The organism is Micromonospora echinofusca (assembly GCF_017614955.1).
Taxonomy (GTDB): domain Bacteria; phylum Actinomycetota; class Actinomycetes; order Mycobacteriales; family Micromonosporaceae; genus Micromonospora; species Micromonospora echinofusca_A.
Genome location: NZ_WVUH01000009.1, coordinates 1 through 45544 on the forward strand (window position 1 = coordinate 1; position 45544 = coordinate 45544).

At 72.4% G+C, this 45544-nt stretch carries 45 protein-coding genes and 1 tRNA gene; 25 read left to right on the forward strand and 21 right to left on the reverse strand.

From position 1 onward, the window contains the following. Positions 1-93 precede the first annotated feature (93 nt). A complete protein-coding gene (locus tag GSF22_RS02535; RefSeq protein ID WP_208811072.1) occupies positions 94-1386 on the reverse strand; it encodes a L,D-transpeptidase in 1293 nt (430 codons plus the stop codon). 161 nt (positions 1387-1547) lie between these two features. After that, complete coding sequence (locus GSF22_RS02540) at positions 1548-2816, reverse strand: L,D-transpeptidase (RefSeq protein WP_208811073.1); 1269 nt, start codon at positions 2814-2816, stop codon at positions 1548-1550. Between the two features lie 184 nt (positions 2817-3000). Between GSF22_RS02540 and GSF22_RS02545 the strand changes: the two genes are divergently transcribed. Together GSF22_RS02545 and GSF22_RS02550 are read left to right on the forward strand one after the other, a co-directional pair. Next, positions 3001-3076 (forward strand) — tRNA-Lys (locus GSF22_RS02545). A 272-nt stretch (positions 3077-3348) separates the two neighbouring features. Beyond that, positions 3349-3876 (forward strand): DUF6244 family protein, encoded by a 528-nt coding sequence (locus tag GSF22_RS02550; protein WP_208811111.1) that lies wholly within the window; start codon positions 3349-3351, stop codon positions 3874-3876. 413 nt (positions 3877-4289) lie between these two features. Here the strand turns inward: GSF22_RS02550 and GSF22_RS02555 are convergent, their stop codons facing one another. Next, positions 4290-5204 (reverse strand): S-4TM family putative pore-forming effector, encoded by a 915-nt coding sequence (locus GSF22_RS02555; RefSeq protein WP_208811074.1) that lies wholly within the window; start codon positions 5202-5204, stop codon positions 4290-4292. Between the two features lie 272 nt (positions 5205-5476). On the opposite strand from GSF22_RS02555, the gene GSF22_RS02560 reads away from it, so the two are divergent. Beyond that, positions 5477-6451 (forward strand): hypothetical protein, encoded by a 975-nt coding sequence (locus tag GSF22_RS02560; protein ID WP_208811075.1) that lies wholly within the window; start codon positions 5477-5479, stop codon positions 6449-6451. 210 nt (positions 6452-6661) lie between these two features. On the opposite strand, the gene GSF22_RS02565 is transcribed toward GSF22_RS02560, so the two are convergent. After that, positions 6662-7489, reverse strand: coding sequence for a DUF72 domain-containing protein (locus GSF22_RS02565; protein ID WP_208811112.1), 828 nt, complete (start codon positions 7487-7489; stop codon positions 6662-6664). 116 nt (positions 7490-7605) lie between these two features. Further along, a complete protein-coding gene (locus tag GSF22_RS02570; RefSeq protein ID WP_208811076.1) occupies positions 7606-8520 on the reverse strand; it encodes a helix-turn-helix transcriptional regulator in 915 nt (304 codons plus the stop codon). Between the two features lie 50 nt (positions 8521-8570). Here GSF22_RS02570 and GSF22_RS02575 point away from each other — a divergent pair, with 50 nt between their 5' ends. Next, positions 8571-9311: an SDR family NAD(P)-dependent oxidoreductase gene (locus tag GSF22_RS02575; RefSeq protein ID WP_208811077.1), complete on the forward strand. Its 741-nt coding sequence runs from the start codon at positions 8571-8573 to the stop codon at positions 9309-9311. A 26-nt stretch (positions 9312-9337) separates the two neighbouring features. On the opposite strand, the gene GSF22_RS02580 is transcribed toward GSF22_RS02575, so the two are convergent. Beyond that, positions 9338-10018, reverse strand: a complete 681-nt coding sequence (locus tag GSF22_RS02580) for a DUF2306 domain-containing protein (protein WP_208811078.1) — start codon at positions 10016-10018, stop codon at positions 9338-9340. 138 nt (positions 10019-10156) lie between these two features. Between GSF22_RS02580 and GSF22_RS35590 the strand changes: the two genes are divergently transcribed. The 4 genes from GSF22_RS35590 to GSF22_RS02600 all read left to right on the forward strand — a co-directional run bounded on the left by GSF22_RS35590 (position 10157) and on the right by GSF22_RS02600 (position 16165). Then, positions 10157-11407 carry a sensor histidine kinase gene (locus GSF22_RS35590; RefSeq protein WP_208811079.1) on the forward strand — a complete coding sequence of 417 codons (1251 nt, stop codon included), beginning with the start codon at positions 10157-10159 and terminating at the stop codon, positions 11405-11407. After that, positions 11404-12057, forward strand: coding sequence for a response regulator (locus GSF22_RS02590; protein ID WP_208811080.1), 654 nt, complete (start codon positions 11404-11406; stop codon positions 12055-12057). Before GSF22_RS35590 ends, GSF22_RS02590 begins: the two co-directional genes overlap by 4 nt. 22 nt (positions 12058-12079) lie before the next feature. Further along, complete coding sequence (locus GSF22_RS02595; protein ID WP_208811081.1) at positions 12080-15118, forward strand: AfsR/SARP family transcriptional regulator; 3039 nt, start codon at positions 12080-12082, stop codon at positions 15116-15118. 69 nt (positions 15119-15187) lie between these two features. Then, the gene (locus GSF22_RS02600) at positions 15188-16165 is read left to right on the forward strand and encodes a hypothetical protein (protein ID WP_208811082.1); all 978 of its coding nucleotides are present in this window, start codon (positions 15188-15190) and stop codon (positions 16163-16165) included. A 401-nt stretch (positions 16166-16566) separates the two neighbouring features. Here the strand turns inward: GSF22_RS02600 and GSF22_RS02605 are convergent, their stop codons facing one another. Then, positions 16567-17598: a sensor histidine kinase gene (locus tag GSF22_RS02605; protein WP_208811083.1), complete on the reverse strand. Its 1032-nt coding sequence runs from the start codon at positions 17596-17598 to the stop codon at positions 16567-16569. Continuing rightward, positions 17591-18286 (reverse strand): response regulator transcription factor, encoded by a 696-nt coding sequence (locus GSF22_RS02610; protein WP_208811113.1) that lies wholly within the window; start codon positions 18284-18286, stop codon positions 17591-17593. The genes GSF22_RS02605 and GSF22_RS02610 overlap by 8 nt, the downstream gene beginning before the upstream one ends. Before the next feature lie 166 nt (positions 18287-18452). Here GSF22_RS02610 and GSF22_RS02615 point away from each other — a divergent pair, with 166 nt between their 5' ends. Then, the gene (locus GSF22_RS02615) at positions 18453-19145 is read left to right on the forward strand and encodes a GNAT family N-acetyltransferase (RefSeq protein ID WP_208811114.1); all 693 of its coding nucleotides are present in this window, start codon (positions 18453-18455) and stop codon (positions 19143-19145) included. Between the two features lie 25 nt (positions 19146-19170). Here the strand turns inward: GSF22_RS02615 and GSF22_RS02620 are convergent, their stop codons facing one another. Continuing rightward, complete coding sequence (locus GSF22_RS02620; protein WP_244365867.1) at positions 19171-20631, reverse strand: glycoside hydrolase family 3 N-terminal domain-containing protein; 1461 nt, start codon at positions 20629-20631, stop codon at positions 19171-19173. Between the two features lie 171 nt (positions 20632-20802). On the opposite strand from GSF22_RS02620, the gene GSF22_RS02625 reads away from it, so the two are divergent. Both GSF22_RS02625 and GSF22_RS36095 read left to right on the forward strand, forming a co-directional pair. After that, positions 20803-21978 carry an ROK family transcriptional regulator gene (locus tag GSF22_RS02625; RefSeq protein WP_208811084.1) on the forward strand — a complete coding sequence of 392 codons (1176 nt, stop codon included), beginning with the start codon at positions 20803-20805 and terminating at the stop codon, positions 21976-21978. Between the two features lie 168 nt (positions 21979-22146). After that, positions 22147-23739 (forward strand): golvesin C-terminal-like domain-containing protein, encoded by a 1593-nt coding sequence (locus GSF22_RS36095; RefSeq protein ID WP_208811085.1) that lies wholly within the window; start codon positions 22147-22149, stop codon positions 23737-23739. A 116-nt stretch (positions 23740-23855) separates the two neighbouring features. On the opposite strand, the gene GSF22_RS02635 is transcribed toward GSF22_RS36095, so the two are convergent. Beyond that, on the reverse strand, positions 23856-24860 hold the full coding sequence (locus tag GSF22_RS02635; protein ID WP_208811086.1) for an ABC transporter permease: 1005 nt from the start codon (positions 24858-24860) through the stop codon (positions 23856-23858). After that, on the reverse strand, positions 24857-25897 hold the full coding sequence (locus GSF22_RS02640) for an ABC transporter ATP-binding protein (RefSeq protein WP_208811087.1): 1041 nt from the start codon (positions 25895-25897) through the stop codon (positions 24857-24859). The genes GSF22_RS02635 and GSF22_RS02640 overlap by 4 nt, the downstream gene beginning before the upstream one ends. Positions 25898-26014: 117 nt before the next feature. Here GSF22_RS02640 and GSF22_RS02645 point away from each other — a divergent pair, with 117 nt between their 5' ends. Further along, the gene (locus GSF22_RS02645) at positions 26015-26857 is read left to right on the forward strand and encodes an ABC transporter ATP-binding protein (protein WP_208811088.1); all 843 of its coding nucleotides are present in this window, start codon (positions 26015-26017) and stop codon (positions 26855-26857) included. 131 nt (positions 26858-26988) lie between these two features. Here the strand turns inward: GSF22_RS02645 and GSF22_RS02650 are convergent, their stop codons facing one another. Next, entirely contained in the window at positions 26989-27960 is a 972-nt protein-coding gene (locus GSF22_RS02650) for an LLM class flavin-dependent oxidoreductase (protein WP_208811089.1), read from the reverse strand. Positions 27961-28044: 84 nt separating this feature from the next. Here GSF22_RS02650 and GSF22_RS02655 point away from each other — a divergent pair, with 84 nt between their 5' ends. Both GSF22_RS02655 and GSF22_RS02660 read left to right on the forward strand, forming a co-directional pair. Beyond that, on the forward strand, positions 28045-28944 hold the full coding sequence (locus GSF22_RS02655) for a ribokinase (RefSeq protein ID WP_208811090.1): 900 nt from the start codon (positions 28045-28047) through the stop codon (positions 28942-28944). A 61-nt stretch (positions 28945-29005) separates the two neighbouring features. Further along, a complete protein-coding gene (locus GSF22_RS02660; protein ID WP_208811091.1) occupies positions 29006-29416 on the forward strand; it encodes a YccF domain-containing protein in 411 nt (136 codons plus the stop codon). Between the two features lie 39 nt (positions 29417-29455). Here the strand turns inward: GSF22_RS02660 and GSF22_RS02665 are convergent, their stop codons facing one another. Next, the gene (locus tag GSF22_RS02665) at positions 29456-30469 is read right to left on the reverse strand and encodes a helix-turn-helix domain-containing protein (RefSeq protein ID WP_208811092.1); all 1014 of its coding nucleotides are present in this window, start codon (positions 30467-30469) and stop codon (positions 29456-29458) included. Between the two features lie 71 nt (positions 30470-30540). Here GSF22_RS02665 and GSF22_RS02670 point away from each other — a divergent pair, with 71 nt between their 5' ends. After that, a complete protein-coding gene (locus GSF22_RS02670) occupies positions 30541-30999 on the forward strand; it encodes a rhodanese-like domain-containing protein (protein WP_208811093.1) in 459 nt (152 codons plus the stop codon). A 51-nt stretch (positions 31000-31050) separates the two neighbouring features. On the opposite strand, the gene GSF22_RS02675 is transcribed toward GSF22_RS02670, so the two are convergent. The 3 genes from GSF22_RS02675 to GSF22_RS02685 all read right to left on the reverse strand — a co-directional run bounded on the left by GSF22_RS02675 (position 31051) and on the right by GSF22_RS02685 (position 32742). Then, positions 31051-31698: a hypothetical protein gene (locus GSF22_RS02675; protein ID WP_208811094.1), complete on the reverse strand. Its 648-nt coding sequence runs from the start codon at positions 31696-31698 to the stop codon at positions 31051-31053. Between the two features lie 151 nt (positions 31699-31849). After that, positions 31850-32233, reverse strand: coding sequence for a MauE/DoxX family redox-associated membrane protein (locus tag GSF22_RS02680; RefSeq protein ID WP_208811095.1), 384 nt, complete (start codon positions 32231-32233; stop codon positions 31850-31852). A gap of 38 nt (positions 32234-32271) precedes the next feature. Continuing rightward, positions 32272-32742, reverse strand: coding sequence for a DUF6232 family protein (locus tag GSF22_RS02685; protein WP_208811096.1), 471 nt, complete (start codon positions 32740-32742; stop codon positions 32272-32274). Between the two features lie 126 nt (positions 32743-32868). Here GSF22_RS02685 and GSF22_RS02690 point away from each other — a divergent pair, with 126 nt between their 5' ends. The 4 genes from GSF22_RS02690 to GSF22_RS02705 all read left to right on the forward strand — a co-directional run bounded on the left by GSF22_RS02690 (position 32869) and on the right by GSF22_RS02705 (position 37350). Beyond that, positions 32869-33642: an enoyl-CoA hydratase-related protein gene (locus tag GSF22_RS02690; RefSeq protein ID WP_208811097.1), complete on the forward strand. Its 774-nt coding sequence runs from the start codon at positions 32869-32871 to the stop codon at positions 33640-33642. A 109-nt stretch (positions 33643-33751) separates the two neighbouring features. Beyond that, a complete protein-coding gene (locus tag GSF22_RS02695; protein ID WP_208811098.1) occupies positions 33752-35374 on the forward strand; it encodes an acetolactate synthase in 1623 nt (540 codons plus the stop codon). A gap of 195 nt (positions 35375-35569) precedes the next feature. Further along, the gene (locus GSF22_RS02700; RefSeq protein WP_208811099.1) at positions 35570-36544 is read left to right on the forward strand and encodes an ATP-binding cassette domain-containing protein; all 975 of its coding nucleotides are present in this window, start codon (positions 35570-35572) and stop codon (positions 36542-36544) included. Next, entirely contained in the window at positions 36541-37350 is an 810-nt protein-coding gene (locus GSF22_RS02705; RefSeq protein ID WP_208811100.1) for an ABC transporter permease, read from the forward strand. The genes GSF22_RS02700 and GSF22_RS02705 overlap by 4 nt, the downstream gene beginning before the upstream one ends. Positions 37351-37436: 86 nt before the next feature. On the opposite strand, the gene GSF22_RS02710 is transcribed toward GSF22_RS02705, so the two are convergent. The 3 genes from GSF22_RS02710 to GSF22_RS02720 all read right to left on the reverse strand — a co-directional run bounded on the left by GSF22_RS02710 (position 37437) and on the right by GSF22_RS02720 (position 38670). Continuing rightward, positions 37437-37868 (reverse strand): PLD nuclease N-terminal domain-containing protein, encoded by a 432-nt coding sequence (locus tag GSF22_RS02710; protein ID WP_208811101.1) that lies wholly within the window; start codon positions 37866-37868, stop codon positions 37437-37439. 27 nt (positions 37869-37895) lie between these two features. Then, positions 37896-38216: a DUF202 domain-containing protein gene (locus GSF22_RS02715; RefSeq protein WP_208811102.1), complete on the reverse strand. Its 321-nt coding sequence runs from the start codon at positions 38214-38216 to the stop codon at positions 37896-37898. Positions 38217-38277: 61 nt separating this feature from the next. Further along, positions 38278-38670 (reverse strand): YidH family protein, encoded by a 393-nt coding sequence (locus tag GSF22_RS02720; protein WP_208811103.1) that lies wholly within the window; start codon positions 38668-38670, stop codon positions 38278-38280. 42 nt (positions 38671-38712) lie between these two features. Here GSF22_RS02720 and GSF22_RS02725 point away from each other — a divergent pair, with 42 nt between their 5' ends. From GSF22_RS02725 to GSF22_RS02740, 4 genes are all read left to right on the forward strand, one after another. After that, the gene (locus GSF22_RS02725) at positions 38713-39510 is read left to right on the forward strand and encodes a GNAT family N-acetyltransferase (RefSeq protein WP_208811104.1); all 798 of its coding nucleotides are present in this window, start codon (positions 38713-38715) and stop codon (positions 39508-39510) included. A 2-nt stretch (positions 39511-39512) separates the two neighbouring features. Then, positions 39513-39920, forward strand: coding sequence for a hypothetical protein (locus GSF22_RS02730; protein WP_439957726.1), 408 nt, complete (start codon positions 39513-39515; stop codon positions 39918-39920). A gap of 454 nt (positions 39921-40374) precedes the next feature. Further along, on the forward strand, positions 40375-41154 hold the full coding sequence (locus GSF22_RS02735) for an electron transfer flavoprotein subunit beta/FixA family protein (protein WP_208811105.1): 780 nt from the start codon (positions 40375-40377) through the stop codon (positions 41152-41154). 12 nt (positions 41155-41166) lie between these two features. Next, on the forward strand, positions 41167-42126 hold the full coding sequence (locus GSF22_RS02740; protein ID WP_208811106.1) for an electron transfer flavoprotein subunit alpha/FixB family protein: 960 nt from the start codon (positions 41167-41169) through the stop codon (positions 42124-42126). 101 nt (positions 42127-42227) lie between these two features. On the opposite strand, the gene GSF22_RS02745 is transcribed toward GSF22_RS02740, so the two are convergent. Continuing rightward, complete coding sequence (locus GSF22_RS02745) at positions 42228-43145, reverse strand: anti-sigma factor (RefSeq protein ID WP_208811107.1); 918 nt, start codon at positions 43143-43145, stop codon at positions 42228-42230. Beyond that, entirely contained in the window at positions 43099-43704 is a 606-nt protein-coding gene (locus tag GSF22_RS02750) for an RNA polymerase sigma factor (protein ID WP_208811108.1), read from the reverse strand. Before GSF22_RS02750 ends, GSF22_RS02745 begins: the two co-directional genes overlap by 47 nt. A gap of 254 nt (positions 43705-43958) precedes the next feature. On the opposite strand from GSF22_RS02750, the gene GSF22_RS02755 reads away from it, so the two are divergent. Together GSF22_RS02755 and GSF22_RS02760 are read left to right on the forward strand one after the other, a co-directional pair. After that, positions 43959-44789 (forward strand): DUF4397 domain-containing protein, encoded by an 831-nt coding sequence (locus GSF22_RS02755; protein ID WP_208811109.1) that lies wholly within the window; start codon positions 43959-43961, stop codon positions 44787-44789. Next, positions 44786-45451, forward strand: coding sequence for a class F sortase (locus GSF22_RS02760; protein ID WP_208811110.1), 666 nt, complete (start codon positions 44786-44788; stop codon positions 45449-45451). The genes GSF22_RS02755 and GSF22_RS02760 overlap by 4 nt, the downstream gene beginning before the upstream one ends. Positions 45452-45544 lie beyond the last annotated feature (93 nt).

Here is a 45544-nt window from a genome sequence, read left to right on the forward strand (position 1 = left end):
GCTCGGGGGCGCGTTTCCGGAGACAGGACTGGGGCACCGACGGCGACGGCCCCGACCGTCCGGTCGGGGCCGCACTCCGCTTCGCGGGTCGGGTCAGGAGGTGGCGCTCGGCTCCGGCTCCGCCGCCGGGCTCTCCTCGGCCGCCGCCGGCTCGTACGGCAGGGCGCTGCCCTTGACGTACTCCTCCCAGCTCATGTTCCAGTCGGTCCAGCCGTTGCCGTTCTGGAGCTTGCGTTCGGTGCCCTTGACCGTGATTGGGTCACCGACCCGGGTCTGGTTGAACAGCCAGGCACCCTCGGCCATCGACACGTTCACGCAGCCGTGCGACACGTTCACCCGGCCCTGCTGCCCCTCCGACCACGGCGCGGCGTGGATGAACTCGCCACCCCAGGTCAGCCGCTGGGCGAAGTCGATGTCGGTGCGGTAGCCCTCCTCCGGCCCGAGCTCGGCGAAGGTGTCGAAGACCGTCTCCTTGAGCTTCTCGATGACCACCATCGTGCCGCTCGACGACGGGGTGCTCTTCTTGCCCAGGCTGACCGGGATGGTGCGGATCACCTTGCCGTCCCGGGTGACCGTCATCCGCTTGGTCCTGTTGTCCACCGTCATGATCAACGCGGGGCCGATGGTGACGTCGACGGTCAGGTCGGCGCGGCCGTACCAGCCGTCGCCCATCGGCAGGCCACCGGTCTGCACCTTGTACGACACCTTCGAGCCGGCCTGCCAGAACTCCTTCGGGCGGAAGCGCACCTCGGTGGGGCTGACCCAGTGCCAGATGCCCTCCTGGGCCGGCTTCGAACGCACCGTCATCCGGCGCTGCACGTCGTCGCGGTAGTCCTCCGGGACCGCCCGGCCGAACTTCACGATCAGCGGCATGCCGACCCCCACCACCTGACCGTCACCGAGGAAACTGGTCACCCGGACCTGCTTCGACGGCTTGGCCATGGTGGTGAAGCTGCTGGTGGCGGTGACCGGCTTACCGTCGTCACCGGTCGCCGTCACGGTGGCCGTGTACGTCTCGCCGTACTTCAGCGCGCCCCCCGGCAACCAGCTCGTGCCGGCCGGGTCGAGGGCCCCCTCGACGGCCTTGCCGGTGGAATCCTTCACCTCGACCGTGGTCTCGGTGGCGTCCTTCGCCTCGAAGGTGATCGCCGTCGAGGCGGGTACGTCCTTCGCGTCGGCCGCCGGAGCGGTGATCGTCGCGCTGGCCTTGGGCGGTTTCTCCCCGCCACCCTGCCAGTTGCCCGGGCCGCCACCCGGGTCGTTCCCGCCGGTGCAGGCCGAGGTGACGGCCAGCACACCGGCGAGCACCACCGCAACGAGGGTGCGGACCGGCGCCGGACGTCGGCCGGTGGCACGCTGGGTCAGCTGGTCCTGGCTAGCTCGCATGGTCCCCTCACAGTCCGTCCTCACGCCATCGTCTCTCACTGACGCGCGAGGACACGTACCCGTTGCCCCGGGTGAAGAGAACCACTATCCCGCAACGTGCAGATAGCGGGAATAACGCCCAGCCGGCCCAGCGTGCCGGAGGCCGAGGTCAGCGGGGCGGGTCAGCCGAGCGCGGCGGCGTTCTGCTCGGCGACCGGGACCGCACTGCCCTTCACGAACTCGTCCCAGCTCATGCTCCAGGCCGTCCAGCCGTTACCCGGGGTCAGCTTGCGTTCGGTACCCCGGATGGTGATCGGATCACCGACCTTGGTCTTGCCGAACAGCCACTTCGCGTTCTCCATCGACACGTTCACGCAGCCGTGCGAGACGTTGCGCCGCCCCTGGTGCTGCACCGACCAGGGCGCGGCGTGGATGTACTCGCCACCCCAGGTCAGCCGCTGCGCGAAGTCGATGTCGGTGACGTAGCGGTTCGCTGGGTCCGGATCGTCCCGGGTGTCGAAGACGGTCGACTCCTTCTTCTCCATCACCACCATCGTGCCGCTGGAGGAGGGGGTCGACTTCTTGCCCAGGCTCACCGGCAGGGTCTTGACGAGGTTGCCGTTCTCGTAGACCGTCATCTGCTTCGTGGTGTTGTCGACCTTCATCTCGAACCGGCTGCCGATCTTCCCGGTCGCGACCCGGTCGACGTTGCCGTACTTGCCGTTGCTCAACGGGATGCCCTCCAGGGCGATCCGGACGCTGAGCGTGGTACCCGACTGCCAGTACTCCGGCGCCCGGTAGTAGGCCTGCGTGCCGTTGTCCACCCAGTGCCACGCTCCGGGCTGTGGGGGATCGGTGCGGACGAACATCCGCCGCTGCACCGCCGCCCGGTCCTTCTTCGCGATGCCCGGGGAGAACTCCACCACGACCGGCATGGCCACCCCGTACGTCTTGTCGTCGAAGAGGTAGAGCCCGGAACCGATCAGCGACCGGGGCTTGGCCATCGTGGTGAACGTGGTCGTGCCGGTACGCCGCTGGCCGTCCGCCGTGGTGGCGGTGACGGTGGCGGTGTACGTCCGGTTGTACTTCAGCGGCTTGGCCGGTACCCAGGACGAGCCGTCCGCCCGGGCGGCTCCGGTCACCTTCTCGCCGTCCTGTCCGGTGAGGGCGACCTCGGTCACCTTCGCCCCGGCGGTGGCCGCGCCGATCTCCACGCTGACCGGCTGTTTCTTGGCGCCGGTGGCGGGCGTCACGTCCAGACCACCCGTGGCGGCGGGCGCGTTGCCGCCGTCCGGAGACGCGCTCGTCGACGGGTCACCCGTACCCGCCGACGGTGCCGTGCTCTCGCTCACGAACTGCGGTGCCACCTCGCCACCGCAGGCGGTCAGCGCCAGCGGTGCGACCAGGGCCAGGGCGGCCAGCATCGCCCGAGCCCGTGTGAACTTGCCCATCCCCACCTCGTTCACTCGGTTCTGGCGCACATCGTGCCGTACTCCCGCCCACCGCCATGACCCGTCACCGGGACTGCCGGACGATTTGTGCTATTTACCCGATAAGCTCAACCGAAGAGGTGAGCCGGTATCCGATTGGAGTGCCCCGGGAGGGCCGTGCTAGTGTTCTCCCCGTTGCCAACGAGCGCCGCTAGCTCAACTGGCAGAGCAGCGGACTCTTAATCCGCGGGTTCGGGGTTCGAGTCCCTGGCGGCGCACCAGTAGTAACAGAGCAGGCCCGGTCCATCTGGATCGGGCCTGACCCCTTTTTCTGACCCCTACGTCAGGCGTCGAAGAGATAACCCAGCTTGTCCGTGGTCGACCGCTGAGCCTGCCGGTCGACCTCCACGCGACGGCCGCCGCATCGTCTGCGGTGCGGGACGCCTGCCGGTACTGGGGGCGTCGGCGGTCGCGTCGTCTGGTGACGTCCGTGGTGTGCGGGTAGGTTCGACCTCCTGAAGGCTTTTGTCGCCAGGTGGAGGATTCCGGCAGCGTGTCGCACGTCGAGAAGATCACTACGGAGCTGCGTACGTTGGCCACCGGGGTCGAACGCGCGCAGGGTCTGGCTGCCGCTGCCGACCAGCAGGCGCAGGAGATCGCGTTACGGGCTGCGGGTGCCGGGTTCGCTGCGGTGGCTGCCGGGGTGGCCCGGATTCGAGGCGTGATCACCACCGTCCGGGGTGGCCTGGGTGGTCTCGCCGGTGCGGTCGGTGATGCTACGAAGGCGACTGCTGCTGTCCCGGAGCAGGCCAGTCCGGAGGAGACGATCGCCGGGCTGACGCCGGTACGTAGTGCGGTCGACGGCATCCGTGATCAGACGGCTGCGACGATCACGTACGTCGGTGAGGCGCAGCAGCTCGTCGTGGTGGTCCTCCAGGGTGGGCAGCCCGGGCCGCTGTTGCAGGCTCTGGAGAGCGTCAAGCAGGTGCTCGTCATGCTGGTCCAGCGCACCGCCACCACCGGCCAGGTTGTCGATGCGGCGATCGCCGAGGCGCGGCAGTTGGGGTCGTCGGGTAACTGAGCGGGGCTGCCGGCGCCGCACCGACCAGCCCTGCCCAGACCACCCACGGTGATCCGACTCCCACGGTTGCCGTCTCGACGGACGCCGAGGGGATGGCGCCTTGGAGTAGGCGGCCCACGGGCGTGCCAGGTGGATCGCCGACCGGGCCACGAACCAGAATCAGGCCGAGGCTGGATGCCGACGAGCGGCGTCCGTTGGAGTTGGAGAACGAGTGCGCCGATACGGTGGCCCACGGGGGCTACCGAGTCCATCAGAACCCCGCGAGGCCGGAGATCGCCGAGGCACGCCGTCGTCCTCTGGGCGCCATCCGCGATGTGGCGGCGGCGCCCGTTCGGCTCAAAGAGACGCGCGGGGTGGGGTGCACGTTCCGCATAGCGAGGTCTTCGTTGAAGGCCCGTCCTGGGCCAACCGCGTCATGGAGCTGGCTGCCCCGCCAAGGCGGTTGCCAGTCGTTGTACGGGGGCGCGGAAGTCAACTTCATCGCCGCGGTAGTAGCGCACGTAGAAAAGCCGGCTCGGTGCTCGTGGTGCCCGGGAGCGGGTGCTAAACAGCGCGTCCTGTACTTGGCGCGATAGCGCCAACAGTGCGTCCTCAGTCGCCGCCTCCTTGACCCGCCGTGCGGCTCTCAGTGCCTCGTCCTCCGCGAAGGTGCACACGCGATCCCGCTCCTTCGCGATTGCCCGCTGCTGTCGAAAGGTGTCGATCCCGAGCAATAGGCCACCGAGTGACGGGACGAACCAGCGCAGGATGATCTCGCCGATGGTGAAGCCACCAATGATGCCGACTGCGAGCCCTGCGACGGTCCACGCCACGATGATTCCGAGGACGACGTTGGCGTACCTGCGACAGATCCGTGACCTCCACCCCAGGTTCTGTATCTGACGTGCGAGGACGTCGAATGGTCTCGGCAGGTTTGGTACTTTGTCCCATTCATCGGCTATTCGTTGGCTTTTGAACTTTTTGCTCAGTCGACTCGCGTCCTCCCACCGGACCTGTGGGCCGGCGATCACGGTGTTCCACGGAAGCTGAAACAGTTCTACCTCGAACATCTCCTGCAGCTTGGCCGCGCGAAGCAGTTCTCCGTCCAGCCATGATGCGAGCCCGATCGAGTATGCGCCGGCCCACAATGCGCCAGCGACGGTGACCCAAGTCGCTGGGAGCGCAGACAGCGTCACCACGGCGCCGGCCGCAGCAATGATCGCCGATACCGTAAGCCGAACTCCGGAGAGGATGCGAACCCTCTGATGCGAGACGGACATTGCCTGCAAAGCAGTGACCTCTGAGGGCGTGATGATGGCTTTCACGAACAGGGGTGCGGGCTGGGACACGCGGGTACTCTACCGGGCAACGGCGACGACGGCCGCTCAGCCGAAGCCGGGTAGTGTCGAAGCTGATGAACAGGGATGCAGGGCGGGTAGCTTCAGGGGTTGGTCTATACCTCGGTGACCCTGTGGTGGTCCGGGCGGCTGAGGCGTGGGCGCGCGATCATGCCGTGACGGTAGAAATTCCAGACGAACCATGGCGGCGGCAAGGCGGAAGCGGCGCCCTGTTGGCACGGCTCCGAATCGTTCCTACCTCAGGGCGCCAAGGTCCGTCGGATGTGCTCATGAAGGTTTGCTCTAAAGGAAGCCCTGCGCGCGAGCCGGCGAATCACGAAGACGCCTGGATCCGTTCACCGAATTTCGCCGACCGGCACCTTTTCCGGCAGAATTTTGCTCCAAGATTTGTCGAAGATGGCCGGGTTCTGATGTTCCTCGACTCATCTGAGACGCTGTCCAGTAGCCGGACACTCGGCGAGCTGCCGGTTGCGTTGCAGTCGGACGGCGCGGCTGCAACCGCCCGGCTGGTCTTGGGTGAATGGAACTCGTCCACCACTTGGCAACGCAAGACCATTTCAGCCGACGCCTTCCTCCGTATCGAGCTTCGCGGAGCGTTGGACGCGGGCCGGTCGGCCTATCGGTGGGCTGAGCGTGCTGGGCTTTTGGCTGTCGGTATGGACTGGATCAATACGCCGATCGGGGGTCACCGTCGTGCGCCCAACCCGATTCAACTCTCCAAACTCGACTCCGTCGTCAGTAAGCTCGAAGTCGAGTACTTGTGCGGGAATACTCACGGCGACCTGCACGTCGACAACATTATTGTCCCGCTGGCGGCCGATGGATCACCGGAGTATGACCAAATCCGGCTCATCGACCTATCCGGGTTTGATCCCTCCGCGCCGCTATCGCGGGATGTAGCCACCCTCCTCCTGTCCTCGATCCTGCCAACCGTCCAGGCGGGGATCTCCGAGGCTGACACGCGCACCCTCGTGCATCTGTTGACCAGGACCGATCGGACCGGCGTAAAGGCGGACTCGCTGGCAGTTGCCCGCATCGTTCGAGCAGTTCACGCCGCTGTCGCGGCAGGGCTCGGCGCCGACCTGCGCCGCATTTTCCACGCGCAGTACCTGTTGTCGCTTCTGGCGCAAGCGATTGTCTACACCTCCTACAGCAACCTCGGCGTGGCTGGCCGTCGCTGGTATTTTTCCCTGGGCGTCGAGGCAGCCAACGCGTTCTTGGATGTCGCCAAAGCGTGATAATTTCTGACCGCGATCCGTGCGTCGCGCGTTCCGGTGGCGTCTTTGATCGGAACGGTGGTTCGGCTAGCCCTTGACCCCGGCTACGAGTCGCGCGCCGATATGGTGCTGATTCGCCCCGATCCCACTCACGCGGCACCACCGCCACTCAGCCGGATCGGGCCTGCTCCCTTTTTGGCCCTACGTCAGGCAGCCAGCGGTGGGCCGCGCTCAGAAGAGGGTCAGCGGTTCGACCGGTACCGGTTCGGGCAGGGCCGCGAGGCCGGGAACGCGCGCGCGTACCTCGTCGTGGAACCGGCGGGCGAGGGCCGGCGCGTCGGCGTTGTCGGGAGTGTGGATGAACATGGTCGGTGAGCGGCCCTCGCGCAGCCATCCGGCGGTGGTGTCGACCCAGTGCTGCCAGCCGGCGACCGTCCGCGCGGTGTCGTCCCGACCGAGGTACCGGACGATCGGCCGGTCGGTCAGCGCATGCGTGCGCAGCGGCATCCGCGGTTTCCTGGTCCACGCCTCCCGTTCCGCGTCGCTGGTCGGCGGGCTCTGGAAGAACGCGGTGGTGTCGAAGGGAATCCACTCGGCGGCGGCCGTGCCGAGTACATCCTCCAGGAGCCGCGCCGAGCGGGGGTCGTCGAAGAACGCCGGGTGGCGGACCTCCACGGCGTACCGGTGGGAGGTGGGGAGCCGGCGCAGGAACCGGGCGAGGACGGGGACGTCGGTGGGTGCGAAAGAGCCCGGCAACTGGATCCAGAGGGCCTCGGCCCGGGGGCCGAGCGGCTCGATGGCCGTCAGGAAGGCCTGTAGCGGCTCGTCGACCCCGGTGAGCCGGCCCTCGTGGGTGATCAGCTTCGGTAGCTTCACCACGAACCGGAAGTCGGGGTCGGTCTGCTGCGTCCACGAGGCGACGGTGTCGCGGGCCGGGGTGGCGTAGAAGGTGGTGTTCCCCTCCACCGCGTTGCACCAGCCGGCGTAGTGCCGCAGCCGCTCCTGCGCCGGCAGGGGGTGTGGCAGGAAACGTCCCTGCCACGACTTGAGCGTCCACATCGCGCATCCCACGTGAAGACGCATGACCGGCGACCCCTCCCACAGTTGACCGCGCCCGACGAACGGTATCCGGCGGGGATCGGTCCCCGCACGGTGCCTCACCGTCACCGTCACCGTCACCGTCGCCGGGGACGGTGCGGTGCCACGGGCCGGCGCAGCGCCGACGGCGGACGGCCGAAGTGGGCGGCGAACGACCGGGTGAGATGTGCGTGGTCGGTGAAACCGCAGGTCGCGGCGATCTCGCTCAGCCCGAGATCGGTACGCAGGACCAACCCCCGGGCGATCGCCAGGCGGGTACCGGTCACGAGTTCGCGGAACCCCGTCCCGTCGTCGCCGAGGAGGCGTTGCAGGGTACGGGTCGAGAGTGCCCACCGGGCGGCGACCGCGTCGAGCCGCCAGCGCCGGGCCGGGTCCTCGGCGACGGTCTCCCGGACGGCCGCCGCCCAGGACGGCGGGAGCCCGGGCGGGTCGGTGAGGTCGAGGTGCCAACCGGTCAGCGGGCCGGCGGTGCGGTCGGCACCGGCCGGCAGCCTCCGGCCGTCCGTGTGGTGGAGGGTGACGGCGGGGGTGGTACCGACGCAGGCGCCGACCAGCGTCCGGTGGATGGCCGCGACGAAGTGGCTCTCCGCCGCCCCGGGTACGGCACCGAGCAGGGCCCGGTGTGTGACGGTGATCCGCCCCCGGTGCAGCCGTACCGCCGTGGTGTGCCCGACGTGGAAGCGGAGTTGCAGCGCCGGGATCTGGTCGACCAGTTCGGTGATGGCGCCCCGCTCGACGACCGCGACGATGTCCGCCTCCCGGGGCCGGTCGAGCAGGTGGGCCGCCGCGCCGGTGAACGCCGGCCAGCCGTACGGGAGCAACTCGGTCAGCAGGGCGTGGTGCAGGGCCTCCGGGACCGGCGCGTCCGCGTCGAGCAACCGGTCCACCTCGTCGGCGGCGGGACCGCCGCCGTACCGGCGGACCCCGAGCAGGGCCGCACGGGCCAGGTGGGGGTGCACGGTGCGGTGGTGCGCCGGGGTCGGCACCAGCATGGCGGAATCGTACAAGCCTGACGCCGGCCGGTACGGAGATCCTTTGGCGTATGTCCCTCTCCGGTAGACGCATCCTCATCACCGGCGGCACCAGCGGTATCGGCGCCGAACTGGTGAGCCAGTTGACCGACTGTGGCGCCCGGGTCGCCACCTGCGGCCGTGATCCGCAGCGGCTCGCCACCGTGACCCGCCGCACCGGTGCCCTCGGCTGGGCCGGTGACCTGGCCGACCCGACCTGGTGCGCCTCGCTGGTGCACGACACGGCCGAGGCCCTGGGCGGCCTCGACATCGTGATCGCCAACGCCGCGGTCCAGCACCAGCAGTGGTTCACCGACGACTGGAGCGCGGAGCGGGCCGCTGCCGTGGTCGGGGAGGTACAGGTGAACCTGGTCGCCCCGGTGGTCCTGGCCGGCGCGGCGGTACCGCACCTGCGCCGCTCGGCGGGGAGGTTCGTGGCGGTCTCCTCGGCGCTCGGCTACTCGCCGAAGAAGAGCGCGCCGGTCTACTGCGCGAGCAAGGCCGGGCTGGGGGTGTTCCTGAAGGCACTGCGGTACCAGATGCAGGACGACCGGTCCGGGGTCACCGTCCAGGAGGTGGTGCTGCCGCTGGTGGCCACCCCGATGACGGCGGGCCGCAACGAGGGGGCGATGCCGGCCGGGGTGGCCGCCGCGCAGATCGTCCGGGGCCTGCGGCGGCGTTCCCCGGTGGTCGCCGTCGGCCGGGCCAGGCAGTTCCGGGCGATCCAGCGGGTCGCGCCGGGCGTCGCCGACGCGATCCTGCGCAACGCCTGAGCCGCCGCGCGCCGCTGACCGGCAGCTCAGTGGCGGCGGCGCAACAGGTACTCGGCCAGCAGCAGATTGGGTACCCAGGACAGGAACGGCACCAGCACGTACGCCCGGAGGAAGGCGTCCTGCTCGGGTACCCCGCCGAGGCTGATCAGCAGCGGGATCAGCACACCCAGCCACAGTCGCAGGGTGACCGCGGCGTACGTCAGCGCGAACGCCCGGACGGCCCACCGTCGGTGGGTACGCATCCGGCCCTGCCGGGCCGACCGGTAGGCGGCCACCGCGAACACCACCCAGAGGACACCCAGCAACCCGAACCCGGCGGTGCCGACCGGCCCGGCGAGACTCATCGGCGCCAGGACCGTCCCCGCCGCCCCGGCCAGCACCATGGCGACGACGGCGACCCGGCCGGCGACCCGGTGCAGCCGGGGTACCCGCCGGCGCAGTGTCGCCGCGAACTGGACCGGGGAGAGGGCCAGCGCGAGCCCACCGAAGACGACGTGCAGGTAGAACGCGACCTGCGCCCACGCCGGGCGGGTGGCGTAGTTGGCCGCCACCGTGTTGTCGGCGGCGGCCTGTGCGTCGAGCGAACTGGTGAGGTACGGCAGAACGGCGAACACCGCGACGGCCACGGCGCTGAGCGTGAGCCACCAGAAGCCGACCACCGCCCGTTTCGGGGTTCCCCGCCGGGCCGGTGCGACTGTGTCGATCATGGTAGCGCCTTCCCTCGGTGTGATCTTCGCGGTGAGCGTAGGAACCACGGGATGCGCTGGTCACCACTCATGTCAGGGATCCGGATCTCCCTCTTCCGAGGGGTACCCGGACCGGCCGGTCACGGTGCAGGATGTGCCGTGACCACCACCCTCCACCGGTTCCGCCCGCCCGTTGCGGACCTCTGGCTCGGCGTCGGTCTGGCCGTGATGCTGGTCGAGGTCGGGAAGTTCGCCGGGGTCGCGCCGCCCTACCGCACCGGGAACCTGCCCGGGATGGCGATCGTGGCCGGGGCCGCGCTGCTCCTGGTCTGGCGTCGCGTCCAGCCGGTGGCGGTGCTCTGCGCGACCGCTGGGCTGCTGGTACTCAACTCGTGGGTCGGGTACCCGCCGCAGTTCGTGCAGTGGCCGGTCTGGATCGCCCTCTTCACCTGCTACTCACTGCTGGGCTGGGGGCCTCGGGCGGTCGCTGCCGTGGTCACCCTGCTCGCGGTGCTCGGCTATGCCCTGCTGGACCGGCTGCACGTCGGCCCGTCGGAACTGTTCTGGATAACGGTGTGCGTCCTCGTCGCCACGTTCACCGGGGATCTGGCGCACAGCCGCCGCGCCACGATCGCCGCCGCCCGGGAACGGTCGGCGATCGAGGCCCGGGAGCGGGCCGTGCAGGCCGAGCGGATGGTGACGCAGGAACGCCGCCGGCTCGCCGGTGAACTGCACGACGCGCTGGGCCACGCGGTCAACGTGATGGTGATGCAGGCCGGGGTCGGTCGTCGGGTCTTCGCCGAGAACCCGCAGTTCGCGCAGGAGGCGCTGCGACACATCGAAACCGTCGGGCGGGGCGCGCTGGACGAACTGGACCGGATGCTGCGCGTCCTGCAACCGATCGAACCGACCGAAAGGGCCGAACCGGTTGAACCGAATCAACCGGATCAGTCGGGAGAGCCGAAGGAACCAAGGGAACCGGACGAACCGGTCCCGGCGGACCTGACCGGGCTGACCGGGCTGGTCGAACAGGTCCGCGCGGCCGGCCGGGAGTTGCAGCTCACCACCGGTGACGTCGACCTGTCCGCCAGCGGTGCGCGTACGCTGCACCGCATCGTCCAGGAGGCGGTCACCAACGCGCTCCGGCACACCGACGCCGGGCGGATCCGGGTGGACCTGGCCCAGATCGGGGACGACGTGCGGGTGGAGGTCGTCAACGAGGGGCGGGACCTGCCCGTCCCGGTAGCCGGCCGAGGACTGGTCAACATGCGGGAGCGGACCCGGCTGGAGGGCGGCCGGTTCGAGGCGGGTCCGGTCGACGGCGGGTTCCGGGTCCGGGCGGTCATCCCGGCCCGGCCGGGCGGCCCGGGCAGCCGACCTGTCCAGCGCCCACGGCGGGCCGAACCGTGATCACGGTGCTGCTCGCCGACGACGACGCGCTGGTCCGGGGCGGACTGCGGGCGCTGCTGTCGGTCGAGGCGGACATCCGGGTCGTCGGGGAGGCGGCCAACGGCGCCGACGCCGTCCGGGAAGCTGCGGCCCTGCGTCCCGACGTGGTCGTGATGGACCTCCGGATGCCGGTGCGCGACGGCACCTCCGCGACCCGCGAGATCACGTCCTGGGCGTCGCCCCGGCCCCGGGTACTCGCCCTCACCACGTTCGACCTCGACGAGATCGTCGACGGTGCGCTCACCGCCGGGGTGGACGGGTTCCTGCTGAAACGGGCGACCCCGGAGGAGGTCGTCGCCGGGATCCGTACCGTGGCCTCGGGTGACGCCCTCGTCTCGCCGTCGGTGACCCGGCGCCTGCTGGCCGTCTACGCCGGCCGGCGGAACGTGGCCACCGGCGACGCGGCGCTGGCCGCGCGGCTGACCGAACGTGAGGCCGACGTGCTGCGGGCGCTGGCCAGCGGGCAGTCGAACACGGAGATCGCGGGTGCGATGTACATCTCGCCGGAGACCGTGAAGAGCCACGTCAAGAACCTGCTGGCCAAGTTGGGGGTCCGGGACCGTACCCAGGCGGTGGTCTGGGCCTACCGGACCGGGTTCGTCGACCGGTAGCACCACCCGCCAGGAAAGGACAATGAGTGGTGTCGATCGGGCCGGTGGTACGGTGGCGCCCGAGATGCCGCAGCTACGGATCCTTGGGCCGGTCGAGGTCGTCGTCGACGGTCGACCGGTGCCGCTGCGCAGTCGACGGCAACGCGGGGTGCTCGCCGTCCTGCTGGCCAACGCCAACCGCACCACGGTCATCGACCAACTGCTCGCCGCCCTCTGGGCCGACGACATCCCGGACACCGCCGTCGGGCAGTTGCACACCCTGGTCTGGCGGCTCCGACACGTCCTCGGTCCGATGATCGTGACCCGACCCGGTGGGTACCAGATCAACCTCGGCCCCGGTGAGCTGGACGCGGACGACTTCGCCCGGTTGACGGCGGAGGCCGGCGAACTGGCCGCCGTCGGGCAGCTCGCCGCCGCCGCCGAACGGTACGCCGGGGCGCTGGCCCTGTGGCGCGGCGTACCCTTCGCCGACGTGGAACTCCCCGGCGACGGGAACGCCTCGGGACTCTTCGCCGCCGCCGTCGAACTGGCCGAACAGCGGTTGGCGGCGGTCCGCGACCACCTCGACGTCGAGCTGGCCCTCGGCCGCCACGCGGAACTGGTACCCCGGCTGCGGGCCCTGGTGGGCGCCGAGCCGCTCCGCGAGGAGCTACGGGAACGGTTGATGATCGCGCTGCACCGGTCGGGTCGCCGGGCGGAGGCGTTGGAGTGCTACCGGGACGGCCGGGCCGCCCTGATCCGGGAACTCGGCCTCGAACCGGGGGACAACCTGCGCCGCCTGCACGACCGGATCCTGTCCAGCGCGGACGGGGAGGACGTGGGGCCGGCCGACCCGGACGGCGGCGACGCCCCGCCCGACCCGCCGGTCCCGCCCGCCTCGGCCCAGCTTCCGGCCGACCTGGTCGACTTCGTCGGCCGGGAGGAGCTGACCGGGGAACTCGCCGGGGCGCTGACCGCCGGGCCGGCGCCCGGCGCGGCGCCGGTGGTGACCATCTCCGGGGCCGCCGGCAGTGGCAAGACCGCGCTCGCCGTGCGGGTCGCCCACCGGGTCCGCGCGGACTTCCCCGACGGGCAGCTCTTCGTCGACCTGCGGGGTGGGTCCGACCCGTTGGACCCCGACGAGGTCCTGGCCCGGTTCCTGCGGGCCCTCGGGGAGGACCCGCGCCGGGTACCGGTCGAACCCGACGAGCGGGCCGCGCTCTTCCGGGCCCGGACCGAGGGCCGCCGGATCCTGCTGGTGCTGGACAACGCGGAGGCGGAGCCGCAGGTCAGGCCACTGCTACCGGCCGAGCCACGGTGTGCGGTGCTGGTGACCAGCCGGCCCCGGCTCGCCGCGCTGGCCGGTACCCACCAGGTCGACCTCGGGGTGTTCACCCCCGGGCAGGCCGTCGAGCTGCTCCGTCGGACCCTCGGCGCGGACCGGGTCGACGCCGAACCGGCGGAATCCGCCCGGATCGTCGACCGGTGCGGGCGACTCCCGCTGGCCATCCGGATCGCCGGGGCCCGGCTCGCCGCCCGACCACACTGGACGGTGTCCCGGTTGGCCGACCAGCTCGCCGACTCCCGGGCCCGACTGGACGTGCTGCGCACCGGGGACCTGGAGGTCCGGTCCAGCCTCGCGGTGAGCTACGGGGCGCTCGGCGGGTCGGAACAGGCCGCGTTCCGGATGCTCGGGGTACCGGAGCTGCCCGAGATCCCCGGCTGGGCGCTGACCCCGCTGCTGGCGGTGCCGCTGCCGGAGGCCGAGGAACTGGTGGAGCGGCTGGTGGAGGTCCGGTTGCTCGACGCCTACCGGCCGGTCGCCGGTTCGTCGGAGGTGCGGTACCGGATGCACGACCTGGTGCACGCCTTCGCCCGGGAGTTGCTCGCGGCCACCACCACCGACCGGGTACGCGCCGCCGCCCGGGCCCGGTTCTGCGGGGCATGGCTGGCCCTCGCCGAGACCGCCACCGCCCGGCTGCCGGCCGGGTTCCGGCGCGGCGGGGTGGGTACCGCCGAACGTTGGGCCGGTTGGACCCCGGCCGACCTGGACGCGGTGATCGGGGACGATCCGTTGGCCTGGTGCGAGCGGGAGCGTGCCACGCTGGTCGCGGTGGTCCGGCAGGCCGCCACGGCCGGCCTGGACGAGCTGGCCTGGGATCTGGCGGCGACCCTGGCGCGCTTCTTCGAGCTGCGGGAACATCTGGAGGACTGGCGGGGTACCCACGAGAGCGCCCTGGCCGCCTGCCGGGCCGCCGGTAACCGGCGGGGTGCCGCGTACCTGCTGCGCGGGCTGGGCGAGCTGCACCTGGACAGCGACCGGTTGACCGAGGCGCTGGACTGCCTGCGACCGGCGTTGGCCGGGCTGGTCGAGCTGGGCGACCGGTTCGGGCAGAGCCTCGTGCTGCGCGCCCTCGGGACCACGTACCGGTTGGCGGGCCGGCCGGACGAGGCGCTCGACGCGTCGACCCGGGCGCTGGCGATCTGCGTCGAGCTGGACGATCCGACCGGACGGGCGCAGATCCTGCACAACCTGGGGGTGCTGCACCGCCGGGCCGGCCGGCTGGCCGAGGCGGAACGGACGTACCGGGCGGCCCTGCTGTTGTTCCGGCAGCTCGGTGACCGGTTCGGTGAGGCGTACACGTTGTGCAGCCTGGGGATCGTGGTGGCGGCCCGGTCGGTGGACCCGGTCCGCGCGGATGCGGTCAGCGAGGCGGAGGCGCAGTTCTCCCGGAGCGTGGCGATCTGCGCCGAGGTCGGCTACCGGCGGGGCGAGGCGATCGCCGTCGGTCACCTCGGCGAGCTGCACCTGCGTGCCGGCCGATACGACCTGGCGCTGGTCGAGTTGCGTCGGGCGGTGGCCGGTTGTCAGGAGGTCGGCGACCGTCCGGGTGTGGCGATCGGGCTGCGCCGGCTCGGGGAGCTGTTCCTGGCCCGGGGCGACCGTTCGGCCGGTCGGGCGGCGTTGCGCCGCTGCCTGGCGCTGAGCCGGCAGTGCGACCTGCCCGAGGAACGGGCGCGGGCGATGGAGCTGCTCGGTACGCTGCGCGCCCCGATAGAGAGCCCGCTGAGACCGGCGTGAGAGGACACCGTCGTCACCTGCTCGCATCCTGATCCAGACGCGACAGGGCCAGGCGAAGGGCGGTACGCGATGCGTGACGACGACGGAACCCCGACGGGGCGGGGCGTCTCCCGGCGGAGACTGCTCGGTGGGGTCGGTGCCGGCGCGGCGGCCCTGACCATCGGTGGGGTCGCCACGGGTGCCAGCCCCGCCTCCGCCGCGTACTACATGAAGTGGGGTGCGGTCTGTTCGCCGCCGGGTGACTGGGCCACCAAGGTGGACCGGTTGCGACGGATGCGCCCGCAGACCGTACGGGTGTCGATGTTCTGGGGCGACCCGTACAACCGCCGGTTCGCCGACTGGCAGCTCGACCAGCTACTGGGTACCGGGCTGAACGAGATGATCATCCAGTCCTCCGAGGACCCGGACTCCGGTCTGGTGTCCCGGCAGTTGGACCAGGTGCTGCCGTACATCGACGCGCACCCGAACATCCTGTTCGTCTTCGAGATCGGCAACGAACCGGACTACCACACCGATCCGTACACGGCGCGGTGGAAGCGGTTGACCGCGCTGCGGGACAACCTGTGGAGCCGCGCGCGGTCCAACCTCTACCTGGCGGTCAACATGCCGGCCGGGCGGTGGCGCAACCCGAACGACCCGAACTTCGGCTACAGCAGTTCCGGCGCCTACTTCGACGCGTTCGTCCGGGACGCCGGGGACGGTCTGGGCGGGATGTTCCACGGTCCGTACTCACCGAAGATCATCACCGCGCACTGCTACAGCTGGGACCACCTGCGCCGGTACCCGTCCCGGGGCGAGGACAACCCGTACAAGATGGTCGACTACGTCCGGGGCTGGAGCACCTCGGTGAACATGAAGATCACCGAAGCCGGGATCAACATCGCCGGGGGTACCGACCGGGGTTCCCGCTACGTCGAGTTCGGCTCCTCGATCGCCAACGAGACCGCGGGGCAGGTGGACAGCGTCATCTTCTACGGCCTGCCGGACGTCGAGTTGTCGTACTCGATCCAGGCCGCCGAGGCCGACCGGATCGGCACGCACCCCTGACCGGTACCCGTCCTCCCGCCGGACCCGGCCGGGCCGGATCGGGTGACGGACGGGGGTCCGGCTCCCTTTGCTCTGCTTCAGTCCCGGCAACACTTCGGGGCCCGGGGTGTTGCCTCCGCTGAAGCAGAGCAAAGGGGGGTGGACAGGGAAGCGCGCCCGCGCCCCTAGCCAATTGGTTAGGTGACCGCCAGCGACGCCGGTTCAGCGGCCCGGCGGCGGTGGTGGGCCCGACTCGTCCACCCGGTGCCAGGGTGGACTGGTCCGGAGACCGTCGTACCGGTCCTGGACGGGAAACCGGGACGGTGGGGGCGACCGGTCACCCCGGTGGTCGTCACGGTGCTGCTCGACGGAGGACATCCCACGACGGTGCCAAATTAATCTGCCCAGGTAGGAACACAAATTTAAATTTCCGGATTATCCGGCAACCGGACCACGAACCGGCATCCGTCGCCGGTGTTCCGGACGTCGACCCGGCCGCCGTGCGCCTCCACCAGACCGCGGACGATGGCCAGGCCCAGCCCACCCGAGCCGTCTCCGGAACCACCACCCCGCCCGGGGGTACGCGCCGGCTCGCCCCGGAACGCCACGTCGAAGAGCCGGGGCAGATCCGTCTCGGGTATTCCACCGCAGGTGTCGGCGACCGAGAACCAGGCGCCGTCGCGTGCCCGGCCCGCGTCGACCCGTACCGTGCCGTCCTCGGGCGTGTAGCGAACCGCGTTGAGCAGCAGATTGCCCACCACCCGGGCCAGTTCCGGCTCGCTGGCGGTGACCACCGGCCAGCCCGACTCGGCGGAAACCAGCCGGATCCGGCGCGCGGCGGCCAACGGTGCCGTACCGGCCAGCGCGTCGGAGACCACGTCCCCGAGCGGCACCCGGGACAGCGACAGCCGCAGCGCCCCGGCGTTGATCCGGGACAGCTCGAACAGGTCGTCGACGAGTCGGGTCATCCGGTCGGTCTCCGTCCGGATCCGCCGGTGGTACTCGTCGACCGTCTCCGGGTCGCGCACCACCCGGTCCTCCAGCGCCTCCGCCATGGCCCGCAACCCGGCCAACGGGGTACGCAGGTCGTGCGAGACCCAGGCGACCAGGTCCCGCCGTCCCTTCTCCACCTGCCGTTCCCGTTCCCGGGCCTGGTCCGCCCAGACGGCGGCGGCGGCCAGCCGGCGGCCGAAGAGCCAACCCACCCCGAGACTCACCGCAGCGGCGGCGGCAACCGTGATCAGCACCACCTCCAGGTCGTGCGGGGAGAGGAACATCGCCTCGGCGACCACCGCCACCCCGGCCACCACGGCGGTCACGGTGATCGCCAGCAGGGCACAGATGTGCACGGTAACCGAGCGGTGCCGCAGCAGCCGGAGCAGGAGGGCACCGGCCAGGCCGACACCGAGGGCCGCACCGAGCGCCATCCCGAAGATCAGCGCCAGGTCACGCATCAGCCGGCTCGTACCGGTAGCCGACGCCCCACACCGTCACGATGCGCCGGGGTTCGGCCGGGTCGGTCTCCACCTTCTCCCGTAGCCGACGGACGTGCACGGTCACCGTGGACCGGTCGCCGAAACTCCAGCCCCACACCCGTTCCAGCAGCTCCGCCCGGCTCAGCGCCCGCCGGGGATGCCGCATCAGGTGGGCGAGCAGGTCGAACTCGCGCAGCGTCAGGGTCAGCTCCCGGCCGTGCAACTGCGCCACCCGGGGGCCGGTCCGCACGACCAGGCCGTCGTCGGTGAGTACCTCCGGCCGGTCGGCCGGTGACCCGCCACCGGCCCGCCGGAGCACCGACTGGACCCGGAGTACGAGTTCCCGGGGGGAGAACGGCTTGGTGAGGTAGTCGTCCGCGCCGAGTTGCAGGCCCAGGACCCGGTCCGCCTCGTCGCCGAGGGCGGTCAGCATGACGATCGGCACCCCGTCCGGCCGGGCCCGCAACCGGCGGCACACCTCCAGGCCGTCGACCTCCGGCAGCATCAGATCGAGTACGACCAGGTGCGGCATCTCCCGGGCCACGGCGGCGAGCGCGGCGGCCCCGTCGCCGACGTGGCTGACCTGGTAGCCGGCGTGTTCCAGGTAGCGGCAGACCACGTCGCTGACCGTCCGGTCGTCGTCGACCACCAGTACCCGCTGCGCCACCGTCACCACCCGACCCGTCCGGCTGCCGCCCGTCGGGTCAGCGTAGTCAGGCGCCACCGGCCATCGGCCGGCCGGAGAGGTTGCGAGGTTCTTACGGCCGTGCTGGCCGGCCCGGCGTACGCTGAAAATGATCACGGCGCCGGCGCGGGAGGGTGGTGCGGACCTGATGGTGGACCGCCGGCTCTATCTGCACCTGGCGACCTGGCTGGGTCAGTGGCCGCCCCGGCAGCCGCTCCAGGTGGTGCGGTCGCACCGGCGGCTCTCGCCCGCCTGGGACGGTCGGGCCCGGCCGGCCGTCGCGGTCGCCGCGCCCGACGGGACGGTGCTGTCGGTGCCGCCGCCCCGGGTGGCGCCGGTCCGCCGGCTGGCCGCCCGTTGCGGTGCCCTGCCCGCCCCGGTCGGGCGCCCCCTGGACCGGCTCCTGGCGGAGTTGCCGGCGGCGGTGGGTTTCGCCGACTGGCCGGTGCACCGGGGCGTGTTCCGGTGGACGCTGGCCCCCACCCCGTTGCCGGACGCCGGCCGCTGGGTGTCGTCCGACGAGCCGGACCTGCCGTCCTGGCTGCGCTGGTTCGACCGGGAGGTGCTGGTGGCCCGGGACGACACCGGTGGTTACCTGGCCGGGGTGGGTATCAAACGGCACGACGCGTACGGCCACGAACTCGCGGTCGGTACCGCCCCGCACGCCCGGGGGCGCGGGCTGGCCCGCCGACTGGCCGCCCAGGCGGCCCGCCGGGTACTGGACGACGGGGCGGTGCCGATCTACCAGCACGACCCGGCGAACGCCGCCTCCGCCCGGGTGGCCGAGGCGGCCGGTTTCGCCGAGCGGGGCTGGCGGTCGTACGGCGTCTTCCCGGAGTGACCGGCCGACTCGTCGGGCGGCCCGGTCAGCGGGCGTCGACCAGACCGAGCACCTCGGCCGCTGCCCGACCGTTGGCGTGGCTGGCGCCGTACGTGGTGACGAAGGCGCGCGCCGCCGTCGGGCGCCACCGGGACGGCCAGCCCATCTCCAGCACCGTCACCGGGTGGGCGGCGGCCAGCGTCTCCACCAGGTCGGCCGCGCCCGGCAGCCGGTGCAGATGCCGGCCGACCAGCAGGATCGGCCGGTCGCCCGCCTGCTCCCGCAGCGCCGCGACCGAGGTGCCGCCGACCGCCACCGGTACCTCCTCGACGCCGTGCGGCCCGAGCCCCCACGGCACCCGCCCCTCGGCGATCGTCGAGTCGCTGACCAGACGCACCACCAGGGGCGTGGTCAGGTCGGCGAGCACCCCCTCCACCCGGACCGCCCGGCGGGCGGCGGCGTACCCGAGGTCCGTGGCGGCGGCCGGCGGACCGACCACCGGTCGCGCCCAGGCGGCGAGTTCGGCGGTGCGGGTGGCGGCCTGCTCCAGCCGGGCCAGCGGGAGCTGCCCGTCGGCGACCCCGGCGAGGATGGCCGTGACCACCTGCTCCACCAGCGCGGCGTCCACCTTCGCCCCGATGCAGAGCAGATCGGCGCCGGCGGCCAGGGCGCGTACCGCCGCCGGCCCGACACCGCCGGCGGCCAGCGCGGCCCCCTTCATCTCCAGCGCGTCGGTGATCACCGTCCCGGTGAAGCCGTACTCGGTGCGCAGCAGATCGACCAGGACGGACCGGCTGAACGTGGCCGGCGCGTCCCCGGTCAGCCCGGGTACCCGGATGTGCGCGGTCATGATCGCGCGGGCGTCGGCGGCGATCACCGCCGCGAAGGGCGGCAGGTCCCGGGCCCGCAGCAGGTCGACCGGTACGTCGACGGTGGGCAGCTCGTGGTGGGAGTCGGCGACCGTGGCGCCGTGCCCGGGGAAGTGCTTGGCGCAGGCGGCCACCCCGGTGGCCTGGAGCCCGGTGACGGCGGCGGCGGCGTGGGCGGCCACCCGGACCGGGTCGGCGCCGAAGGAACGGGTACCGATCACCGGGTTCTCGTCGGCGGTGTTCACGTCCACCGTCGGGGCGAGGTTCACGTTGACGCCCAGTACGGCGAGTTCGGCGCCGATCGCCTCGTACACCCGGCGGGTCAGCGCGGTGTCGCCGATCGCGCCCAGCGCCGCGTTGCCCGGGTACGGGCTGCCGGTGGCGTGGGCGAGCCGGGTGACGTCGCCACCCTCCTCGTCGATGGCGACCAGGACGTCCGGCCGCCCGGCGCGCAGCGCGGCGGTGACCCCGGCGACCTGGTCGGGGTCCACGATGTTGGTGCCGAAGAGGGTGTGCCCGGCCAGGCCCTCGCCGAGCAGCTCGACCGCCCAGTCCGGCGCGGTGGCGCCGGGGAAGGCGGCGAGCAGGGTGCCCAGCGCGAGTCGACGCAGGGCGGGATCGGTCCGCACGGTGGTCATCTTCCCTTCACTGCTCCGGGCGCGCGTGTCGTACCCGGAAGCAGCCGTCCCGCAGGTCGGTGCTGCCGGGTCGTCTGACCGCCCCGTCCACCGCCGACCATTACGCTACGGCTACTCGTCTGACAGCTCACGTAACTGTGAGCAAACTTTACTGAGATCCGAGGACATGGCATGAGTTCGACCCGGCTGCCCGGTACCCCACGCCTGCTCCGTGCCCTGAACGACCGGGCCGCGCTGGAGCTGCTGCTGGAGCGGGGACCGCTCACCCGGGCGCAGCTCGGCGCGGCCACCGGCCTGTCCAAGGTCACCGCGAGCCAACTGGTCGAGCGGCTGGAGGAGCGGGGCCTGGTCACCCGGGTCGGCGAGCAGGCCGGCGGGCGTGGCCCGAACGCGCAGCTCTACGCGGTCCGGCCGGGCAGCGCGCACGTGATCGGGGTGGACGTGGGCGCCGACCGGGTGGTCGCCGCCTGCGCCGACATCACCGGGGCGGTGATCGGCCGGGTGGAGCAGTCCACCCGGGACACCGACGACCCGGTGGGCGTGGTGCACAACGCCGTGGTCGAGGTGGCCGGCAGCGCCCAGGCACAGCTGGCCAGCGTACGCCGGATCGTGCTGGGCACCCCCGGCCTGGTGGATCCGGCGAGCGGTGACATGACGTTCGCCTTCAACCTGCCCCGCTGGCACCGGGGTCTGCTCGCCGCGTTGCGGGAGGACCTGCGCATCCCGGTGCTCTTCGAGAACGACGTCAACCTGGCGGCGGTCGCCGAGGCGCAGTCCGGTGCGGCGCAGGACGTGGACGACTTCGTGCTGGTCTGGGTGGGGGCCGGCCTCGGCCTGGCGATCATGCTCGGCGGCCGGCTGCACCACGGCAGCTCCGGGGCGGCCGGCGAGATCGGCTACCTGCCGGTGCCCGGGGTGCCGATCCCGCGCGACGTCTCCCGCCGGGCGAAGCCGGCGTTCCAGCAGCTCGCCGGGGCGGACGCGGTTCGTGAGGTGGCCGCCGAGAAGGGCTTCGAGGCGGCGACGGCGGCGGACGCGGTGCGCGCGGCGATCGGCGCCGGTACGGCCGGCGGCAGCATGCTCGACGAGTTGGCCCGCCGGTTGGCGCTCGGGGTGGCGAGCACGTGTGTGGTGCTCGACCCGCCGCTGGTGGTGCTCGCCGGTGAGGTGGGGCAGGCCGGCGGTGCGGCCCTGGCCGACCGGGTGCAGCACGAGGTCGCGGCGATCACGCTGGTCAAGCCGAAGGTGGTACCGACCGGGGTGCCGGACGAGCCGATCCTGCGGGGTGCGCTGCGGACCGCCCTGGACGCGGTCCGGGACGAGGTCTTCGGATCCACGGTCGGCTGAACCCTCGACGGGTGCTCCCGCCGACCGCTCGTTGCACATGTGAAGAAATTCTTCACCAAAGGGAAAGCTTCTGCAAGGTCTCGACATAGATAGAAGTCTCGCTATACCGTTCCGTCACCTGGGGTCCGGCCGCTGGAGGCGCCCCCGCGCACTGCGTTAGGAGTGACGGTGACTGTACGGAGCCCGCTGCGTCGCACGAGCCAACTGCTCGGCGGCGCCCTCATCCTGGCCACGGCCCTGGCCGGTCAACCCGCCTCGGCCGCACCGACCGACACCACCCGGCCGGCCGGCGCCCTCGCCGCCGCCTTCGACACCGCCGCCAGCCGGCACGACGTACCCCGGGACCTGCTCGCCGCCCTCGGCTACGCCGAGACGCACCTGGACGGGCACGGTGGCGCCCCCAGCTTCTCCGGCGGGTACGGCGTGATGCACCTGACCCGGAACCCGAAGGTACGGACCCTCGACGAGGCCGTCGTCGCCACCGGGCTGGACGCCGACACGCTGCGTACCCGGGACGCGGCCAACGTGACCGGCGCGGCGGCCGTGCTGCGCTCCTACGCCGACGCCGCCGGACTCACCGGCGACCAGCGCCGCGACGTCGACCAGTGGTACCCGGTCGTCGCCCGGTACGGCGGTGCGACCGACCCGGCCACCGCCCGGCTCTACGCCGACACCGTGTACGACCTGCTCGCCACCGGTTTCACCGCGCGTACCGGCAGCGGCCCGGTGGCCGTCACCGGACGGCCGGTCGCCCCCCGGCGCGGCGCGCTCGCCGCCACCGCCCCGCTCGGCAGCGGCACCGCCGGCCCGGCCACCGGCACCGCCACCGGCACGGGTGACCTCGGCACGCTCAGCACCGACTACCCGCCGGCCGCCTGGGTCCCGGCCAGCTCCAGCAACTACACGGTCTCCAGCCGGGAGAGCGCCTACCCGATCAACTACGTCGTCATCCACACCATGCAGGGTTCGTACGCCGGCTCGATCAGCTGGTTCCAGAACCCGTCGGCCGGCGTCAGCGCGCACTACCTGCTCCGCTCCTCCGACGGCGCGGTCACCCAGATGGTGCGGGACAAGGACATCGCCTGGCACGCCGGCAACTGGACGTACAACACCCAGTCCATCGGGCTGGAACACGAGGGTTACGTCAGCGACGCGTCCTGGTACACCGACGCGATGTACCGCGCCTCGGCCGCGCTGACCAGGTACCTCTGCGACAAGTACGGCATCCCGAAGGACCGTACCCACATCATCGGCCACAACCAGGTACCCGGCGCCACCCACACCGACCCCGGGCCGAACTGGAACTGGACCTACTACATGCAGCTGGTGACCGGCTCCACCCCGCCGCCGGCCTGGTCCACCATCGTCGACAACAGCACCGCCGGCCGGTTCACCGCCAGCGCCAACTGGGCCGTCTCGACCTACTCCACGCAGCGGTACGGCGCCGACTACCACTACGCCAACCCGGTCTCCGCCAGCGACGCGGCCTGGTACAAGGTCAACATCCCGGCGACCGCCAGCTACCGGGTCGAGGTCTGGTACCCGGCCAACGCGGGCTACAACAGCGCCGCGCCGTACATCGTGGCCACCACCACCGGCAACCAGACCGTCTACGTCGACCAGCGGGCCAACGGCGGGCAGTGGCGCTCGCTGGGCACCTTCAGTCTCGCCGCCGGGGACGCCAACGTGGTCGGCGTCAGCCGGTGGACCTCCGGCACCGGCTACGTCATCGCCGACGCCATCCGGGTCACCCGCCTGTAGGTGTGAGGAAGGGCCCCTTCCTATCGCTTTCGGTATAGGAAGGGGCCCTTCCTAACGCGCCGGCTCAGGGTGCGCGTGACGCCGGCCGGCACGCCGGGCTCGGCCGGCCTCCCGGCTCAGGCCAGGTCGCGGCGGCGGAACGCGGTGAACGAGGCGGCCACGGCACCCGCCACCAGCAGGGTCAGGACCAGCAGCCCGCCCCGCCAGGTGATCTCGTACATGCCGTCACAAAAGGACTCGATCGGTCGGCAGGCCTGGTTGTCCCAGAACTCCACCCGGCCGACCAGCCACGCGCCCAGGTAGGAGCTGAGCATCCACTGGTCCGGGCGGGCCACCTCGATGATCTCGAACACCACCCGGGCACCCAGCTCCCACAGCACGACGTACCCGGCGAAGGTGCCGAGCGCGGCGGCGGTGTGCCGGCCCAGCGTCGCCACCGAGAAGCCGAGCGTGCCCGCCATCAGCACCAGCACCAGGCCCCGCAGGTACGTCAGGGACAGGTCGGTCCAGAACGTGGCCGTCGGGTCGCCGACGAGCCCGCCCACGACGGCGATCAGCCAGAACGCCCCGAGGTAGAGCAGCGACGACAGCACCGACACGACGAGGACCGTGCCGAGCAGCGCACCCAGCTTGGTGCCCAGCACGGTCATCCGCTGCGGACGCCAGAGCAGCAGGTTGGTCATGCCCCCCGAGGTCAGGTCGGCGCCGATGTAGGAGGCGCCGACCAGGAAGGCGAAGAGCATCAGGAACGCGATCAGGAAGTAGAGCAGCGGACGGATCTGCTGGTCGAAGACGAAGACCTGGTACAGGAAGTCCCCGGCGGAGGGCAGATGCTTCGACCGGGCCGGATCCATTTCGGCGCAGTTGGCGGGGTACCCGTCCTGCCCCGGCTGGACACCCGCCGCCCGCGCCGCCAGGCAGTTCTGGTACGCCTGCACCATCTCCTGCCGGGCCGTGGCGGCCTGCTGCTCGGCCCGGGTCACCTCGACCTGGGTAGGCCGGTGCGAGCTGGCCAGGGTGGTGGCGATGGTGATGCCGAACGCGGCGATCAGCAGCACCACCATGAGCTGGACGAACCGGCGGGCGGTCAGCCGCTCCAGTTCCGCGCGGACCAGGTTCACGCCGGCACCTCCCCGGATCCGGTGGCCGTCGGGCCGAGTTCGATGACCCGCTCCGGTTCCCCAGCATCCCGGCCGGTGCCGCGGTCCGGTGGTGCGGTGTGTTCCGGTCCGGTGCCCGCGGACCGGTGGCCGGTACCGGTCAGTTCGAGGAAGACGCTCTCCAGGTCCGGCGTCAACGGCGTCACCTCCCGTACCCAGAGGCCCTGCTCGCCGAGGGTGCGGGCGATCGCGGTGGGGTCCGCGACCTGCTGGACCACCAGGTGGTCCGGATGCCCGACCACCGTCAGGCCGGCGGCGCCGAGCAGCTCGGCGGCCCGGTCCAGCTCGGCCACCCGGACCCGGTACTCGCCGTGGTCGAAACCGGCGAGCACCTCGTCGACCCGACCGGCCACCACCCGGCGGCCCCGGGAGATGATCGTCACGTGGTCGCAGATCAGCTGGATCTCCGCGAGGATGTGGCTGGAGACCAGCACGGTCACCCCGGCCGCTGCCAGGTCACGCATCAGGTCGCGCATCTCCCGGATACCGGCCGGGTCGAGGCCGTTCGCCGGCTCGTCCAGGATCAGCAGCTCCGGCTCCTTCAGCAGCGCCGAGGCCACCGCCAGTCGCTGTTTCATGCCCAACGAGTACGACCGGACCCGCTCGTCGGCCCGGTCGGCCAACCCGACCTGCTCCAGTACCGCGTCCACCCGGCTGGTCGGCACCCCACCCGCCACGGCCAGCAGCCGTAGCGTCCGCCGGCCGGTGAAGTTGCCGAAGAACTGCGGGCTCTCCACGATCGCGCCGACCCGGCCGGCGACCTGGGGCAGCCGCTCGGGTGCCGGTTCCCCGAACACCGTCATCCGCCCGGAGTCGGCGCGTACCAGCCCGAGCAGGGCGCGCAGCGTGGTCGTCTTGCCCGAGCCGTTCGGGCCGAGGAAACCGTGGATCTGACCGGACTCCACCAGCAGGTCGAAGCCGTCCAGCGCCACGTGGGCACCGCCGCGCAGCCGGCGGAACGTCTTGCGCAGGCCGGATATCTCGATGACCGTACTCATGCGGGGACCGGATCGGGGTGGCTCATGCGGACCTCCGGGTGATCAGTGACACGGCGCACCCTACGGTGCCGGTGATGTCCGTGGGGGGCGGGTCGGGCTGCGTGGTTGGATGTCCGGGTGCCTACTGACCTGGTCCCCGGCGCCAGTGGCGCCGCCCCCACCCCCTCGCCCGTGACCGCCGACGTGGTCGTCGACCTGGCCGGGGTCAGCGTGCTCCGGTCCGGCACGCGGCTGCTCGACACCGTCGACTGGCGGGTTGAGCTGGACGAACGCTGGGTGGTCCTCGGCCCCAACGGGGCCGGCAAGACCACCCTGCTGAACCTGGCCGCCGCCCGGCTGCACCCCACCACCGGGGTCGCCCACGTGCTCGGTGAGCGCATCGGCCGGACCGACATCGCCGAACTGCGTACCCGGATCGGCCTCTCCACCGCGGCGCTCGCCGAACGGATCCCCGCCGACGAACCGGTCAGCGACGTGGTCCTGACCGCCGCCTGGTCGGTGGTCGGCCGCTGGCGGGAACGCTACGACGCGATGGACGCCGCGCGGGCCGTCGCGCTCCTCGACCAGCTCGGTGTCGGCTCGTTGGCGGACCGGACGTACGGCACCCTCTCGGAGGGGGAGCGGAAGCGGGTGCAGATCGCCCGGGCCCTGATGACCGACCCGGAGCTGCTGCTGCTCGACGAACCGGCCGCCGGGCTCGACCTCGGCGGGCGGGAGGACCTGGTGGCCCGGCTGGCCGAGCTGGCGTACGACCCGGACGCCCCGGCGCTGGTCCTGGTCACCCACCACGTCGAGGAGATCCCGCCCGGCTTCACCCACGCACTGCTGCTGCGGGACGGCCGGATCGTCGCCCAGGGGCTGCTCGACGACACCCTGACCGGGGAGAACCTGACCGAGACGTTCGGACTGCCCCTGGTGGTGCAGCGCCACGGCGACCGGTACACCGCCCGCGCCGCCTGAGCGAGCGCATGCCGCGCGGGTGCGCACGCCGTGCGGGTGGGCATGCCGTGCGGGTGGGCACGCCGCGCGGAGTGTTAGGAAGGGGCCCTTCCTCTACCGGAAACGTTAGGAAGGGGCCCTTCCTTGCACTCTCAGCGGAGTGCGTCGGCGGCGAGGGTGATGTGCGCGACGGCCAGCTGCGGGTCCGGGGGCGGGACGAGCACCACCGCGTCCGCCCCGGCCTCCGCCAGGGCGGCCAGCGCGGCCCGGCACTGTGCGGGCGTACCGGCCACCGCGAACCGGTCCACATAGCTGTCCGGTAGGGCCGCCGCCAGTGCCGCCACGTCGTCCCCGGTGGCGGCCCGCAGCGCGGTGACCTCCTCGGCCAGGTCGACGTCGGCCGCCGCCGGTGCCCGGCCGGCGGAGAGCAGCCGGGCGATCTCCGTGCGGGCGCTGGCCCGGGCGGAGTCGAAGTCGAAGAAGGCGTACACGGTCACCCGGTGCGGGTCGGTCCGGCCGGCCGCCCGGCGGCCCTGCTCGATCTGCTCCCGGGCCCACCGCACGTACGCCGGGCTCGCGCACTCGGCCAGGATGGTGCCGTCGGCGAGCTGACCGGACAGGCGCAGGGAGCGTTCGTTGCGTACCCCGGTGGCGACCGGCAGCGGCCCGGCCGGCGGGTACGCCAGCGTCACCCCGTCGAGCCGGACGTGCCGACCGCTCACCGAGACGGTCTCCCCGCCGAGCAGGGCGCGTACCGCCTCGACCGTCTCGCCGAGCACCGCCAGGGGTGACGGGTGCCCGGCGCCGACCTGCTGTACCCAGTCGGCCATGCCGTGACCGAATCCGGGCAGGATCCGGCCGGGGAACATCCGGTCCAGGTTGGCCAGTTCCATGGCGGCGAGCGCCGGGTTGCGGAACGCGGCCGGCATGATGCCCAGCCCGATCCGCAGCCGTTCGGTGACCGCGGCGGCCACCGACACCGACGAGACCGCACCGGCGAAGAAGCAGTCCTCGACCAGCCACAACTCGTCGTAGCCGAGCCGCTCGACCAGGCGCGCGTACGCCGGCAGGTTCTCCGGCGGGCTGTCGCAGCGGTACATCACTCCGATCGGCATGTCCGTCATGCCTCACAAGCCTGCCATGGGCCGGGCCGATCCGGGGGTAGCCCTAGACTCACCGCGACGTTCGATGTGGCAGGGAGGTGCCGGGTGGACCGGACCAGGGTGGTGGTCGTGGGCAGCGCCAACATGGACCTGGTCGCCACCACGCCGACGCTGCCCGGTCGGGGCGAGACCGCGCTGGGCAGCGACTTCGTCATGGTGGCCGGCGGCAAGGGCGCCAACCAGGCGATCGCGGCCAGCCGCGCGGGTGCCGCCTGCACCCTGCTCGGCGCGATCGGCTCGGACTCCTTCGGGGTCACCCTGAAGGCCCGGATCGCGGGGGCCGGCGTCGACACCGAGCACCTGCGGGTGGTGTATGGCGCCTCCGGGGTAGCCCTGGTGATGGTGGACGGCGGCGGGCAGAGCGCGGTCCTGGTCACCCCGGGGGCGAACGCCTCCCTCACCGGGCTGACCGGCAGCGAACTCGACGTGATCCGGCGCGCCGACGTACTGGTCGCGCAGTTGGAGACGCCCCTGGAGGCGGTCACCGAGGCGGTACTGGCCGCCCGGTCGGCGGGTACCCGGGTGCTGCTCAACGCGGCGCCGGCCCGGGAGGTACCGGCGGACCTGCTCGCCGCCGTGGACCTGCTGGTCGCCAAGGAGAAGCACGCCCCGGCGATCGTGGGCGCCGCCCCGGACGTGCGGGCCGCCCTGCTGGACCTGGTACCCCGGGTGGCACTGACCCTCGGGGCGCAGGGTGCCTGGTACGGCGACCGGGACGGGACGGCGGTGCACGTCCCGGCGGTGAAGGTCGACGTGGTCGACTCCACGGCGTCCGGGGACGCGTTCACCGGTGCCCTCGCGGTGGCCTGGGGCGAGGGTCGGGACCTGGTGTCGGCGGTGGCCTGGGCGACGGCGGCCGGTGCGGCCTGCGCCCGGCGGCTCGGCGCCTCGGTGGCCCTGCCGCACCGCGCCGAGATCGACGAGTTGTACACCGCACCGGTCTGAGCCACCCGGCGGCGCATGCCCGTTCGGCCCGGTGGTTGAGCCGGCCGGGCACGATGGGGACATGGTCCGGTTTCTGCTCAATCTTCTCTGGCTGGTCTTCGGTAGCGGCATCGTGCTGGCGATCGGGTACGGCATCGCGGCGCTGATCTGCTTCGCGCTGGTGGTGACCATTCCGTTCGGTGTGGCATCGCTGCGGCTGGCCTACTACTCGCTCTGGCCGTTCGGTCGCACGCTGGTACCGAAGCCGGGCGTGGGGGTCGCCTCCGGGCTGGCGAACGTGCTCTGGCTGATCGTCGCCGGCTGGTGGCTGGCCCTGTCGCACATCGTCGCCGGGGTGGGGCTCTGCCTGACGGTCGTCGGGATCCCGTTCGGGATCGCCAACTTCAAGCTGGTACCGGCGGCGCTCTGGCCACTCGGCCGGGAGGTGGTCGAGGTCGACGACCTGCGCCGGCCCGGCCTCAGCCCGGTCTGACCCGCGTCGGCCGGGGCGGAAGGCCCGGTCTGACCCGCGTCAGCCCTGGCGGAAGGCCCGCCGGTACGCCGACGGCGAGGTGTGCACCGTCCGCCGGAAGTGGTGCCGGAAGGTGACCGCCGACTCGAAGCCGACCATCCGGGCGACCTCCTCGACCGGTGTGTCGGAGTGCTCCAGCAGGGCCAGGCTGGCCTGTACCCGTTGGTTGACCAACCATCGCACCGGCGGGGTACCGGTGACCCTGGTGAAGTGGCGGAGATAGCTGCGGGTCGACATGGTGGCCCGCTCGGCGAGGGCCCGCAGGGTGATCGGCGTACCGAGGTTGGCCAGCGCCCAGGCCATGCTCAGGGCGATCCGGTCCTCGCCCGCACCGGTGGCGAGCGGAGCCTCGATGAACTGTGCCTGCCCGCCGGAGCGGTGCGGTTGGGCGACCAGGCGGCGGGCCACCGCGTTGGCCACGGTCGCCCCGTGGTCCTGCCGGACCAGGTGCAGGCACAGGTCCAACCCGGCTGCGCTGCCCGCGCCGGTCAGCACGTCGCCGTGGTCGACGTAGAGCACCCCCGGATCCACGTCGACGGCGGGGTGACGCTGGCGCAGCCGGTCGGCGTACCGCCAGTGGGTGGTGGCCCGCCGGCCGTCGAGCAGCCCCGCTCCGGCCAACGCGAACGCCCCCGAGCAGATCGAGACGATCCGGGCACCCCGCCGGTGTGCCCGGTGGAGTGCGTCGACCAGCCGGGGGGACGGCCCGACGTCGACATCGGGTACGCCGGGCACGATCACGGTCTGTGCCGCAGCGAAGGCGTCCAGGCCGTGCCGGGTGTACAGACTCGCGCCGCCGACGACGTCGACGGGACCGGGGACCTCGGCGCAGACGGTGAGGTCGTACCAGTCGACGTCGAACTCGGGTCGGGGCAGTCCGAAGACCTCGGTGACGATGCCCGTCTCGAAGACGGACATGCCGGGGTAGGCGAGTACCGACACGGTCCGTCGTCCGCTGCGGGCCGGGGCGGTTCCCCGCGCAGGCCGGGGCAGGTCCGGCCGGTGGTGGGACATGGCGGGATGTTATCGGTGCCCGTCATCCTGGCCACTGTTGCCCGGTCCGGGCGGTGGGCAGGATCGACGGCATGTCGAGAGTCCTCTCCGTGGCCGCCGCCCCCGCACCGGACGCGGTCGCCCACTTCGCCGCCCGGTTGTCGTACGAGACCGACGTCAGTGACGTGTACGCCGACCTGACCGCCGGGACGGCGGAGATCGTCGTGGTCGACTCCCGGTCCGGGGACGCCTGGCGACAGGGCCACCTTCCGGGTGCCGTGCACCTGCCGACCGCGCAGGTGCCGACGTCGGCCGGCACGCTGGTGCCGCCGGGTGCCACCGTCGTCACCTACTGCTGGGGGCCGGGCTGCAACGGCGCCACCCGGGCGGCGCTCGCCTTCGCCCGCCTCGGTCACCCGGTCAAGGAGATGATCGGCGGATTCGAGTACTGGGTCCGCGAGGGCCTGCCGGTGGTCACCGCTTCCGGCCTGCATCGGCGGCCGGTCGACGGGCTGACCGCAGTCGGGCCGTCGAAGGACTGTGGCTGCTGAGCCGGCCGGCAGCGGCCAGCGGGCCGGCAGCGCGTCCGGCCGGTACCGCGCTCAGCCGGCGCTGTCCTCGCCGAGCCGGTTCTCGCCCCGGCGGCGCAGCATCCCGAGGCCGGGGATCCCGGCGACCGCCAGTTTGAGGTCCCGGGTGACGTCGAGCAGGTCGTGCAGGTCCGGGCCCACCCGGTCCAGGGTGGCCAGGATCGGCAGGATGTCCGAGGTGAGGTGCTGCTTGAGTTTCGGCAGCTCGTCGACGAGCCGGATGGCGGCGGTGACCTCCTCGTGGCTCAGCTCCTCGACGAAGCGACCGGCCATCGGTGCCGCCCGCCGCAGCGTGTCGGCATAGGCCGTCAGCAACTCGTCGGCGGTGCCCGCCGCGGTGGCCGCCCTGGTCACCGTGTCGGCGGCCCGGGTCGCCACCGTCTCCGCCCCGGCGACCACCGTGCCGGCCGCGCGGGTCACCCGTTCCGCGTCGTCGACCAGGGTCGCGGCAGCGGTCACCACCCGGTCGGTACGGTCCAGCGTCGCCTCGACCCGGTCGACCACCTGGTTGATCCGGGTGAGCAGCGCCTCCACCCCGTCGAGCAGCGCGAAGGCCCGGGCGGGCAGACCGGCCAGCGCGGTGGCCGAGCCGAGTGCCTGGTCGACGGCGGACCGGGTCAGGCCGAGAACGTCGGAAGGACGGGGAAGGGGGATCGCCATGCACCCAGTGTGCGTCGCGCCGGCCAGCGCCGCCCGGCGCCGCTCACCTGCTCTGCGCCGGCCGGCTGCTCTGCGCCATTCACTTGCCCGGCGTCGTCCACCTGCTCTGCGCCGGCCGGCTGGTTCCGGTCGTCGCCGGCCGGTACCGGTGTCAGTCCCGGTCGTCGGCGGAGCGGGCGACCCGCAGGCCCCACCAGATCAGCGGGGCCTGGAGGGGCAGCCGGCCGTACGCGACGGCCCGCTGGGCGGGACGTCGGTGCCGCCAGTCCCGCGCCATCTGCACGTTCGCCGGGAACACGGCCGCGAAGAGCGCGGCGGCGGCCAGTCCGCCGGCCCGGCGGGTACGCGGGTGTGCCACCGCCGCCGCCACGGCCAGCTCGGCGACGCCGCTGGCGTACGTCCAGAACCGGGCCGGTCCGGGCAGGGCCGGCGGCACGATCGGGTCGTAGAACCGGGGCCGGGCGAAGTGGGTGACCCCGGCGGCGGCCAGCAGGCCGGCGAGGGCGAGCGCGTTCCGGTGGGTGGGGGTGGTCATCCGGTGACGATAGCCGTGCCCCCGGTTGTGCGGATGGGTCAGCGGGGCGTGACCGGCTGTCGTTGCTCGACCGCCCGTTGCAGCGCCCGGTAGATCTGCCCGAAGCGCAGCGCGTCGTCGGTGGCGAGCAGCCGTACCGGCCGACCCCGCCAGCGCACCCACAGCTCCATGGTCCGGCTGCCCCGGGCGTACGACCGGTCGAGGTGCTCGAAGAGGAGGTCGGCCAGCGGCCCGACCGCCAGTCCGACCAGGACCGAACCGCCCACGATGGCGATGGTGACGGTGAGCGAGGTGTCCAGCGAGAGCCCGACGGCGATCCCGATCACGGCGAACACCACCGGGCTGACCAGGGCGACCCCGAGGGCACCCCGCCGGCCCAGCACCCGCCACGAACGGGCGCTGCGGCGGTGCCAGACCTCGGTGAAGTCGGCGAGCGGATACGTGCGTCCGTCGACCCGGATGGCCGCCGAGGTGACCCGTACCGACCGGTCGTCGTAGTAAGTGGTCATCGTGGCCCCTGCTCCGGTGTGCTGCCTGACCCGGGTGTTTCCCTGTCCGGTCCGAATCCACACTACGTACCCAACGAGCCGGCCCGTAGTGTGGGCACGCGACTTCGACGAGGAAGTGAGGACAGCGTGAGCGAGTTCGTCCGGTTGGAGACCAACGACGGCATCGGGACGATCCGGCTGGACCGGCCGCCGATGAACGCGCTGAACAAGCAGGTGCAGGAGGAGTTGCGGGCCGCCGCCACCGAGGCCGCCGCCGACCCCGAGGTCCGCGCGGTCATCGTGTACGGCGGGGAGAAGGTCTTCGCGGCCGGCGCCGACATCAAGGAGATGGCCGACATGTCGTACGTGGACATGGCGGCCCGGGCGGCTGACCTGTCCAGTGCCCTCGGCGCCTTCGCCCGCATCCCCAAGCCGGTGGTCGCCGCGATCACCGGGTACGCGCTCGGTGGCGGCTGCGAGCTGGCGCTGGCCTGTGACTGGCGGGTGGTGGCCGACAACGCGAAGCTCGGCCAGCCGGAGATCAAGCTGGGCATCATCCCCGGTGCCGGCGGTACCCAGCGGCTGGCCCGGCTGGTCGGCCCGGCCCGGGCCAAGGATCTGATCATGTCGGGCCGGATGGTGGACGCCGAGGAGGCGCTGCGCATCGGGCTGGTCGACCGGGTGGTCCCGGCGGACCAGGTCTACACCGCTGCGGTCGAGTTGGTCCGGCCGTACCTGACCGGCCCGGTACAGGCGCTGCGGGCGGCGAAGCTCGCCGTCGACGGCGGGCTGGACATGGACCTGAACTCGGGCCTGGCGTGGGAGAGCCAGCTCTTCGCCGCGCTCTTCGCGACCGACGACCGGCGTGAGGGCATGGCCGCCTTCGTGGAGAAGCGCAAGCCGGACTTCACCGGCCGCTGACCCCGTGGCGGGGCGCGGCGGGCCGTCGACCGGAGAGCTATCCGAGTGTTGTTCACGTTCCTACCGACCGGTAGCGTGTGATCCCGGTCATGTGACGATGGGAGCGACGATGACGGAGCGGATCGAAGGCCATGGCGGCGAGCTGGCGCTCGCGGCGCTGCGCGCCGGCGGCGTACGGGAGATGTTCACCCTCAGCGGTGGGCACGTCTTCCCGCTCTACGACGCGGCCCACCGCACCGACTTCCCGCTCTACGACGTCCGGCACGAGCAGTCCGCGGTCTTCGCGGCCGAGGCGGTGGCGAAGCTCTGCCGCCGCCCCGGCCTCGCGGTGCTCACCGCCGGCCCCGGCGTCACCAACGGTGTCTCCGGGCTGACCAGCGCCTTCTTCAACGCCTCCCCGGTGCTGGTGCTCGGCGGCCGGGCACCGGCCTTCCGCTGGGGTTCCGGCAGTCTCCAGGAGATCGACCACCTGCCGCTGGTCGCCCCGGTGACCAAGCACGCGCAGACGGTCTTCAGCACCGACGAGATCCCCGGCGCGATCGTCGACGCGCTGACCGCCGCGCTCACCCCGCACCGTGGCCCGGCCTTCCTGGACCTGCCCCTGGAGGCGGTCTTCTCGGTCGCCGACGCGGCGCCGCCCGCCGCGCCCGCCGTGGCGCCGGTCGAGCCGGACCCGGACGAGGTGGCCCGCGCGGCGGCCCTGCTCGCCGCCGCGCACCGGCCGGTCATCATCGCCGGCTCCGACGTGTACGCCGCCGACGCGGTCGCCGCACTGCGGGAAGCCGCCGAGGCGTTCGGGGTACCGGTGTTCACCAACGGCATGGGCCGGGGCGCCCTGCCGCCGGAGCACCCGCTCGCGTTCAGCAAGGCCCGTCGGGTCGCCCTCTCCGGCGCCGACCTGGTGGTGGTCGTCGGTACCCCGCTGGACTTCCGGCTCAGCTTCGGCGACTTCGGTGACGCCCAGGTCGTGCACATCGTGGACGCGCCGAGCCAGCGCGCCGGGCACGTACAGCCGGCCGCCTCGCCCGCCGGGGACCTGCGGCTGATCCTCTCCGCGCTGGCCGACCACGCCGGCGACCGGACCGACCACACCGACTGGGTCGCCGACCTGCGGGTGGCCGAGGACGCCGCCCGGGCCAAACACGAGACGGAGATGGCCGCCGACACCGACCCGATCCGGCCGGCCCGGGTGTACGGCGAACTGCGCCGGGTGCTCGACCGGGACGCCATCACCATCGGCGACGGTGGTGACTTCGTCTCCTACGCCGGCCGGTACCTGGAACCGGCGCAGCCGGGCACCTGGCTCGACCCCGGCCCGTACGGCTGCCTCGGCACCGGCATGGGGTACGCGATGGGCGCCCGGGTGACCCACCCGGACCGGCAGATCTGCGTCCTGATGGGCGACGGTGCGGCCGGCTTTTCGCTGATGGACGTGGAGTCGCTGGCCCGCCAGAAACTGCCGGTGGTGATCGTGGTCGGCAACAACGGCATCTGGGGGCTGGAGAAGCACCCGATGCGCGCCATGTACGGCTACGACGTGGCCGCCGACCTGCAACCCGAACTGCGGTACGACGCGGTGGTGGGCGCACTCGGCGGGGCGGGGGAGACGGTGGCGAAGGCGGCGGACCTCGCCCCGGCGCTGGAGCGGGCCTTCGCGGCCGGGGTGCCGTACCTGGTCAACGTGCTCACGGACCCGACGGACGCGTACCCCCGGTCGTCGAACCTGGCCTGACGGACGGGCTCCCCGGACCGGCGCACCCGGTCCGGGGAACCGTTGGTCGGGGAGCCGCCGGTCCGGGGGGAATCACCCGGCCCGGGGAATTCGGCGGCATTCCTGCCGGTGGGCACGTAGGGTCACCGCGGACCGGCAGAATGTCAGCCCCGTCGTGCACGCTGGGTTGACCAGCCAGCGCGACGGGAGCAGCGAATGGAACACGCGATCCGGGCCGAGGGGCTCGTCCGGCGGTTCGGCGGCACGACCGCCCTCGCCGGAGTCGACCTGGAGGTCCGCGCCGGCACGGTGTTCGGCCTGCTCGGGCCGAACGGCGCCGGCAAGACCACCACCGTCCGGGTGCTCGCCACCCTGCTCCGGCCCGACGCCGGCCGGGCCAGCGTCGGTGGTTTCGACGTCGAGCGGGACGCCCACCGGGTGCGTCAGCTCATCGGTCTGACCGGGCAGTACGCCTCGGTCGACGAGGCCCTCACCGGCACCGAGAACCTGCTGCTCATCGGCCGGTTGCTCGGCCTGTCCCGGGCGGCGGCACGGGTCCGCGCCGCCGAGCTGCTCGCCGGCTTCCACCTGGCGGACGCGGCCGGCCGGGCCGCCAAGACCTACTCGGGCGGGATGCGCCGTCGCCTCGACCTGGCCGCCAGTCTGGTCGGTCGACCGCAGGTGCTCTTCCTCGACGAGCCGACCACCGGCCTCGACCCGCGCAGCCGCAACGAGCTGTGGGACATCGTCCGGAAGCTGGTCGCCGACGGGGTGACCGTGCTGCTCACCACGCAGTACCTGGAGGAGGCCGACCAGCTCGCCGACGAGATCGCGGTGGTCGACCACGGTCGGGTGATCGCGCGCGGCACCCCGGAGGAGCTGAAGGCCCGCACCGGCGGTCAGGTGCTCGCGGTGCGTCCCCGGGACCCGGCCGACCTGCCGGCCGTGGTGACCGTCGCCGGTGCGGTGGCCGGCACCGTGCCGGAGGTCAACCAGACCACGGTGACCGTGCCGGTCAACGACCCCTCGGTGCTGCCCGCCGTGGTACGCCGGCTGGACGCCGCCGGGGTGCACGTCGCCGAGCTGGCCCTGCGCAGCTCCAGCCTGGACGAGGTGTTCCTGTCGCTGACCGGGCACCGTACCGAGCCGACCCGCACCGATCAGGACGTACTCGAGGGGACCCCCGCATGACCACGCTCGCCGTCGACCGGCCACTCGTCCCCACCCGGCGGGTCGGTCCGCTCACCGGGCTGCGGCACACCCTGACGCTGGCCTGGCGCAGTCTGGTGCAGATCAAGCACAACCCGATGGAACTGCTCGACCTGAGCATCCAGCCGGTGATGTTCGTGCTGCTCTTCACCTACGTCTTCGGCGGCGCGATCTCCGGTTCGCCGGGGGAGTACCTCACCTTCGCGCTGCCCGGCATCATCGTGCAGAACGCCTTCTTCGCCACCATGACCACCGGGTTCGGGCTCAACACCGACCTGACCAAGGGGGTGTTCGACCGGCTGCGGTCGCTGCCGATCGCCCGGTGGGCGCCGCTGGCCGGCCGGATCCTCGCCGACACCGTGAAACAGGCCTGGTCGGTGACGCTGCTGGTCGGCGTCGGGATGATCCTCGGCTTCCGGCTGGAGAACGGCCTGCCCGGGCTGGTCGGCGCGTTCGCCCTGCTGCTGGCCTTCTCGTTGGCCGCGTCGTGGATCTCCGTACTCGTCGGGGTGCTGGTCAACGAACCGGAGAAGGTGCAGATCTTCGGCTTCACGGTGATCTTCCCGCTCACCTTCACCAGCAACGCGTTCGTCCCGACCGGCACCATGCCGGGCTGGTTGCAGGCGTGGGTGGCGGTGAACCCGGTGACCGTACTCGCCGACGCGCTGCGTGGCCTGCTGATCGGTGGTCCGGTGGCCGGGCCGGTGCTCCGGTCGCTGATCTGGGGCGCCGTGATCGCGGCGATCTTCGCCCCGCTGGCCCTGCGGGCGTTCAAGCGCCGGGTCTGAGACCGGCCCCGGTGCTCGGCCAGGCCCGGTCCGCGCCGTGGAACGGCTGGTCACGGCCCTGGCCAGTCCGGTGTGACCGGCCCGGGTCAGACCTCGGGCCGGTCCTCCTCGCGGGGTGGGTCACCGGCCTGCCGGCGCCGCAGGTCGTCCTCGCGGCGCCGCAGGTCCGCCTCCCAGCGGTCGAAGAGTTCCCGGTCGGCGCGTTCCTTCTCGGCGGCGGTGCGCTCCCGCAACGAGCGGAGGAACTCGGGGTCGTCGTCCGGCGCGACCGGGCGGGGCGGCTGCCGCATCGCCCCGCCGGGCAGGCCGGGCAGACCACCCTTCCCGCCGGCCGGTACCGGTCGACCCGCGAAGTACCAGGCGATCGAGCCGAGCAGTGGGAAGAGCAGGATGAGTGCCACCCAGGCCAGCCGCGGTAGCGCGCGGATCTCGTCCTTCTCGGCGGAGAGGCAACTGATCAGGGCGAGCGCGGCCAGGATGACCTGGACCACGAAGAGCAGGATGGACAGGCGGGCCATACCCCCATCATGGCGCACGCCCGTGGTTCAGCCCACCCCGACGAGCACCAGCAGCACGCCGAGCAGGGCGGACCCGGCGGTGGCCAGGGCGGTCAGCGGGAAGGCCCGCCCGCCGCCGGGGGCGGACCGTCGGGAGCCGGTCATCCGTCCCCAGATGGTCCACAGCACGACCCCCCAGCCGGCGACCGCCGTCGCGGCCAGGGCCGCACCGGGTACGCCCCGACCGGCGGCCAGCCGGACGGTGAGCACGGTGACCGCGGTCAGGGCGAGCGCGGTCCGCCGCCAGGCCAGCCGGGTCCGTTCGGGCTGCAACCCGGGGTCGGCCGGTCCGGCCGGTCCGCCGCTCACCGGGCACCGCCCCGGTACCCGCGACCGCCCACCGGGCACCGGAGACCTCCGTGGGCACCCGTCACGGGGTACCGAAGGCGTTCGCGAGGACCGCCACCACCAGCAGGAGCGCGCCGGTCCCGACGGCCAGGGCCAGGATCGCCGGGAAACGGCTCGCCGGCAGTTCCTCGCCGAGCCGGATGGCCCGTTCGGTCCGGGCCCAGTGGTCGACCGCCCGGACCGCCACCGTCCCGCCGAGCAGCAGCAGGGCCACCGCGATCACCTCCCGCAGGTGGGCCAGGGGCAGTGGCGGCAGGAACTGGGCGGCGGCCAGGCCACCGGCGACCAGCGCCAGCCCGGTCCGCAGCCAGGCCAGGAAGGTGCGCTCGTTGGCCAGCGAGAACCGGTAGTCGGGCGTGGTACCGACCTCGCGTAGCTCGCGCGGGTCGAACCAGCGCCGGATCATGTCCCACATCGCCTGACGTTAACCGGTGGACGCCCTGCTTAGCCTGGGCAGATGACAGATCTGAAGGTTGCTGCCCTGCTCGAAGCCCATGATCAGCAGCTCCGTCCGGACGTGCCGGACCCGGTGGCGCCGGGGGTGACCGTGGAGCGGGACGGGCCGTTGGTGCGGGTACGCGGCCTGGGTCCGGCCGGCTTCCTCACCTACCGGGACCTGGACGGACTGACCGGGGCCGAGCTGGACGCCCTGATCCTGCGGCAGCGGGACCTCTTCGCCGCAGCCGGGGAGGAGGTCGAGTGGAAGCACTACAGCCATGACGAGCCGGCCGACCTGCCGGACCGGCTGCGGGCCGCCGGGTTCGTGCCGCAGGACCCGGAGACCGTGGTGATCGGGCCGGTCGCGCCGCTGGCGGGGCCGCTGCCGGTGCTCCCGGACGGGGTACGCCTGCGGGAGGTGAGCGCCCACGCGGACCTGGAGCGGATCGCGGCGATGGAGGCGGAGGTCTGGCAGGAGGACCGCAGTCACCTCGTCACCGGCCTGGCCAAGGAGATCGAGGCGGACCCGCAGGCGATCACGATCGTGGTGGCCGAGGCGGGGGACACGGTGGTCTGTGCCGGTTGGGTGCGGTTCATCGCGGGTACCGCCTTCGCCACCCTGTGGGGCGGTTCGACCCTGCCGCAGTGGCGTAGGCAGGGCATCTACCGGGCGATGGTGGCCTACCGTGCCCGGCTGGCGCACGCCCGCGGGTTCACCCTGCTCCAGGTGGACGCCTCCCCGGACAGCCGGCCGATCCTGGAGCGGTTGGGTTTCGTTGCGGTCACCACGACCACCCCGTACGTCTACACTCCCTGATCATGGAGCAGCGGCTGACCGACGAGGAGAAGACGACCCTCAAGACCGCGGCGTTCGGTGCGGTCTTCCTGGTCTCCGACGCCGATCCGGGCCTGTTCGCCATGATCAAGGAGAGTTTCGCCGCCTCCGGGGCGATCGCCGGCACCAGCGGGCTGGTCAAGGAGGTGCTGACCACGGGGGCGCTGCCGTCGTTGCCGCGCCGGTCGAGCACCGCCGTGGAGGCGACCGTGCTCCCCGGGTTGCGTCGGGCGGTGGCGATCCTCCAGGAGAAGGCCCCCGAGGAGGTCGAGCCGTACCGGCGGACGGTGCTCGATGCGGCCGACGCGGTCGCCCGGGCACACCGGGGGATCGCCGCCGCCGAGGCCGCCGCGATCGCCTGGATCACGGACGCGCTGGCGCTACCCGACTGAGCGTGCCCGTCCACAGCCAGCGTTTCGCGGTGCGTACGCAGTGTTCGCGTAGTTGCCCGCACCGGCAGCGGTGGGTACCGACGCCCATCACCCGGCAGTCGGCGCCGTCGTCGCCGGGCCTCCCGTTCGGGCCCGGCGTGACGGTCTCCGGGGCGGACAGGTGGTCCGCCCGGAACGGTTCCTCGGCGGGGGCGGCGGGTTGCGAAGAGCTGGGCGTTCCGATTTGCTGCGACATATCGTGATACCTCCGGTCGCCGGCACTCTATCCGGCCGTGCGACCCTGGGTGACCTGTGTCACTGTCGGGTCCCCGGATCGTGATGCTACTGGCAGGTAACATTGGCCCGTGGGCAACTGCACAACGTCCCGCGGTTGACCGCGCGTTCGTGGGCCGGGCAGGCTGCGCCCGAACGAGCGAGGTTCACACCACCACAACAGGAGGGTCGTCGAAGCGCGATGAACATCGTCGTACTCGTCAAGCAGGTGCCCGATTCGGGCGCGGACCGCAACCTGCGCAGTGACGACAACACCGTCGACCGCGGCTCGGCCAGCAACGTCATCAACGAGATGGACGAGTACGCCATCGAGGAGGCGTTGAAGATCAAGGAAGCGCACGGGGGTGAGGTCACCATCCTGACCATGGGTCCGGACCGGGCGACCGAGTCGATCCGCAAGGCGCTCTCCATGGGGCCGGACAAGGCCGTGCACGTCGTCGACGACGCCCTGCACGGGTCCTGCGCGGTGGCCACCAGCAAGGTCCTCGCCGCCGCCCTCGGCACGCTCAACCCCGACCTGGTGATCTGCGGCGCCGAGTCCACCGACGGTCGGGTCCAGGTGATGCCGCACATGCTCGCCGAGCGGCTCGGGGTCGCCGCGCTGACCGGTGCCCGCAAGCTGACCGTCGACGGCGGCAACCTGACCGTCGAGCGGCAGACCGAGGAGGGCTACGAGGTGGTCAGCGCCAGCACCCCCGCCGTGGTCTCCGTCTGGGACACCATCAACGAGCCCCGGTACCCCTCGTTCAAGGGCATCATGGCCGCCAAGAAGAAGCCGGTGCAGACCCTCTCCCTGGCCGACCTGGGCGTCGCGCCCGGCGAGGTCGGCTTCGACGGTGCCACCAGCACCGTCCTGGAGCACAGCAAGCGCCCGCCGCGCTCCGGCGGCGCGAAGATCACCGACGAGGGCGACGGCGGCGTGAAGCTGGTCGAGTTCCTCGCCACCGAGAAGTTCGTCTGAGGGGTAACGGTCATGGCTGAGGTACTTGTCGTCGTCGAAGCCACCAGGGAATTCGGCGTCAAGAAGGTCACCCTGGAGATGCTCACCCTCGCCCGCGAGCTGGGTACCCCGTCGGCCGTCGTGCTCGGCGGCCCCGGTGCCGCCGCCGCGCTCGCCGACAGGCTCGGTGAGTACGGCGCGGAGAAGATCTACGCCGCCGAGAGCGAGGAGATCGACGGTTACCTGGTGGCCCCCAAGGCCACCGTCCTGGCCGACCTGGTCCGGCGGGTCTCGCCGGCCGCCGTGCTGCTCGCCTCCGCCCAGGAGGGCAAGGAGATCGCGGCCCGGCTCGCGGTCAAGCTGGACAACGGCATCCTGACCGACGTGGTCTCGCTCGACACGGACGGCACCGCCACCCAGGTGGCCTTCGCCGGCTCCACCATCGTCAAGTCCAAGGTCACCCGGGGCCTGCCGCTGGTCACCCTCCGCCCGAACTCGGTCAACCCGGTCCCGGCGCCGGCCACCCCGGCCGTCGAGCAGCTCACCGTCCAGGTCGGCGACACCGACAAGCTGGCGAAGGTGGTCGACCGGGTCGCCGAGCAGAAGGGCTCCCGCCCCGAGCTGACCGAGGCCAGCGTGGTCGTCTCCGGCGGCCGTGGGGTCGGCAACGCCGACAACTTCAAGCTGGTCGAGGAGCTGGCCGACCTGCTCGGCGGCGCCGTCGGGGCGTCCCGGGCGGCCGTCGACTCCGGCTTCTACCCGCACCAGTTCCAGGTCGGGCAGACCGGCAAGACGGTCTCCCCGCAGCTCTACGTCGCCCTCGGCATCTCCGGCGCGATCCAGCACCGGGCCGGCATGCAGACCTCGAAGACCATCGTCGCGGTCAACAAGGACGCCGAGGCGCCGATCTTCGAGCTGGCCGACTTCGGCGTGGTCGGCGACCTGTTCAAGGTCGTCCCGCAGGCCGCCGACGAGGTACGCAAGCGCAAGTGACCCGTTCGTCAGGGGGTGGCGGTCCGGCAGCGGACCGCCACCCCCTGACGCGTCACGGGGGAGTTGACCGGCGGGACGGGGAGCTGAAGCCGGCCCGCCGGTCAACTCGTCAGGGTGCCCCGGAGCAGGCTGTCACCCGAGTGGGCCTGGTTGTTGTCGTACCCCTCGGCGGAGACGTCAACCACCCGGAAGCTGTCCAGGTCGACGTTCGGGGGCAGCGGCAACAGGACGTCCGAACCGTCGCCCAGCACCCCCACCGAGAACATCTTCATGGTGCTCGGGTTGATCAACCAGACCTCGTAGTAGCCCGGAACCTGCGGCAGGTTGGACACGTGCAGGTGCAACCGCCCGTCCTTGAACACCCGGGCACTGCCGCTGGCGCTGGCCGGCGTGCTGCCGTACGCGCTCAGCGGCGCCTGGGCGACCACCGCCGGGGTGGGTGCCGGTGGCTCCGGGGCGTACGGCCGCAGCGCCACCACCGTACCGACCACGCCGATCGCGGCGGCGGCGACAGCGGTCGCGGCGGTGACCACCCAGCGACCGAGGCGACCACGACCCGACCGGCGACCCGGAGCCGACGTGTCCCGCCGCCGGGGCGGCCGGTCCGCGTCCCCCGGGCCGGTGGGAACGGCACCGTCGCGCAGCGGCCCGGCGGGCCGGTCACCGACCGGTGTCGGAACGACCGGCGGGTCGGCCACGGTCGCCGGCCCCGTCGACCCCGGACCGTGCGCCGCCGCCCCGACCGGCTCCTCACCGGTACGCTGCCGGCGCACCTCGCCGAGTGACGGCAGTGCCTGGGCCGCGGCGATCTCGGCGGTGATGTTCTGCCAGACGTGCTCCGGCGGAGCCGGCAGGTCGGTCAGCCCCTGGGTGTCCGCGCCGAGCCCGGCGACGTGCCGCAGCGACTCGAACTCGTCCCGACAGGCGACGCAGGAGTCGAGATGCCGGGTGTCGTCGGCTGCCGCGGTCAGTTCACCGAGCGCCAGAAAGACCAGCCGGTCGTGATCCAGGTGCGACACCGTCCACCTCCCATCTGCGTTTCAGGCTCGCCATGCCGCGCCGGATGTGACTCTTCACCGTGCCCAGCGGCACCCCGGTCACCGTCGCTATCTGTTGGTGGGTCAGGTCGTCGAAGAACGCCAGTTCGAGCATCCGTCGCTGGTCGGCGGGGAGCCGGGCCAACTCGTCGGCGACCACCAGCCGGTCCACCACCCGGTCCGGGCTCGGCCCCTCCGGGGCCGGCTCGGGCAGCTGCCGGACCTGGTCGACGATCCGGTCCTCCCGGGCCACCGCCCGGAGCCGGTCGATCACCTTGCGCCGGCCGATGCCGAGCAGCCAGCCGATCAACGAGCCCCGGGTCGGGTCGAACGAGTCCCGACCCAGCCAGGCCGCCACGAAGGTGGCCTGGGTGACGTCCTCGGCGTCGGCGCGGTTCGCCAGAGTGCTGGTGGCCAGGTGGAAGACGGCCCGGCCGAAGCGGTCGTACGCCTCGCGTAGTGCCGTCTCGTCACCGGACCGGAAACGCTCGGCGAGATCGTCGGGCCCCGGTGGCCCGGAGTTGTGGAGCGCCTCCGTCATCGGGCGCGTGGCCTTGTGTGGGGCATGCCTGACTGTAGCCTCCGCGACCATCAGCACCCCACTCCCGGTCACCGCTCAACGGTCGTTCTCACCGGTACTTCGCGGTCGGGTGCCCCGGTGGATGCACCGCCGACCGGATAAAGAAATGCCCCGCCCCGCGCATCCGGTTCCGGCGTACCCGTCGTAACCCGTTCTGCAAGCCGGCCCGGGCTCCCGCCCACCGGCGACATCCAGCAGCACCGCCAGGAGGAGAGATGCAGGCATCGTTCATCCGTCGGACCGGCGCGGGGGCGGCGGTCCTCGCCGCGACGTTCGCCAGCGTGGGCGTGTTCTCCGCGACCCCGGCGTTCGCCGCCAGCTCGAAGGTCTCCGTGGTGCACGGCATCCCGGACACCCCGGTCGACGTGTACGTCAACGGCAACAAGACCCTGGACAACTTCAAGCCCGGCGACGTGGCCGGTCCGCTCGACCTGGCGCAGGGCGAGTACGACATCGCGCTGACCAAGCCCGGTGAGCCGATCGGCCAGGCGATCCTGAAGGTCGACAACGCCGCCGTCCCCGGTGGGGCGAACATCAGCATCGCCGCCCACCTCGACGCAGCCGGCCAGCCGAAGATCACCCCGTTCGTCAACGACACCGCGAAGGTGGCCGCCGGCAAGGCCCGCCTGATCGTCCGGCACACCGCCGCCGCTCCGGCGGTGGACGTCCGCGCCGGGGGTACCCCGGTCTTCCGGAACCTGACCAACCCCAACGAGGCCAAGGGTGACGTGGCCGCCGGCACCGTCGCGGCCGACGTGGTGCTGGCCGGTACCGAGACCGTGGCGATCGGCGCGCAGCAGCTCAACCTGAAGGAGGGCACCGCGACCATCGTCTACGCGATCGGCTCGGCCGAGGCGAAGACGCTGACCGTGGTGGCGCAGACCATCGACGGCCTGCACTCCGCCCCGCACCGGGTACCCAGCGGCACCGGCGGCGGGGCCGACAGCGGCCCGGGCGCCTGGTGGTACGCGCTGGCCGGCGCCGGGGTGCTGCTCCTGGTCGGCGGCGGGGCCCGGGTGGCCACCGCCCGGTCGGGCCGCCGGTGACGGTACGCAACCGCGGCGCGCTGGCGGCCACGGCCGCCGGCGTCGCCGTGCTCACCGTCGCCGGTCTGGTCGCCTGCGCGTCCCGACCGGCCGGGAACGTGGGCAGCGAGGAGGTGCGGCAGCTCGCCACCGCGAGCCCGGACACCGGGGCCACCGGCCCGGCCCCGACGTCCGTCCCGGTCACCCGGGGCGATCTGCCCACCGCCGCCGCGACGGTCCCGCCGGTACGGCTGCGGATCGCCCGGATCGGGGTGACCGCCACGGTCGACCCGGTCGGGGTGGACCCGGTGAGCAACGAGTTCGAGGTGCCGCCGAGCGTGGACCGGATCGGCTGGTACCGCCACGGGCCCGGGTTGGAGGCGGACACCGGCTCGATCGTGGTCGCCGGGCACGTGGACAGTGCCGAGCAGGGCGCGGGGGCGTTCTTCCGGCTGCGGGAACTCGACCGGGGCGACACCGTCACCGCCACGGGAAGCGACGGGGTGGCACGCACGTACCGGGTGGTGGCCCGGGAGGAGTACCCGAAGACGAAGATCCCGCTGGAGCGGTACTTCGCCCGGGACGGTCGACCCCGGCTGACCCTGATCACCTGCGGTGGCCCGTTCGACGCCAAGGCCCGCAGCTACCGGGACAACGTCGTGGTCACCGCGGTACCCGTCTGACGTCGGCGCCGGGGCGACCGGCCGGGTGTGCGGACCGGGCGGCCGACCGCCCGGGTGTGCGGACCGGGCGGCGGACCGGCCGGTCCGCACACC

Excerpts from the sequence above, each read along its gene's own strand:
- GSF22_RS02540 (WP_208811073.1), bottom strand. The coding sequence starts at position 2,816 with ATGGGCAAGTTCACACGGGCTCGGGCGATGCTGGCCGCCCTGGCCCTG.
- GSF22_RS02650 (WP_208811089.1), bottom strand. The coding sequence starts at position 27,960 with ATGACGGACATGCCGATCGGAGTGATGTACCGCTGCGACAGCCCGCCG.
- GSF22_RS02700 (WP_208811099.1), top strand. The coding sequence starts at position 35,570 with ATGGAACACGCGATCCGGGCCGAGGGGCTCGTCCGGCGGTTCGGCGGC.
- GSF22_RS02660 (WP_208811091.1), top strand. The coding sequence starts at position 29,006 with ATGGTCCGGTTTCTGCTCAATCTTCTCTGGCTGGTCTTCGGTAGCGGC.
- GSF22_RS02755 (WP_208811109.1), top strand. The coding sequence starts at position 43,959 with ATGCAGGCATCGTTCATCCGTCGGACCGGCGCGGGGGCGGCGGTCCTC.
- GSF22_RS02675 (WP_208811094.1), bottom strand. The coding sequence starts at position 31,698 with ATGGCGATCCCCCTTCCCCGTCCTTCCGACGTTCTCGGCCTGACCCGG.
- GSF22_RS02575 (WP_208811077.1), top strand. The coding sequence starts at position 8,571 with ATGTCCCTCTCCGGTAGACGCATCCTCATCACCGGCGGCACCAGCGGT.
- GSF22_RS02620 (WP_244365867.1), bottom strand. The coding sequence starts at position 20,631 with ATGACCACCGTGCGGACCGATCCCGCCCTGCGTCGACTCGCGCTGGGC.
- GSF22_RS02640 (WP_208811087.1), bottom strand. The coding sequence starts at position 25,897 with ATGAGTACGGTCATCGAGATATCCGGCCTGCGCAAGACGTTCCGCCGG.
- GSF22_RS02680 (WP_208811095.1), bottom strand. The coding sequence starts at position 32,233 with ATGACCACCCCCACCCACCGGAACGCGCTCGCCCTCGCCGGCCTGCTG.
- GSF22_RS02665 (WP_208811092.1), bottom strand. The coding sequence starts at position 30,469 with ATGTCCCACCACCGGCCGGACCTGCCCCGGCCTGCGCGGGGAACCGCC.
- GSF22_RS02725 (WP_208811104.1), top strand. The coding sequence starts at position 38,713 with ATGACAGATCTGAAGGTTGCTGCCCTGCTCGAAGCCCATGATCAGCAG.
- GSF22_RS02705 (WP_208811100.1), top strand. The coding sequence starts at position 36,541 with ATGACCACGCTCGCCGTCGACCGGCCACTCGTCCCCACCCGGCGGGTC.
- GSF22_RS02565 (WP_208811112.1), bottom strand. The coding sequence starts at position 7,489 with ATGTGGACGCTCAAGTCGTGGCAGGGACGTTTCCTGCCACACCCCCTG.
- GSF22_RS02695 (WP_208811098.1), top strand. The coding sequence starts at position 33,752 with ATGACGGAGCGGATCGAAGGCCATGGCGGCGAGCTGGCGCTCGCGGCG.
- GSF22_RS02600 (WP_208811082.1), top strand. The coding sequence starts at position 15,188 with ATGCGTGACGACGACGGAACCCCGACGGGGCGGGGCGTCTCCCGGCGG.
- GSF22_RS02710 (WP_208811101.1), bottom strand. The coding sequence starts at position 37,868 with ATGGCCCGCCTGTCCATCCTGCTCTTCGTGGTCCAGGTCATCCTGGCC.
- GSF22_RS02730 (WP_439957726.1), top strand. The coding sequence starts at position 39,513 with ATGGAGCAGCGGCTGACCGACGAGGAGAAGACGACCCTCAAGACCGCG.
- GSF22_RS02580 (WP_208811078.1), bottom strand. The coding sequence starts at position 10,018 with ATGATCGACACAGTCGCACCGGCCCGGCGGGGAACCCCGAAACGGGCG.
- GSF22_RS02720 (WP_208811103.1), bottom strand. The coding sequence starts at position 38,670 with ATGTGGGACATGATCCGGCGCTGGTTCGACCCGCGCGAGCTACGCGAG.
- GSF22_RS02570 (WP_208811076.1), bottom strand. The coding sequence starts at position 8,520 with ATGCTGGTGCCGACCCCGGCGCACCACCGCACCGTGCACCCCCACCTG.
- GSF22_RS02735 (WP_208811105.1), top strand. The coding sequence starts at position 40,375 with ATGAACATCGTCGTACTCGTCAAGCAGGTGCCCGATTCGGGCGCGGAC.
- GSF22_RS02625 (WP_208811084.1), top strand. The coding sequence starts at position 20,803 with ATGAGTTCGACCCGGCTGCCCGGTACCCCACGCCTGCTCCGTGCCCTG.
- GSF22_RS02535 (WP_208811072.1), bottom strand. The coding sequence starts at position 1,386 with ATGCGAGCTAGCCAGGACCAGCTGACCCAGCGTGCCACCGGCCGACGT.
- GSF22_RS02615 (WP_208811114.1), top strand. The coding sequence starts at position 18,453 with ATGGTGGACCGCCGGCTCTATCTGCACCTGGCGACCTGGCTGGGTCAG.
- GSF22_RS02685 (WP_208811096.1), bottom strand. The coding sequence starts at position 32,742 with ATGACCACTTACTACGACGACCGGTCGGTACGGGTCACCTCGGCGGCC.
- GSF22_RS02670 (WP_208811093.1), top strand. The coding sequence starts at position 30,541 with ATGTCGAGAGTCCTCTCCGTGGCCGCCGCCCCCGCACCGGACGCGGTC.
- GSF22_RS02595 (WP_208811081.1), top strand. The coding sequence starts at position 12,080 with ATGAGTGGTGTCGATCGGGCCGGTGGTACGGTGGCGCCCGAGATGCCG.
- GSF22_RS02605 (WP_208811083.1), bottom strand. The coding sequence starts at position 17,598 with ATGCGTGACCTGGCGCTGATCTTCGGGATGGCGCTCGGTGCGGCCCTC.
- GSF22_RS02750 (WP_208811108.1), bottom strand. The coding sequence starts at position 43,704 with ATGACGGAGGCGCTCCACAACTCCGGGCCACCGGGGCCCGACGATCTC.
- GSF22_RS02740 (WP_208811106.1), top strand. The coding sequence starts at position 41,167 with ATGGCTGAGGTACTTGTCGTCGTCGAAGCCACCAGGGAATTCGGCGTC.